The sequence below is a fragment of the Shewanella sp. T24-MNA-CIBAN-0130 genome (assembly GCF_040310185.1).
Classification (GTDB): domain Bacteria; phylum Pseudomonadota; class Gammaproteobacteria; order Enterobacterales; family Shewanellaceae; genus Shewanella; species Shewanella psychromarinicola.
Genome location: NZ_JBEOPP010000013.1, coordinates 1 through 57,671 on the forward strand (window position 1 = coordinate 1; position 57,671 = coordinate 57,671).

General features: G+C 41.9%; 45 protein-coding genes and 4 tRNA genes (1 of these 49 running past the window's edge). 12 read left to right on the top strand and 37 right to left on the bottom strand.

Features of this window, described 5'->3' with window-relative positions:
* Positions 1-6: 6 nt before the first annotated feature.
* The 10 genes from AAEZ02_RS07500 to AAEZ02_RS07545 all read right to left on the bottom strand — a co-directional run bounded on the left by AAEZ02_RS07500 (position 7) and on the right by AAEZ02_RS07545 (position 7,926).
* Positions 7-82 (bottom strand) — tRNA-Lys (locus AAEZ02_RS07500).
* A gap of 44 nt (positions 83-126) precedes the next feature.
* Positions 127-202: transfer RNA gene (locus AAEZ02_RS07505), tRNA-Lys, on the bottom strand.
* A gap of 276 nt (positions 203-478) precedes the next feature.
* Positions 479-1,216 (bottom strand): tol-pal system protein YbgF, encoded by a 738-nt coding sequence (ybgF, locus tag AAEZ02_RS07510; protein WP_101030576.1) that lies wholly within the window; start codon positions 1,214-1,216, stop codon positions 479-481.
* A 54-nt stretch (positions 1,217-1,270) separates the two neighbouring features.
* Positions 1,271-1,807, bottom strand: a complete 537-nt coding sequence (gene pal, locus AAEZ02_RS07515; protein ID WP_101030573.1) for a peptidoglycan-associated lipoprotein Pal — start codon at positions 1,805-1,807, stop codon at positions 1,271-1,273.
* A gap of 23 nt (positions 1,808-1,830) precedes the next feature.
* The gene (tolB, locus tag AAEZ02_RS07520) at positions 1,831-3,159 is read right to left on the bottom strand and encodes a Tol-Pal system beta propeller repeat protein TolB (RefSeq protein ID WP_335686289.1); all 1,329 of its coding nucleotides are present in this window, start codon (positions 3,157-3,159) and stop codon (positions 1,831-1,833) included.
* 42 nt (positions 3,160-3,201) lie between these two features.
* Positions 3,202-4,164, bottom strand: a complete 963-nt coding sequence (gene tolA / locus AAEZ02_RS07525; protein ID WP_101030567.1) for a cell envelope integrity protein TolA — start codon at positions 4,162-4,164, stop codon at positions 3,202-3,204.
* Positions 4,165-4,593 (bottom strand): protein TolR, encoded by a 429-nt coding sequence (gene tolR, locus AAEZ02_RS07530; protein WP_101030564.1) that lies wholly within the window; start codon positions 4,591-4,593, stop codon positions 4,165-4,167. It abuts the gene before it with no gap.
* Positions 4,593-5,282 carry a protein TolQ gene (gene tolQ / locus AAEZ02_RS07535; RefSeq protein ID WP_101030561.1) on the bottom strand — a complete coding sequence of 230 codons (690 nt, stop codon included), beginning with the start codon at positions 5,280-5,282 and terminating at the stop codon, positions 4,593-4,595. Before tolQ ends, tolR begins: the two co-directional genes overlap by 1 nt.
* Entirely contained in the window at positions 5,272-5,673 is a 402-nt protein-coding gene (gene ybgC / locus AAEZ02_RS07540) for a tol-pal system-associated acyl-CoA thioesterase (RefSeq protein ID WP_101030557.1), read from the bottom strand. Before ybgC ends, tolQ begins: the two co-directional genes overlap by 11 nt.
* A gap of 1,383 nt (positions 5,674-7,056) precedes the next feature.
* Positions 7,057-7,926 carry a flagellar protein MotY gene (locus tag AAEZ02_RS07545; protein WP_335686290.1) on the bottom strand — a complete coding sequence of 290 codons (870 nt, stop codon included), beginning with the start codon at positions 7,924-7,926 and terminating at the stop codon, positions 7,057-7,059.
* Positions 7,927-8,113: 187 nt separating this feature from the next.
* Here AAEZ02_RS07545 and rnt point away from each other — a divergent pair, with 187 nt between their 5' ends.
* Positions 8,114-8,779 carry a ribonuclease T gene (rnt, locus tag AAEZ02_RS07550; RefSeq protein WP_101030551.1) on the top strand — a complete coding sequence of 222 codons (666 nt, stop codon included), beginning with the start codon at positions 8,114-8,116 and terminating at the stop codon, positions 8,777-8,779.
* A 141-nt stretch (positions 8,780-8,920) separates the two neighbouring features.
* Here rnt and AAEZ02_RS07555 read toward each other — a convergent pair whose 3' ends face one another.
* Entirely contained in the window at positions 8,921-9,526 is a 606-nt protein-coding gene (locus tag AAEZ02_RS07555; protein WP_101030547.1) for a peroxiredoxin, read from the bottom strand.
* Between the two features lie 377 nt (positions 9,527-9,903).
* Here AAEZ02_RS07555 and AAEZ02_RS07560 point away from each other — a divergent pair, with 377 nt between their 5' ends.
* A complete protein-coding gene (locus tag AAEZ02_RS07560) occupies positions 9,904-11,226 on the top strand; it encodes a Na+/H+ antiporter family protein (RefSeq protein ID WP_101030544.1) in 1,323 nt (440 codons plus the stop codon).
* 131 nt (positions 11,227-11,357) lie between these two features.
* Here the strand turns inward: AAEZ02_RS07560 and upp are convergent, their stop codons facing one another.
* Positions 11,358-11,984 (bottom strand): uracil phosphoribosyltransferase, encoded by a 627-nt coding sequence (gene upp, locus AAEZ02_RS07565; protein WP_101030541.1) that lies wholly within the window; start codon positions 11,982-11,984, stop codon positions 11,358-11,360.
* Between the two features lie 240 nt (positions 11,985-12,224).
* Here upp and purM point away from each other — a divergent pair, with 240 nt between their 5' ends.
* Together purM and purN are read left to right on the top strand one after the other, a co-directional pair.
* Positions 12,225-13,262 carry a phosphoribosylformylglycinamidine cyclo-ligase gene (gene purM, locus AAEZ02_RS07570; protein WP_101030538.1) on the top strand — a complete coding sequence of 346 codons (1,038 nt, stop codon included), beginning with the start codon at positions 12,225-12,227 and terminating at the stop codon, positions 13,260-13,262.
* On the top strand, positions 13,262-13,906 hold the full coding sequence (gene purN, locus AAEZ02_RS07575) for a phosphoribosylglycinamide formyltransferase (protein WP_101030534.1): 645 nt from the start codon (positions 13,262-13,264) through the stop codon (positions 13,904-13,906). Before purM ends, purN begins: the two co-directional genes overlap by 1 nt.
* Positions 13,907-14,003: 97 nt before the next feature.
* Here purN and cysB read toward each other — a convergent pair whose 3' ends face one another.
* Positions 14,004-14,981, bottom strand: coding sequence for an HTH-type transcriptional regulator CysB (gene cysB / locus AAEZ02_RS07580; protein ID WP_351122509.1), 978 nt, complete (start codon positions 14,979-14,981; stop codon positions 14,004-14,006).
* 388 nt (positions 14,982-15,369) lie between these two features.
* On the opposite strand from cysB, the gene AAEZ02_RS07585 reads away from it, so the two are divergent.
* Complete coding sequence (locus tag AAEZ02_RS07585; protein ID WP_101030528.1) at positions 15,370-16,149, top strand: hypothetical protein; 780 nt, start codon at positions 15,370-15,372, stop codon at positions 16,147-16,149.
* Between the two features lie 923 nt (positions 16,150-17,072).
* Positions 17,073-17,528 (top strand): hypothetical protein, encoded by a 456-nt coding sequence (locus AAEZ02_RS07590; protein WP_351122513.1) that lies wholly within the window; start codon positions 17,073-17,075, stop codon positions 17,526-17,528.
* Positions 17,529-18,787: 1,259 nt separating this feature from the next.
* On the opposite strand, the gene hrpA is transcribed toward AAEZ02_RS07590, so the two are convergent.
* From hrpA to AAEZ02_RS07605, 3 genes are all read right to left on the bottom strand, one after another.
* The gene (gene hrpA, locus AAEZ02_RS07595) at positions 18,788-22,663 is read right to left on the bottom strand and encodes an ATP-dependent RNA helicase HrpA (protein ID WP_101030522.1); all 3,876 of its coding nucleotides are present in this window, start codon (positions 22,661-22,663) and stop codon (positions 18,788-18,790) included.
* 77 nt (positions 22,664-22,740) lie between these two features.
* Positions 22,741-23,157 carry a CBS domain-containing protein gene (locus tag AAEZ02_RS07600; RefSeq protein WP_124014104.1) on the bottom strand — a complete coding sequence of 139 codons (417 nt, stop codon included), beginning with the start codon at positions 23,155-23,157 and terminating at the stop codon, positions 22,741-22,743.
* Between the two features lie 170 nt (positions 23,158-23,327).
* On the bottom strand, positions 23,328-24,362 hold the full coding sequence (locus AAEZ02_RS07605) for an isoaspartyl peptidase/L-asparaginase family protein (RefSeq protein ID WP_351088583.1): 1,035 nt from the start codon (positions 24,360-24,362) through the stop codon (positions 23,328-23,330).
* Positions 24,363-24,550: 188 nt separating this feature from the next.
* Here AAEZ02_RS07605 and AAEZ02_RS07610 point away from each other — a divergent pair, with 188 nt between their 5' ends.
* Both AAEZ02_RS07610 and tamB read left to right on the top strand, forming a co-directional pair.
* The gene (locus tag AAEZ02_RS07610; protein ID WP_351088585.1) at positions 24,551-26,341 is read left to right on the top strand and encodes an autotransporter assembly complex protein TamA; all 1,791 of its coding nucleotides are present in this window, start codon (positions 24,551-24,553) and stop codon (positions 26,339-26,341) included.
* Positions 26,338-30,264 carry an autotransporter assembly complex protein TamB gene (tamB, locus tag AAEZ02_RS07615; RefSeq protein WP_351088582.1) on the top strand — a complete coding sequence of 1,309 codons (3,927 nt, stop codon included), beginning with the start codon at positions 26,338-26,340 and terminating at the stop codon, positions 30,262-30,264. The genes AAEZ02_RS07610 and tamB overlap by 4 nt, the downstream gene beginning before the upstream one ends.
* Positions 30,265-30,345: 81 nt before the next feature.
* Here tamB and rplY read toward each other — a convergent pair whose 3' ends face one another.
* The 3 genes from rplY to AAEZ02_RS07630 form a co-directional block, all read right to left on the bottom strand.
* Positions 30,346-30,633: a 50S ribosomal protein L25 gene (gene rplY, locus AAEZ02_RS07620; protein WP_101030500.1), complete on the bottom strand. Its 288-nt coding sequence runs from the start codon at positions 30,631-30,633 to the stop codon at positions 30,346-30,348.
* A 116-nt stretch (positions 30,634-30,749) separates the two neighbouring features.
* Complete coding sequence (gene mepK, locus AAEZ02_RS07625; RefSeq protein WP_101030497.1) at positions 30,750-31,301, bottom strand: peptidoglycan L,D-endopeptidase MepK; 552 nt, start codon at positions 31,299-31,301, stop codon at positions 30,750-30,752.
* Positions 31,302-31,562: 261 nt separating this feature from the next.
* Positions 31,563-32,990 (bottom strand): L,D-transpeptidase family protein, encoded by a 1,428-nt coding sequence (locus AAEZ02_RS07630; protein WP_351088581.1) that lies wholly within the window; start codon positions 32,988-32,990, stop codon positions 31,563-31,565.
* Between the two features lie 486 nt (positions 32,991-33,476).
* Between AAEZ02_RS07630 and AAEZ02_RS07635 the strand changes: the two genes are divergently transcribed.
* Positions 33,477-33,752 carry an HU family DNA-binding protein gene (locus AAEZ02_RS07635; RefSeq protein ID WP_101030490.1) on the top strand — a complete coding sequence of 92 codons (276 nt, stop codon included), beginning with the start codon at positions 33,477-33,479 and terminating at the stop codon, positions 33,750-33,752.
* A 334-nt stretch (positions 33,753-34,086) separates the two neighbouring features.
* Here the strand turns inward: AAEZ02_RS07635 and AAEZ02_RS07640 are convergent.
* From AAEZ02_RS07640 to rluB, 3 genes are all read right to left on the bottom strand, one after another.
* Positions 34,087-34,172, bottom strand: a tRNA-Leu gene (locus AAEZ02_RS07640).
* Positions 34,173-34,389: 217 nt separating this feature from the next.
* Positions 34,390-34,719 (bottom strand): hypothetical protein, encoded by a 330-nt coding sequence (locus tag AAEZ02_RS07645; RefSeq protein ID WP_101030488.1) that lies wholly within the window; start codon positions 34,717-34,719, stop codon positions 34,390-34,392.
* Positions 34,720-34,912: 193 nt separating this feature from the next.
* The gene (gene rluB / locus AAEZ02_RS07650; RefSeq protein WP_101030484.1) at positions 34,913-35,785 is read right to left on the bottom strand and encodes a 23S rRNA pseudouridine(2605) synthase RluB; all 873 of its coding nucleotides are present in this window, start codon (positions 35,783-35,785) and stop codon (positions 34,913-34,915) included.
* A 474-nt stretch (positions 35,786-36,259) separates the two neighbouring features.
* On the opposite strand from rluB, the gene AAEZ02_RS07655 reads away from it, so the two are divergent.
* The 3 genes from AAEZ02_RS07655 to AAEZ02_RS07665 all read left to right on the top strand — a co-directional run bounded on the left by AAEZ02_RS07655 (position 36,260) and on the right by AAEZ02_RS07665 (position 37,313).
* Positions 36,260-36,332: transfer RNA gene (locus AAEZ02_RS07655), tRNA-OTHER, on the top strand.
* Between the two features lie 42 nt (positions 36,333-36,374).
* Positions 36,375-36,683 carry a hypothetical protein gene (locus tag AAEZ02_RS07660; protein ID WP_351122518.1) on the top strand — a complete coding sequence of 103 codons (309 nt, stop codon included), beginning with the start codon at positions 36,375-36,377 and terminating at the stop codon, positions 36,681-36,683.
* Positions 36,684-37,091: 408 nt separating this feature from the next.
* The gene (locus AAEZ02_RS07665) at positions 37,092-37,313 is read left to right on the top strand and encodes a hypothetical protein (protein ID WP_351122521.1); all 222 of its coding nucleotides are present in this window, start codon (positions 37,092-37,094) and stop codon (positions 37,311-37,313) included.
* Positions 37,314-37,356: 43 nt separating this feature from the next.
* On the opposite strand, the gene AAEZ02_RS07670 is transcribed toward AAEZ02_RS07665, so the two are convergent.
* The 15 genes from AAEZ02_RS07670 to AAEZ02_RS07740 form a co-directional block, all read right to left on the bottom strand.
* On the bottom strand, positions 37,357-38,250 hold the full coding sequence (locus AAEZ02_RS07670) for a hypothetical protein (protein WP_351122524.1): 894 nt from the start codon (positions 38,248-38,250) through the stop codon (positions 37,357-37,359).
* A gap of 38 nt (positions 38,251-38,288) precedes the next feature.
* Positions 38,289-46,595 carry an LPD38 domain-containing protein gene (locus AAEZ02_RS07675; RefSeq protein ID WP_351122527.1) on the bottom strand — a complete coding sequence of 2,769 codons (8,307 nt, stop codon included), beginning with the start codon at positions 46,593-46,595 and terminating at the stop codon, positions 38,289-38,291.
* Between the two features lie 61 nt (positions 46,596-46,656).
* Complete coding sequence (locus AAEZ02_RS07680) at positions 46,657-47,532, bottom strand: hypothetical protein (protein WP_351122530.1); 876 nt, start codon at positions 47,530-47,532, stop codon at positions 46,657-46,659.
* Positions 47,532-48,128 (bottom strand): hypothetical protein, encoded by a 597-nt coding sequence (locus AAEZ02_RS07685; protein WP_351122533.1) that lies wholly within the window; start codon positions 48,126-48,128, stop codon positions 47,532-47,534. Before AAEZ02_RS07685 ends, AAEZ02_RS07680 begins: the two co-directional genes overlap by 1 nt.
* Before the next feature lie 3 nt (positions 48,129-48,131).
* Positions 48,132-48,962: a hypothetical protein gene (locus tag AAEZ02_RS07690; RefSeq protein WP_351122536.1), complete on the bottom strand. Its 831-nt coding sequence runs from the start codon at positions 48,960-48,962 to the stop codon at positions 48,132-48,134.
* Positions 48,959-49,420: a GNAT family N-acetyltransferase gene (locus tag AAEZ02_RS07695; RefSeq protein ID WP_351122539.1), complete on the bottom strand. Its 462-nt coding sequence runs from the start codon at positions 49,418-49,420 to the stop codon at positions 48,959-48,961. The genes AAEZ02_RS07690 and AAEZ02_RS07695 overlap by 4 nt, the downstream gene beginning before the upstream one ends.
* An 8-nt stretch (positions 49,421-49,428) precedes the next feature.
* Positions 49,429-51,036, bottom strand: coding sequence for a hypothetical protein (locus AAEZ02_RS07700; RefSeq protein WP_351122542.1), 1,608 nt, complete (start codon positions 51,034-51,036; stop codon positions 49,429-49,431).
* A 128-nt stretch (positions 51,037-51,164) separates the two neighbouring features.
* The gene (locus tag AAEZ02_RS07705; protein WP_351122545.1) at positions 51,165-52,571 is read right to left on the bottom strand and encodes a hypothetical protein; all 1,407 of its coding nucleotides are present in this window, start codon (positions 52,569-52,571) and stop codon (positions 51,165-51,167) included.
* Positions 52,568-53,512 (bottom strand): hypothetical protein, encoded by a 945-nt coding sequence (locus tag AAEZ02_RS07710; protein ID WP_351122548.1) that lies wholly within the window; start codon positions 53,510-53,512, stop codon positions 52,568-52,570. Before AAEZ02_RS07710 ends, AAEZ02_RS07705 begins: the two co-directional genes overlap by 4 nt.
* Positions 53,502-53,981 carry a hypothetical protein gene (locus AAEZ02_RS07715; protein ID WP_351122551.1) on the bottom strand — a complete coding sequence of 160 codons (480 nt, stop codon included), beginning with the start codon at positions 53,979-53,981 and terminating at the stop codon, positions 53,502-53,504. Before AAEZ02_RS07715 ends, AAEZ02_RS07710 begins: the two co-directional genes overlap by 11 nt.
* A gap of 2 nt (positions 53,982-53,983) precedes the next feature.
* Positions 53,984-54,628 carry a hypothetical protein gene (locus tag AAEZ02_RS07720; protein WP_351122554.1) on the bottom strand — a complete coding sequence of 215 codons (645 nt, stop codon included), beginning with the start codon at positions 54,626-54,628 and terminating at the stop codon, positions 53,984-53,986.
* A gap of 9 nt (positions 54,629-54,637) precedes the next feature.
* The gene (locus AAEZ02_RS07725) at positions 54,638-56,230 is read right to left on the bottom strand and encodes a hypothetical protein (protein WP_351122557.1); all 1,593 of its coding nucleotides are present in this window, start codon (positions 56,228-56,230) and stop codon (positions 54,638-54,640) included.
* A complete protein-coding gene (locus tag AAEZ02_RS07730; protein ID WP_351122560.1) occupies positions 56,230-56,877 on the bottom strand; it encodes a phage adaptor protein in 648 nt (215 codons plus the stop codon). The genes AAEZ02_RS07725 and AAEZ02_RS07730 overlap by 1 nt, the downstream gene beginning before the upstream one ends.
* Before the next feature lie 11 nt (positions 56,878-56,888).
* Positions 56,889-57,407 (bottom strand): hypothetical protein, encoded by a 519-nt coding sequence (locus tag AAEZ02_RS07735; protein ID WP_351122563.1) that lies wholly within the window; start codon positions 57,405-57,407, stop codon positions 56,889-56,891.
* A gap of 66 nt (positions 57,408-57,473) precedes the next feature.
* Positions 57,474-57,671, bottom strand: partial view of a N4-gp56 family major capsid protein gene (locus AAEZ02_RS07740; protein WP_351122566.1) — the 3' end only. It continues 813 nt past the right edge of the window; only the last 198 of its 1,011 coding nucleotides appear in the window; its start codon lies beyond the right edge, outside the window; the stop codon is at positions 57,474-57,476.

Genomic DNA, 57,671 nt, shown 5'->3' on the forward strand with positions numbered 1-57,671 from the left:
AAAAAGTGGTGGGTCGTGAAGGATTCGAACCTTCGACCAATTGGTTAAAAGCCAACTGCTCTACCAACTGAGCTAACGACCCATCTTGATATAGCCTTTAAATTATTTAACCACTATTTAAAAAAGTGGTGGGTCGTGAAGGATTCGAACCTTCGACCAATTGGTTAAAAGCCAACTGCTCTACCAACTGAGCTAACGACCCATCTTGGTTTTGCAAGAACTTATATTCTTACGGGAACAAAAGCCAACTGTCTCTATTTCAAGACCCACTGAGCTAACGACCCATCTTGGTAACTAAAAGACCATAACTTAAAACACAGAGACTGTAGACTAAGTAATTAACCTTCTAACACCCCCAAAAGGCTATGCCGTTCTGAGGGCGCCTATAATACCTTTTTCAATTTCTCATGCAAGCGCAAATGTATAATTTCTTGTTGTTTGCATGAAAAACAGACTAAGAGGCGGTTTTTTGGCTTAACTAGCCTTTTAATGCTAATAATTGCTGTTGAGCTAGTCGTGCAGAGGCACTGTCGGCATACTCTTTGATAACTTTGTTATAAAGCGCTTTAGCACCTGCAAGATCATTTTCTTCTTCTGCAATCATGCCAAGTTTGACCAAACTGTCGCCACGCTTATTTGAATCTGCAAATTGACTAACCACTGTGCTAAATGCTTGTTTAGCATCACTGAATTCATTTTTGTTGTACAACAATTGGCCTAACCAATAGTTTGCATTAGCTGCATAATTTGATTCTGGGTATTTGGCTATGAAATTACGAAAAGCAGGGATTGCTTCATCATATTTGCGTTCTTTAAGGACCAAATTCACTGCGGCCTCATAGCTTCCTGTTTCACCCAAAGTTGAACTAGCTGCTGCGACCGAAGTGGCATCCGCTTGAACTGGCGCAGCGGGTGTTGATGACTGAGCAGTAAGATTTGCAATATCTTCATACAGCTGTCGTTGACGCTGTAACATTTGATTCATTTGATAATTTTGTTGCTCAGTAATGCCTCTTAAATCCAACACTTCATTTTGCAATACATCCATACGACGTTGCATCTCAAAATCGCCTTGTTGCTTTGCTTTCATGATGCGCTCTAACCTTGAGACTCTGTCATCATTCGAACCTCCTGCAACATCTTCAACAGGCGCTGGAGCGGCTAAAACAGTTGCCGTTGTGAAGAACATTGCCGCAACTAATATGGCTTGTTTCATTTTTATCTCCTAAAAAAGGCCAACCGATAACGGTTGGCCTTGTTCTTCATACCTTTAGTAAACTAACACACCACGACGGTTTTTACCAAAACCAGTATCGCTACGAGAATAATCTAATGGCTTTTCTTCGCCATAACTGACTACGCTCATTTGGCTAGGCTGTACGCCCATACTCTGCAAATACTTTGCAATCGCTTTGCCACGTCGTTCACCTAGTGCAATGTTGTATTCAGGAGTACCACGTTCATCGGCATGACCTTCGATCAAAACACGAACATTTGGGTTTCCAACTAAATAATTACCGTGTGCTTGAAGAATTTCAGCATTTTCGCTTTGAACTTCACTGCGGTCAAAATCAAAGTAAATGATATTTTGACGACGTAATTCCTGTTCTTTTAAACGCTGCTGTTCTGCAGAACTTAGCACAGGTGCTACACCACCAGTTTCAACACCACCAGCACCATATTCACTACCAGTACCACTCATAGAACCGCTAGCATCAGTTTCCGAGTCTGAAGTTGAACTACAGGCACCCAGTGCCATAAGCGGAACTGCAACCAACATAGCTTTAAACAACTTATTCAGATCCATTTTAAATCCTTATCAATATCTATTTAGAGAAACGGAGACCATGCTGGTGACTTCACCTCGCCCTGGCCGACAGGCAATCTTGCTTTAAATCTGCCATCCATAGAAACAGCAGCTAACACTTGTTTACCTTGATGGGTTGTACCGTAGATAACCATAGTGCCATTAGGGGCAACACTTGGCGATTCATCAAGTTGAGTTGATGAAAGCACCTGCATAAAGCGTGTTGCAAGATCCATTCGAGCAATATGGAACTTACCGTTAGTACGGTTTACAAAAATCATACTACGACCGTCTGGGGTAATTGAACCACCTAGGTTCCATTCTCCTTCAAAAGTCATACGCGAGACTTTATTTGTATCTAAACTTACGCGATATAACTGCGGCTTACCACCACGTTCAGAAGTAAATAAAATTGATTTGCCGTCTGGGAACCAAGAAGGTTCAGTATCAATTGCGTAATGTTCTGTAATGCGTCGAGTTGTCTTGGTAGCAATATCGACGACATAAACTTCTGGCTGACCATCCTTTGACAATGTAACCGCTAACTTTTTCCCATCGGGAGAAAATGTTGGCGCGCCATTAATGCCATCAAAACTACTCACCAGAGTACGAGTTTGGCTATAGATGTCTTGAACAAAAATTTCGGCTTTTCTATTTTCAAAACTCACATAGGCTAAACGACGTCCATCTGGAGACCAAGCCGGTGACATCAATGGCTCTGGTGAACGTAATAACATTTGTTCATTATAACCATCATAATCAGCAATCATAAGATGGTAAGGTGCTTTTTGACCTTGTTTAACCACAACATACGCAATACGAGTTAAAAACGCACCACGGATCCCCGTGAGTTTTTCATAAACAATATCACTTATACGGTGACCATATTGTCTAAATTGGTTTGCACTGATAACGGTTTCACGACTTTCAAGCAATAACTCACTGTTATTCTGAGGCCCTTTTCCCGCTTGAAGCTGTGCTTTGACTAAATCAATCAACTCAAAACTCACTAAGTATTTATCAGCGCCATAGGGTTTAACCGTGCCAACAACAACTGCTTCAGCTTCTACATTAGCCCAGCTCTGAGCCGTAAAACCGTTTACTGAAGAAATAGTTGACTGTGGCAATGCACGCACATCAAGCGTTTTAAATGTACCACTGCGAGCCAAATCAGATGCGACCACATCAGAAATAGATTCTGGAGCAGGCCCTTGTCCTTGCCAAACAAAAGGAACTACGGCAATGGGTCTCGCGGCATCAACCCCTTCAGTAATCACAATCTCTAACGCTGCGCGCGCGGGAGTAGTTAACACTATCAATACCAGTGTTAGCCATTTAGCCAAATTTTTCATGGGACTCCTTTTACTCAATTCCATCATTAAATACCATTGATCTTAATTAAATTCCGGTGAAACAGTTAAATTAATTTCTTTTAATTGCTGATAAACAGCCGGTTCAGGCGATACGGGTAACCGTCCAGCTTTATTTATAGACGCTTTGGCCGCTCGACAAACTACCTGATCACCGTCCAACGTTTGGCTTGTAGTAACAAAGCCATCAGACGCTAAACGAATAAATACCCGGCAGCTTTTACCACGCATTGATTCATCAACTACTAAGTTACGTTGAATAGTGGCAATAATCATGGCTTTATACTTATCGACTTCTGACAACACTTGCCTATTACGCGTTTTAGAAAGCGAGTCTTGTTCTGCAGACATTGCCTCTGCCATTTCACGCTCTTGACGCGCTTTAGTGTCGGCTTCGGCTTTGCGTTTACGCTCAGCTTCTTCTTTGCGTTTACGTTCATCATCAGCTCGTTGACGTTCTTGTTGAGCTTTTTTCGCAGCAGCCTCTTCTTGCTTACGTTTTTCAGACGCTAGCTTGGCGGCATCTTCTGCAACTTTTTGTTCCTGCTCTTTCTGCTTACGCACAACTTCAGCTTTGTCTGCCCGATCTTTTTCAAGCCGTTGTTTTGCCTGAGCCGCTTTCGCCGCATCATTGGCCTTTTGAGTTTCCTGCTCTTTTTGTTTACGCTGGATCTCTAATGTCTTAATTTTGTCTTGCTCGCGTTCACGCTCGCGACGCGCTTCCAATGCTTTACGTTCTAACTCAGCTTGACGTACCTTTTCTTGATTAGCCACATCTTGTTTTTGCTTCTTTAATTGCTCAACTCTATCATTTACTTTCTGTTGATCAATCACAATAGCTTGCATGGCCGGCGCACTTGCCGCTGCAGTTTGCATTTGCTTGGGCTTATCATCAAAACTAATGCCTAGAGCAAGGATGACAATAAACCCAATATGAATACCGGCAGAAATAGAAACGGGTACGGTTAAATCTGATTTTCCAGCCACCTATTTCTCCTTCGGTGAATCAGTCATTAACCCAACGGCTGGCACACCAGCACCTTGCAAACTAATCATTAATTGAATAACGCTTTCATAAGGTATGGTGCGGTCAGCTTTGACTACCACGGGTCTTAATGGTTCAAGCTGAATTAATGCTCCGACTTCCGTAGATACTTGCTCTATGTCCATCGCTTGAGAGTTAGAGCTACTACCAGTATTCAAAAAGTATTGCCCAGCAGCGTCAATTGATGCCACGATTGGAGGCTTACTGTCAGGTGGTAACGATTCCGCATTACCCTGAGGTAATTCTACTTTAACCCCTTGCGAAACAATTGGCGCTGTCACCATAAAAATAATCAACAACACCAACATGACATCGATATAAGGTACAACGTTGATTTCTGCAATTGGACGATGACGTTTACGCTGATACATTAAACGGCTTCCTTCTCGCTATATGCTTGACGTTGCAATATGTTGGAGAATTCTTCCATAAAGTTAGCATAAGTCATTTCAATTTTATCAACTTGCGTTGTAAAACGGTTATAACCAATAACGGCTGGAATAGCAGCAAATAAACCCATTGCCGTTGCAATGAGTGCTTCAGCAATACCCGGTGCAACCATAGCTAACGTGGCATTTTCTACCGAACCCAGTGCGATAAAGGAATTCATAATTCCCCAAACGGTACCAAATAAACCAATGTATGGGCTAGTTGAACCAATTGTTGCCAATAGAGGCAAATTGTTTTCAAGTTTCTCCATTTCTCGCGACAAACTCACTCGCATTGCTCGAGATGTTCCATCCATAACGGCTTGTGGAGCTTTACTGTTTACTTTACTCAAACGAGTATATTCTTTGAAACCAGCCACAAACATGGCTTCTAAACCAGAGATAGCACTACCACGTGCAATCAATTCTTTATAAAGACGATTTAAATCAACACCAGACCAGAAAGTGTCTTCAAAACGTAATGATTTAACTCTTGCTGAAGTTAATAATTTGTTGCGTTGAAGGATCACGGCCCATGAGGCAATCGATAATGCCAACAAGGTCAGCATAACTAACTTTACCAACACACTGGCTTCTAAAAACAAACCAATAAATGAAATTTCAGCGTGCACTGTCAAACTCCTGAACAATATTTAGGGGAATAGCGCGGGGACGCATACGTGATAAAGATATACACGCAACAACCACTGTCGCTTCACAATAGCAATCACCTTGATGATCAACTAGGCGCTGGTGAAATACCAACGACACTTTTTTTAATTCTATAACCTTGGATTCAACAACTAAATCCTGTTCAAACTTTGCCGCTTTACGAAAATCTATTTCTACATGTTTAACGACAAAAGCAATATCTTCTGCCAACAGTTCTGCTTGGCGAACACCCAGTGCTTTTAACCATTGAGTACGAGCTCGTTCAAAAAATTTTAAGTAATTCGAATGATACACAACACCACCCGCATCGGTATCTTCGTAATAGACTGAAATAGGCCAAACAAACATAATTTGAACATCAATTTTAGGTTGTAAAAGTTGGCTTACTATACCGAGTACCAACACGCTTGTGAATAATGTACTAAGTGAAAAGCAGACTTTATTTTGCTCAAAATGCGCTTAAACACACGAAAAACCTCAGAAACTGTAAGAGATGAAGCTTTATTAATGTATTTTCCAAAAAAATTAACGACCTATTAAACAAAACATGGCATACAAATAAAACATTTATTGGTGACAACGGCCTAGTTCTAGCCACTTAAAAACCTAAAAAAGCCTTAAAAGCAACGCGGCCAAGGTGAACGTAAACCGCGCACTGCAACTTATCATCCCACGCCCTGTAAAATGTAAACATGAATAAAATATCATCTAATAATATTGGATGCTTACGTTGTCAGTAATCAAGTCTTCAGTGATTCAAGAAGGGAGATTATTCAGCGCGTTTATCACTGGATATGAACTTAGCCTCACAAAGACATTTTCGGAGTTTATTCTGTTTCAGATATAAGTAGCTTGATGATGTTTACCTTGGTTAAGAGCCATATTTATCAACATCAAGAAGATAAACATGCTTTATGTCACAGCAAGATATATTCTATTTGTTAAATAATATTGTTTTAAAATTAACTAATCCGAATAATTATGCATTAAATGTATATAACAAACTAAAAAACCACTATATAAGCCGTTCAGCGTATAAAAACCATATTAAGATCACTAAAAAGCATTAGTTTTACTAATCATAATGCGTATTTTTTCTAGTTTGCCAGATGAGTGTATTCATTCTACTATGACCTTGTTTTCAGGACACATCTGATTTAGATGTTGAAAACCAAGAACGCCAAACTGATGTAACCCAATACTTCAGTTATCCTTAGTTCTTATGTTTGACTTCCTTCCTTAAATTTGTTGATTGCAAATTATTTAGCCCACTTGGATTAAGTGGGTCTTTTTTTGCCTTTTTTTCAGTATCTTCATAAACAAACTTATAAGCGAACAAATTAGAGCATTTCAATTCAAGCCATTTAATGGAGAAAAAATTGAGTCTTTCTAATCAATATGGAGGAAAACGAGACACGCTTGCATCGCTTTACTCGTTAGGCTCTAAAAGAGCAACAATCGTTTGCAAATGACTCTTTTATATTAGTATTAGCTTGGTCTAACGAATGTTGAATGACCGCCGAGTGAGGCCTTATTGATGAGCGTTGATATAATGCCTTAGCGTGGAAAACCCGTTTATTGATTATTATTTATATCTCAATGGTATCGAGAAAAAGAGGCTACTGTGGCGGAATATACATACAACAACTGAATAAATAGATAGCTAATCTTGTTACGGGCTAAATAGGGTCAATACTGCGCTTAATAGTGCAGCTAATAATACATTAGGTGGGTTTATATCGGCTTGGTTATTTTAATCACAACTCTGCGGTTCATCTTACGTTCTTCAGCAAGGTCATTGCCAGTAACATGACGTTTTTCGCCATGCCCCTCGGTATGAATACGATCTTTAGTAATACCGCTAGCAATTAAAATATTTTTCACTGAGTCAGCCCGTTTATCTGACACCTTTTGGTTAACCAAGCGCCCACCGTAGCTGTCAGTGTAAGCATCAATAAGAACGAGTTCCACTTCAGAGTCATAAGACAAATAGCGCTGTATTTTTTGTAATTGGTGGGTAGAGAAACGCGTCAGATCGACCCCGCCTTCTTGGTAATGTAATACCGTAAAAGCAATATCATCAAAACTGTAAGGCAGCAAATTAGCTAAACAAGCGCGAAACTCACGATATTTACCGCCAAAATTAGCCGACGACAATCCCACTGCAACCTTAGCGTTGTGATTATACCAATCAGCATAGTAAAAAGTGGGTTCCATTCCTTGACTCAATTCATTCAACATCGACCAAGCGGCTTTTTTGGGTACTTCACCATTAAATTGCTTGTTATAAGTCAGTTGGGTGATTTCTTTGGAATTATGCCCAGGACGCCAACTCGGAGCTCGGCTAATTAATGTTGCCTTGGTCACCGCATCAGGCTTAAGCCACATATCTAAGGTGAAGTTTAAATTCAAATCTTTACCTGCCCTACTGGTAAACACCGCGCGACCATAGTCAGGAATATCATGTTCAAGACGACACTCTATCGGATTACTCTCACCAATGCGCCATGCTGAGTTTTCGAGCGACGCCACGTAGTGCCTCAAATCAGCATTAGCCGTTGAGCAAAGACACAAACTTGCGAGAATTATCAGTTTTCGCCACATAAAAACACCCTATATACCTGATTACATACCTTCTATCGGCCACAAAGTCAGTTCCTTTAGTCAACAATCATGTTTAATCGATGATAAAAACCACAATCAAACATGACACTGAGCTTGAGTTTGCGCATAATACTCGGCCTACATCATTTGCACCGATGAATGATAGCTATTGAGGATAAAGACTGTAATGACTGATATTTGCGACGCTAACAAGTTTAAACACCGCTTTCGTGGTTATTTCCCTGTTGTTATCGATGTCGAAACTGCGGGTTTTAATGCCAATACCGATGCGTTGCTTGAAATTGCCGTCAGCTTATTAAAAATGAATAGTGATGGGGTCATTGAACTTGATAAAACCCTTCATTTTCATATTGAGCCTTTTGAGGGCGCGAACCTAGAGCCTGAATCTTTAGCTTTTAATGGTATCGATCCCACCAACCCACTTCGTGGTGCGGTAGACGAAAAAGTCGCTTTGTTAGAGATTTTTAAAGAAGTCAAAAAAGCCCAAAAGGCAGTAGATTGTCATCGCAGTATTATTGTCGCTCACAATGCCGCTTTTGACTTAGGGTTTGTGAACAAGGCCATAGAACGAAACGGTTTAAAGCGCTCTCCTTTTCATCCTTTTGCGAGCTTTGATACCGCAACACTTGCTGGCCTTGCTATTGGGCACACGGTATTGGCTAAAGCGTGTAAAATGGCTGGCATCGATTTCGACAACAAAGAAGCGCATTCAGCATTATATGATACCGAACGCACCGCCGAATTATTTTGCCTTATCGTCAATCGTTGGAAAGCATTAGGTGGTTGGCCATTAGCCGCAGTGGAAGAGAAGAGCGATCCAGCCAGCGAATAATGGATACTAGGTAACCTCCGCTCGAGATAACAATTGCATCTCAAGCAGGCTATATCGCCTTAGAACGGTCGATAAAAATAGTAATATTACTCAATAAAAAAGCTGCCGAAGCAGCTTTTTTATTGTCTCTAATCCGCTAGATTATAGCTTGTCAGAGTTATCTCTTAAGTATGCTGCGACACCTTCTGTGCTAGCAGTCATGCCTTTTTCGCCTTTTGACCAGCCAGCAGGACAAACTTCACCGTGCTCTTCATGGAACTGAAGAGCGTCGATCATACGGATCATTTCGTCAACGTTACGGCCTAATGGTAAATCGTTAACCACTTGGTGACGAACTTGGCCTTCTTTGTCTACTAAGAAAGAACCACGGAAAGCGACGCCAGCTTCTGGATGCTCAACGTCGTATGCTTTACAAATTTCATGTTTAACGTCAGCAACTAGTGTGTATTTAACTTGGCCAATGCCCCCCTTGTCTACTGGAGTGTTACGCCATGCGTTATGAGTGAACTGTGAGTCAATTGAAACACCAATCACTTCAACACCACGCTTGGTGAACTCTTCCATGCGGTGATCAAAAGCAATTAGCTCTGATGGGCATACAAAAGTAAAATCGAGTGGGTAGAAGAAAATAACCGCAGGCTTACCTTTAATTGCGGTAGCGAGGTTAAATGTGTCAACAATCTCACCAGAACCAAGAACGGCTGCTGCGGTAAAATCTGGGGCTGGACGGCCTACTAATACGCTCATTATCTATCTCCATTTAATGGCTTAAACATTCAACAACGGTAAAGCGGTCTTGCTAATTGTGATCTACTTAACAATTGACTATGCCGTTGGGACTTATATCAGAGGTATACCATACATCTAATTTAGCGGACTTATAAGTTATTTCAAATGAAAATGGGTTTACCTGCTGAAAAATAAAACATGCTGACCCACTAAATAATAACTGTCGAATATTACAAAAATGATTTGCTGACATGACCTAGGCAAACATTATCCACAACGGAAGGTAATATTGATTGAAAAATCGGCATAAATAAGTAAAAAGTCGATATACGCTGGACAAATATGCTGTAGACGGTCAAGAATAGCCGCCTCACTTACTTTTATGAAATATAATTATGAATGCGGTTGTTATCGCGGTTTGCTTAATGCTTTTTTTAAGCTTTATTCGAATTAACGTTGTGGTCTCGTTGACCATTAGTGCTGTTGTGGCGGGTTTAGTCGGTGGATTAGATATTCATCAAACAATAGCAGCCTTTAATGACGGACTCGGCGGCGGAGCTCAAATTGCATTAAGTTATGCATTGCTTGGCGCGTTTGCGGCAGCATTGTCACATTCGGGCTTAACAACGTTAATTTCCCATTCAATTATTAAAAAGCTCGGCAAAGAACCCAATAGTGGTAATACTCAAGTGGTACGTTGGTTGTTATTGGTCACAATACTGTTAATGGCAATTTCATCGCAAAATATTTTGCCTATTCACATCGCCTTTATTCCGATCCTTATTCCACCATTATTACATGTCATTTCGAAGCTACATATCGACCGCCGTCTTATAGCCTGTATTCTAACGTTCGGCTTGGTCACCACTTATATGATATTACCTATCGGTTTTGGCGGAATTTTCCTCAATGACATCCTTTTAGCAAATTTGAACATTAATGGTTTAAATGCAGTCGGTGAACAAATTCCTAAGGCAATGTTATTACCTGCTATGGGCATGGTTGTTGGTCTACTCACGGCGATATTTATCAGTTACCGCAAACCTAGACAATATATTATTGAACAACCTGTGATAAATGACAGCATTTCAACCACGATTAGCCGAAAAAGTCTGTTGATATCATTATCAGCAATAGTGGTGACTTTAGTGGTTCAATTACAAACTGATTCAATGATATTTGGTGCATTAAGCGGATTTATTATTTTCCGTTTTTCAGGGATTATTAAACATGAAGTGAGTAAAGACCTGTTCGACCAAGGTGTGCATATGATGGCCAACATTGGCTTTATTATGATTGCAGCAGCAGGTTTTGCCGCCGTGCTTAAGTCGACCGGGGAAGTCGGCACACTGGTGACGTCTCTAGGCGACATGATAGGTGACAACAAAGCAATAGCCGCATTATTGATGCTTATTGTTGGCTTATTGATTACCATGGGCATTGGCTCTTCGTTTTCAACCATTCCGATTATCGCCACCATTTATGTACCGTTAGCACTCAGTTTTGGTTTTTCTGTCGCGGCAACCATTGCCCTTGTCGGTACCGCAGCCGCGCTTGGTGACGCAGGTTCGCCAGCATCGGATTCAACGCTAGGTCCCACAGCAGGTCTTAATGCCGATGGGCAACATGATCATATTCGCGACAGCGTGATCCCAACGTTCATTCACTATAATATTCCACTGCTCGTTTTTGGTTGGATTGCTGCGATGGTGCTTTAACATTCAAGAGCCGCCTACGGCTTATCAAGATAGAAATAAAAACGGGAGCCTCAATAAAGGCTCCCGTTTTTATGGTCTCGCACATGATGTTAATCATACCGAACCTGGGTATCTACAATCCGTATAACGAATTATTTGGTACCAAATATCTTATCGCCCGCATCACCTAAACCTGGCAAGATATAACCTTTCTCGTTTAAGCAATCATCAATCGCTGCAGTGTAAAGTTCAATATCAGGGTGAGCTAGTTCAAGGGCTTTAATGCCTTCAGGCGCAGCAACCAAAACTAAAGCTCTAATTGAAGTACAACCACGTTTTTTCAGCAGGTCGATTGTCGCAATCATTGAACCGCCAGTGGCTAACATTGGGTCAACCACTAAAGCGATACGCTCGTCTACATTACTGACTATTTTTTCAAAATAAGGCACAGGCTGAAGTGTTTCTTCATCACGATAGATACCGACAACAGAAATACGTGCACTGGGAAGATGCTCAAGTACGCCATCCATCATGCCTAAACCCGCACGTAAAATAGGCACTACAGTCACTTTTTTACCTTTAAGTTGCTCAATATTGACCGGACCATTCCAACCATCAATTGTCACCGTTTCCGTTTCAAAATCAGCGGTGGCTTCATAGGTTAATAAACTGCCAACTTCTGTAGCAAGTTCACGAAATCGTTTGGTGCTGATATCCGCTTCACGCATCAAACCGACTTTATGACGAACCAGAGGATGCTTTACTTCAACGACTTTCATTTATTTCTCCTAGATTTCTGACTATTTCAGGCAAATTTGATAAATGTTAGACGATTTATCCTATCTATAAAACATAAAGTTTCAAAATTGCAGTAAATCGTGACCTAAACCAATAAAAATAGGTAATTCATCGTTTTATTTATAGGATAAAGTAAAAACATGACTTTCGACTCGGGACACAAACTGGTAGAATATCGGCGCATAAAATTCCATAAAACGATGTACCCTAGAGGATCCTCCGTGACCACTCCTACCCCCCTAAGTTACAAAGATGCCGGCGTTGATATCGATGCAGGTAATGCGTTAGTAAACAACATTAAATCAGCGGTAAAACGCACTCGTCGTCCAGAAGTTATGGGCAATTTAGGTGGTTTTGGCGCATTGTGCGAATTACCGACTAAATACAAACACCCAGTACTTGTTTCTGGCACTGATGGTGTTGGCACCAAATTAAGATTAGCCATTGATTATAAAAAGCATGACACCGTAGGCGTTGATTTAGTTGCTATGTGTGTCAACGACCTGATTGTTTCAGGTGCTGAACCGCTTTTCTTCCTAGATTACTATGCGACAGGTAAACTTGACGTTGCAACGGCGACCTCGGTTGTCAGTGGAATCGCAGAAGGTTGTTTCCAATCAGGTTGTGCATTAATCGGTGGCGAAACAGCTGAAATGCCCGGTATGTATGAAGGCGAAGATTACGATCTTGCCGGATTTTGTGTTGGTGTTGTTGAAAAAGCAGATATCATTGATGGTACAAAAGTAAAAGCGGGTGACTCACTCATCGCGCTTGGTTCAAGTGGTCCTCACTCAAACGGTTACTCGTTAATCCGTAAGGTATTAGAAGTCAGCAAAGCGGACCCGCAACAAGATCTTGCTGGTAAGCCGTTAATTGACCATTTACTTGAGCCGACAAAAATTTATGTTAAACCATTATTGAAACTGATTGAACAATCAGATATTCACGCAATGGCGCACATTACTGGTGGTGGATTCTGGGAAAATATCCCACGAGTACTTCCTGATGATTGTAAAGCTGTGGTAAAGGGTGACTCTTGGCAATGGCCAGTGGTGTTCGATTGGTTAATGACAAACGGCAATATTGCACAACATGAAATGTTCCTAACATTTAACTGTGGTGTAGGTATGGTTATTGCGCTGCCAACAGACAAAGTGGATGCCGCATTAGCATTATTAACCGCAGAAGGCGAAAATGCATGGTTGATAGGTGAAATTGCAACGCGTCAAGGCGACGAAGAGCAAGTGGAGATCATCTAATGACCCAAAGCTGTCGTGTTGTGGTATTGATTTCCGGTAAGGGCAGTAATCTTCAAGCTATCATTGATGGTTGTGACGATAACCTAAAGGCTGACGTTGTTGGTGTGATCAGTAACAAGCCGGATGCTTATGGATTAATTCGCGCTCATCAAAGCGAAATTGATACCAGTTGCGTTATTCCTTATATCAATGAAGTACGCAGCGATTACGATGCCCGTTTATTAAAAACAATAGAGAAATACCAACCAGATCTGATTATTCTTGCGGGTTTTATGCGTATTTTGACCGATGAGTTTGTTCGCCATTTCCTTGGGAAAATGATTAATGTTCATCCATCATTATTGCCTAAGTATACAGGATTACATACACATCAACGTGCTATCGATGCAGGCGACACTGAACATGGCGCTAGTGTGCATTTTGTTATCCCTGAACTCGATGCTGGACCGGTGATATTGCAAGCTAAAGTCCCTATTTACCCTGAAGATGATGCTGAAATATTAGCCAGGCGTGTTCATGAACAAGAACATGCTATTTATCCTCTGGTGGTAAAATGGTTTAGTTTAGGTCGTTTAGCGATGACTGATGGTAAAGCCTATTTGGATAACGAGTTAATTGGTGGATCGGGTTACGCGCCAGATTAATATCAATTAATCCGTGATTAAGCTTTTATATTGATTATAAAAAAACCTCGCCGATGAGCGAGGTTTTTTATACGATACACATTACCGATATTCAGTACTATCGTACCGGTAATGCCATGTCAGCAAACATTTCATCAATCAGTTGTTGATCTCGAAGCCCGACTGCTTTTTCAACCACGTCTCGGGTTAAATGCGGTGCAAAATGTCGCATAAAGTCATACATGTAGCTGCGTAAAAAACTACCACGTCTAAAGCCGATTTTAGTTGTACTATGAGCAAACAGATGACTTGCATCAATCGCCACTAAATCATTATCAACAGCAGGATCGATTGCCATAGAAGCAATCACCCCTACCCCAAGCCCTAAACGTACGTAAGTTTTAAGCACATCGGCACTGGTGGCACTAAATACCACTCGCGGATCGAGATCTGCACGTTTAAATGACTTTTCAATTTCAGACGATTTATCAAAACCAAAAACATAAGTCACCAATGGAAACTTGGCTAAATCTTCAATGCTAACTTTTGTTGATTGGGAAGCCAGCGGGTGATCACGAGTGACGACAATTGAGCGATTCCAATGATAACAAGGCAGCATAATTAAATCGGTATATAAATGCATAGCTTCTGTCGCAATTGCAAAGTCCGAATCACCTCTAGCGGCTTGCTCACTAATTTGTGAAGGTGTGCCTTGATGCATATGTAAATTCACTTTAGGATAGCGTTTGATGAATTCACCAATAATTTGCGGCAGAGCATATCGAGCCTGAGTGTCCGTAGTAGCAATATTCAATTCGCCCTGATTCGGTTTAGTATATTCTTCAGACACCTTTTTAATACTATCGACCTTGCCTAGTATATCATTAGCTATATCAATAACTTGCTGACCGGCTGGGGTTACATGAGTAAGGTGTTTACCACTACGACCAAATATTTGAATGCCCAATTCATCTTCTAACATTCTGACTTGCTTACTAATCCCAGGTTGTGAAGTATAGAGATTCTCAGCTGTTGATGACACATTTAGGTTGTGTTTCACAACCTCTGCAATATATCTAAGTTGCTGCAGTTTCATGGTTTTATCCTTGATTTAACCGTCACTCATCTGCAAAATATGCAAATAAGAACAAATCGATCGTTGTTTTACATAACAAGAACAATCGTTCAACTATAATAAAACGTTATATGATAAATGAAATGTAATACAAATAGGAATAACGAGCAAGTAAAATCACCTCTTAAATAATTCACTGAGCTTTTGATAAACATTGTGATTCATCTGTTTAATGATTTATCAACAAAACGACTTATTATTCAACGACAGCCGCGATAACATACGCTAAGATATAGAATCATTTTGATGATATTTTGTCAGGACTATTTATTCCAACATCAAAATAACTTTTAGTCATAGCTACTTGGCTATATTTACCATGTAATATGAAAGATAAAATGGAACGTTTATGTCCTTAATTTTGATATTAATTCTTATTGGAGCACTATTATTGCTGATTATCGGCTTTAGTATTGTCCAACAGCAAAAAGAGCGGGCAGAAGCCGAGCGTCGAATAGAAGTTTCTCGTCAGCGCGCCATCATAGATGAAACCGATACCGTCTTATCTAACACTGGCATGACACCATCTTCTAGCCATATCATGTTAGTGCTTTATCGCCGCATTCAAGATGCTTTAGAACAATCTATAGTCCATGCATCAGGCCAATTAAAATCTGATTATGAACGTCGTCTAGCCGACATCAAAATGCAAATAGCCTCAGTGTCTAATTCACCTAGCCAAGTCCCTGCGATTGAGAGCTTTCGTTTACCTGATAATGATAGACAAATTTTAGAATTAGTAAAAACACTAAAAAAACTTAAAGCCATTTTACGTGCGGAACATAATAAGGGAAAAGTTGATCCGTCTATTTTTGCAGAAGAAGAAATACGTATCGACAACCTTCAATTAAGAATAAATGTCGACTCTATGATTAGTAGGGCGCGTGCAGCTTGCTTTATGAAGCAATACGGTTCCAGTAAACAAATGGTCACGAAAGCCTTAAACACGCTACACATAATTAAAGCGCAAACGCCTAATGATCCTTTTATTGCTCGTAAAGTCGATGAAGCGAAACAACTACTGGATGAAATAATGGGCGCTCAAAAACGTAGTGAACCGAGTGCACCAAAACCGAAAAAAGAAGGTGATGATATTGATATGTTGTTTCAGCCGAAAAAGAAATGGTAAATATCTTTGTCGTCATCACAAAAAATAAAGCCTCGTAATGAGGCTTTATTTTTGCACGTAAATTCGATTCAAAATAAGTCTGCGCTACTTTTTAACCACACAAAAAAAACCCGCAGATACAAGGAATTAGCAAAATAATTTAGGTTCGTCAACAAGGTTGTCCACAGAATCTGTGGATAACATTAGTGGAATTAACGATTACTTATGATAACGTAATTACCATAAAACCAATAAGGCAAAGCAATTGCCAATCTGTATTTTTATTTTTATTAAGGTTAGTGTCACTCAACCTGTGTCACTCAACCTGTGTCACTCAACATGGAATGCATAATTAATATATGACATACCAGTTTGACCGCGTCAAGCCATTAGCATCAAAATCATCTCATTAAGCTGCCAATCGAACAAATATTAACTTATTAGCTCTATTTCTAAAAGACGCGACTACCCAGTAGATATTCCATTTTCGAGATCTAACGCAGCTCAGCCAGGCTACTGTATAAAATACCCTTGTCCTATGAGGGAATTCACCACAGCCCGCCAAAGCTGAAATCTGCCTGTAAAGAGTTACCCATTGCACTTCAACATGGGCTGACTGGTAAACAAATCAGTGAATGCACATCAAAGACCATTACATGGAAAAACTATCAGGCTGCTGAGTTGGGCTCTGACGGATTAAGATCAGAATAGTCGTGTCCTGATAGTGTTATTGTTATTGTTATTGTTAGTCGTGATGTGAGTGATAGCTCAATACAGCGCCATCATTTCCATAAACACGTTCTATCAGTCATAAAACAAAAAGCAAATTATGATCTGCGCTACAATTGTTCGTGGTGCCATTATTTATATGGACCTTAACCTTGTAACACTTGCCATAAACCGAGATACTGGTTAAAAATAATAATATTAGCTGTTAAAAATTTATGCTTAAAAAAATTACCTTGATAAAACTTCTCCCATTGTGCCTACTCTTCCTTCTCAGTGCATGCGGCCAATCAAATGAGCTAGGCGAACCTCAACTCACACCAGAACAGGTCTCATTAGGTTTCTTCGAAGCTATTTATGTTGATCGTGATGTTGATAAAGCTAAAAAGTTTGTCTCTGCAGATATCTGGGATGTGATTGACCATTACCATATTGCGTCGGCAGTACAACGGAATGTATTAGGTTTATCCATGAAGCAAGTCACAATGTCTATTGATGAAATTGATATCGATTTCTTCCGCAAATTTACCGACGACGTTACCGTAATAGTTAAGATGCAAGGACTAAAAGGTGGCCAAAAATGGATTGACGATCGCACCATTCGTCTCCATAAAAAAGGTAATACTTGGATTATTGTTGAAATATTACCTGAAAAGGGTCGCATTGAAGGTTAATGTTGGAGCGTACTGAGTCGCACATATTGACGACTTTGGTTGAGTGGAGCCATCATCACTCTGTACTGACAATAAAACGCTATGTATTCTTGCTAAAAATTATTGATCCACATTATTGATAGAAACAAACAATGAAAAATAACCAATAAAAAATAGCAGCCTAGGCTGCTATTTTTAGTTTCTGTGTCGAAGTATTTAATGCGAGAACTAAATAGCCTTAGCATTAAGATGCTCATTCAATGGTCTTATTCTTCGTCAGAAGGCAAAGACTCTAACACGTCATCTTTCACTTGATAGTAAGCGTTTTCGTATTCATGAACTTCCATAATCACTCCAATCTTTTAAGTCTTTTTGTAGGTGTAGGCATGTCTTTTTATATACAAAAACACGATGTTGAATCCTAAAAACTGACGACATCTTGTTAATGCTGGGCGGGGATGACATTTACCTTACAGAGAGAAGAGTAACAATCACTTTCTTCTTGGAACGAGTATATCAATAGTCAGATCACATTTAAACCGCAATTACGAAAAACTTTCAGTTCTGTTGTGCGAATAGTCTACATAACACCACGAAATGAAGGAAACACTCACTTTTATGAAAGTTTTTCAAGAAAGTGAACATTAAAAAGGGGGAGATGTCTTGAACTATTGCAGCAATTGCCGACTCTTGTTTTGATAGGATTATGATTCACATCCATTGCATTAGTTGTTTAAGTAAATAGAAATACTCAATTTTTTATGTTTCTGGCATATTTTTAAAATCATGGTTATTCCTTAAGAGATAGGTAACAAAAAAAGTGGAATGCTTGTGTTGATCCTAAAATACGAGTTTCAGGAACAACTATCTTGAAAAACACCGCTAAGTGTTCAACATTATGTTGGCCAACAACAGTATCTAGACAGGAATAGTTGTCCAGAACAATTCTTCCTACAATCATATTAGTTAAGTTCAGGATAATATACGGTTATCAAATAGCTTGTTGCCTTACTCTGTGTGTTGCATCGACTCGCTATTGACGTGGGGAAAAGCCTTGTTGTCAAAAACGGGTATGTTTGATATTGCCGACTTGAAATAATCCCGTTTTATCGATTTATCCCATCGCTTATCCAGAGCTGAGGATAGTTACCCAGAAAGCGCCCTATGCCGACTAAGTACTAAATAATTTATCAATTTAGGATAAGCAATAAAAAAAACCGACATCAGCTGAGTGATCTCGGTTGTATTTATGCCGTCATGCGGAAGATCAATTTATCAGATTACACTTGATTGATATAATTCAACACACGCTTTTCTGAAATGGGATAAGCGGTGCCTAACACTTGTGCAAAACATGATACCCGATACTCTTCTATCATCCAGCGAGCTTCAATCAAGGCTTCAGGAACGGGTTGTGAGCGTGGCACTTTGGCCGATTGGGCCGTTAATGCCTGTTGTACTTTAGCAATGCTGTGCATGTGTAAGCGATCTCGCGCGGGGTCAACTGGCAGCTTTTCTAGTCTATTTTCAATAGCTTTCAGATAACGGCCCACATCAGTTAACCGTTGCCAGCCACAGTCGTCCACAAAGCCTTTATAAACGAGGCTATCAAGTTGAGTTTGAATATCGCTCATCGCAAACGCGATATCCAAGCTAATTTTACCTTTCAAACGTTTTTTAATACGTTGATAAATCGTCAAAATTTGCTCTACATTTAGCGCAATAGACTCTGCAGTCGGGTTAAGCTCTTGGCGGACCCAATCTTTTGCTTGTTCAAACTGCTGCTCGTTGCGAATGTCGAGTTGTTTTTGATCTAACAACTGCTGTACAGCAGCATTAATAATATCTTCAATTAATATCTGCACTTGCCCAAACGGATTAAAGTACATCGCCAGCTTGGCCTTATTAGGCAATGCTTGTTGCAAGTGCTTCACTGGCGAAGGGATATTAATCAATAATAATCGGCGCAGTCCGACTCGATGATGGCGTTTAGCTTCATGTTCATCATCAAATAACTTAATCGACACATCGGTTTTATTATCCATTAATGCCGGATACGCTTTGACTTCGTAATTACCTTTTCGCTGTTGATATTGAACCGGTAAATCGCCAAATGACCATGTTGTTATCGCATGTTGCTCGATGCCTTTATCTGCCACTTTACGGATCGCTTTGGCCACAACGCCTTGTAACTGACCTTTCAACGCTTCTAAATCACGTCCTTGAGCGACTAAACGACCTTGATCGTCTTCAATTTTAAAGTTTATTTTAAGGTGTTCTGCCAATTGAGTTAACTCAAAATCATCTGCAGAAATTCTGACACCGCTCATGCGCAGTAATTGTTTACACATGGTATCAAGCATCGATAACTCAAACGGTTTCATTGCTTGATAACATGCCCGGGCATAGTCCGGAGCGGGAACAAAGTTACGCCGCAGATTTTTAGGCAGTGACTTAATCAATGCAATCAGCTTTTCTTCTCGTAATCCTGGAACGAGCCAATCAAAATCACTGTCATCAATTTGATTAATCAGTGCGACAGGAATATGCACAGATACACCATCATCAACACTCGCCGGCTCAAAATGATAACTGACAGTTAAGGCTAAATTACCTTTATGCCATATTTCTGGGAAGTCGAGTGCAGATATATGGTCGGCACTTCGCTGCATTAATAAAGATTGGCTGTAATCAAGTAAGTCAGGTGTTTGTTGACGTGCTGTTTTCCACCAAGCAAAAAATAGCGGCGCGTTATAAATGCCTGGCGGGATCAAGGGTTCATAAAAATCCACCAGCACTTGTTCGTCGACTAAAATATCTCTACGACGAGACTTGTGCTCTAACGCTTCTATGTCATTCAATAGCTTTTGATTATTAACAAAAAAGGCTTCTTTCGTTTGTAACTGCCCTTCTGCTAATGCACTGTGAATAAAGATTTCTCGGGCTTCTATCGGGTCAATAGGGCCATATTGTACTCGACGTCTGTTGACTATCATCAAGCCATACAGTATTTGATTTTCGAGTGCGATCACACTGGCCGCTTTCGCTTCAAAATGGGGCTCGAGATACTGCTTTTTCACTAAATGAGACGCGAGTGATTCTAACCATTCTGGATCAATTTTGGCGCAGCAACGGGCAAACAAACGCGAGGTTTCCGTGAGCTCGGCGGCCATAATCCACTTAGGACCTTTTTTGGCTAATGGCGAGCCGGGGAAAACGAAAAATTTACGGTTACGGGCCCCTAAATACTCATTATTTTCACCTTTAAAACCAACATGGCTTAACAATCCTGATAATAATGCTCTATGTAATTGCTCGTAACTGGGCGCGCTGGCATTAATACGCCATTTCAATTCATGTACTGCTTGTTTTACTTGGGTATACAGATCTTGCCATTCACGTACGCGTAAATACGCGAGATATTCATCACGGCATTGTTTTCTGAACTGACTGGCTGACAACTCATTTTTTTGATCTTTAACGTGATCCCATAACTTCACCCAACTTGCAAAATCAGAGTCTTTATCGGCATAACGCCGATGGCACTCGTCTGCCGCTTGTTTCTTCTCTGTGGGGCGTTCTCGCGGATCTTGGATCGACAAACCGGTAGTAATCACTAATGCTTCGTGTAAACATCCCAATTTATTGGCTTCAATGACCATTCGAGCCAAACGCGGATCGAGGGGGATTTTGGCTAAGTCTTTGCCTAATGGCGTTAAGACTAAGTCATCCCCAGATTTTTTAACCGCTTGTAACTCTTCAAGCAATAAAAAACCGTCTCGAATGTGTTTTTGATCCGGTGGCTGAATAAATGGAAATCCGCCAATATCCCCCAACCCAATCGACAACATATGTAAAATGACCGAGGCAAGATTGGTACGCAAAATTTCAGGATCGGTAAATTCGGGGCGCTGAATAAAATCCATTTCATCGTAAAGTCGAATACAAATACCAGGTCCGACACGGCCACAACGTCCTTGACGCTGATTTGCACTGGCTTGTGAAATGGGTTCTATCGGTAGACGTTGCACTTTAGTACGGTAACTATAACGGCTAATGCGAGCGGTACCGGGATCGATAACATAGCGGATCCCCGGCACGGTTAATGAGGTTTCGGCAACGTTGGTGGCTAATACGATACGGCGGCCAATATGGCTTTTAAAGACTTTAGACTGTTCACCGTAAGAAAGACGAGCGTACAAAGGTAAAACTTCAGTATCGCGATATTGTTGTTTATTGAGTAAATCAGCAGTATCACGAATTTCACGTTCACCATTCATAAATATCAAGATGTCGCCAGGTCCTGCTGCCATTAACTCATCAACGGCACTAAAAATCCCATCACTGACATCTAAATCAACATCGGTATCACGTACTAATGGACGATAACGCGTTTCAACTTCAAAGGTACGTCCAGACACTTCAATAACTGGGGCATTGTTAAAATGTTTTGAAAAACGGTCTACATCGATGGTAGCGGAAGTAATAATGACTTTTAAGTCTGGACGTTTTTTTAATACCTGCTTCAGATACCCCAAAATAAAATCAATGTTTAAGCTTCGTTCATGCGCTTCATCAATAATAATCGCATCGTACTGGTTTAGAAATCGGTCCGAGGTGAGTTCCGCAAGCAAAATACCGTCGGTCATCAGTTTGATATAACTCTTGTCACTCATGGCATCGGCAAAACGAACTTTAAAGCCAACGACATCGCCTAATGGGCTATTAAGTTCTTCAGCAATACGGTTCGCGACACTTCGTGCAGCAAGACGACGTGGTTGAGTATGGCCAATTAAGCCTCGAGTCCCTAAGCCCAGTTCAAGACAGATTTTAGGTAACTGAGTGGTTTTACCTGACCCAGTCTCCCCCGCCACAATCACCACTTGGTTATTGGCAATGGCAGAAGCAATATCATCTCGTTTTTGTGAAACCGGCAGCTCATCGGGATAATCAATAACCGGTCTAGACTGTAAGCGCTGTTGCGCTTTTGCGAAGGCTTGCTGCGCGGCTTCAGTCAACTGCACTAACGTTTGGGATTTTTTTTCAGACTCGGGTTCTTTATTGACTCGATACAAACGACGACGAATTTTAGCCGCGTCGGTTTGATAACAAAGATTGAGATACGCCTTAGATAGCGGGTGAAGGTCCGAATTCAAATCTGATTCCCTTGCTTACATCAAAAAAAGCGATCCTAGCAAGGAAAACAGCAGAATGGTATTGATTTTAACAATTGTTAGACTGGAGATAAGTAACACTGTTGCATATAAATATTCATCGCCTTAAGCACATTGGTCCGATTAATGGTACCAATGACTTTCCCCGCGCTCAATACAGGGTAAATCTTGGGTTTAGGCCCTAACATTTGTTCGGCTAATGCCAATATGCTTTCATCGGGCGTAACCGACAATACAGGGCTTTTCATGCAGTCTTGTACTGTGCTGGTCATGTCACAGTGATAGCTACTTTTTAACATCACAGATAAACAATCTTGTTGAGACAAAAAGCCCACTAATAGCCCAGTATTATCAATAACAGGCGCACCATTTTTCTTACTATCAAGTAGTTTTTCTACTGCAATAGCCAGTGACATATCCGCAGTTAATAATACTGGATGCCTGTCCATATAATCTTTAATTTTTATTGAATCCATATAACCCCCTAAATGCACGCTAATTGACTACGTGCATAATAAATCTCGTCAATCAATTCATATTGAATCAACATTCAAGTACTGACTTGATTAAGTTTAGTCAATAATGGTCCAGTGGATAGAAAATAAAACCGATTGTATTAATCGGTACTTATTATCACAGCTAGAACTTACTTGTCACGCCAGATCATAATTGTTGCAGCTTGGCCTTTGCTTCGAGTTGCACGATACATACCTTCGGTATTAAATGGCGTAGCGATATTGCCACGCTGATCAATTGCTATCACGCCTCCAGTTCCACCAGCCGATATTAAGCGTTGATTAATGACTTCATCAGCCGCTTGAATAATCGATACTTGTTGGTATTTAACTTTAGCGCATATGTCACCCGCCACCTGATAACGGATAAAATACTCACCGTGCCCTGTTGCAGATACCGCACAGACGCCATTTTCAGCATAGGTTCCGGCGCCAATGACCGGAGAATCACCAATACGGCCAAAACGTTTTGCTGTCATGCCGCCGGTTGATGTCCCAGCAGCAAGGTTACCTTGCTTATCAAGTGCTACTGCACCCACTGTGCCATATTTATAATTGGCACTTAACTGTTCTACTGACGCCTGATAATCGCCACCGTTATTTTGCTCGGCTTCAATGATACTCGCTTTAGCATCAAGCAACTGTGAATAACGATGTGGGGTATCAAAATGACTGTTAGGCACTAAACTAAATTGTTGTGTTAATGCAAATTCTTCAGCCCCTTGTCCATAAAGCATTACATGAGGTGATTTTTCCATCACCTTTCTCGCTAAATCAATCGGGTTTTTAATATGTTTAACCCCAGCAACCGCACCAGCGTTCATAGTGTTACCGTCCATGACTGAGGCATCAAGCTCATGGCCACCATCAAAGGTATAAACAGCACCAACCCCAGCATTAAACAATGAACTATTTTCTAACACATTTATCGCAGCTTGCACCGCATCGAGGCTGTCGCCGCCTTTATCTAACACTTTATATCCAGCATCAACTGCCTGCTTAAGTTTGTTGCGAATGGCTTTCTCTTGCTCAGGGCTTAGACTGGCTGCTGAAATAGTGCCGGCGCCACCATGGATTGCAATAGCAAAAGGTTTATCATCTTTCGCAAAACTGGTATTGGACGTTAAGCTTAAACATAGCGCAATCGTTAAATATAATTTATTCATGTTAGAAAAATCCTTGAAGGTGGTTTATCTTTGTAACCATTTCTGCTTGTAATTTCAATCATATCCTTGCGACTTTTATACTTTGTAGCGACAATGGTCATCATCATAAATTTTGGGGAAGTTAGCTTAACTTGTCGACAAAACGCCTTAAAATTAGCCAATTCCTATTACTTTCGTTGACCTTACTGATGTCAGGCTTTGTGCTGGCCGACGAAAATTGGTTAACAATTAACGTTACCGGCGTGCCGAAAAAAATTGAAAAGAACATTGTTGCTCATTTAGGCACCTTGCCAGATAACGATGTTCAGCGGCGTGCATTTTTATTTACCGTTGACGATAACACCCATAATGCGCTTGAATCCATGGGCTACTACCATGCAATTTTAGATATTGATGTTAAAGAGAATGATAAAGGCCCTTGGGAGTTAAGCCTCAATATAACCCCAGGAGAACCGGTCATTATTCAATGGGTGGATATTCATTTTCAAGGTGACATGCTCCAAGATAATACCTTTTCACTCTGGCTAAACAGTCTAAAAATTAAGCCTGGTGATACCTTAAACCACGGTGTCTATGATTCGATAAAATCACAGTTAATCACGTTAGCGCTGGCAAGAGGATATTTTGATGGTCAATACACCAAATCAGAAATCAACATTAATCGTGACTTAAATACCGCCCAAATTAACCTACAGTTTAATTCTGGTAAGCGCTATTTATTTGGTGATGTTCACTTTGAAGGCAGTACTCTCAATGATGACATTGTTGAATCATTAATTCCTTTTGATGCTGATGTGCCTTACGCCACACAGCTATTAACTGAGTTTAATCGCAATTTATTAAACACAGGTTACTTCAGTAACATTAAAGTATTACCACAATTAGATAAAATTGATACGGGGGTAGTGCCCATTAACGTTCAGTTAAGTCCACGCCCTAGTCATCTTATTGGAGTAGGTTTAGGTGCTGATATCGGTAACAGTACTGAAAACAGTGTCGATCCTCGCGTGCGAGTCACTTGGCGCACGCCGCAAATAAATCGCTATGGCCATAATCAAGAAACCAGTGCAGAGTGGTCTCCTGAACGACCTAAAATTTTGACGACTTATACTATTCCATTAACCCACCCTTTGGATGATCAACTAAAAATAAAACTAGGAATATTACGTGACACATATGGTGTCACCCAAGATTATGACGCTGAAAAACGTCAATTTAACAATACCGGTCAACTAGAGTCTAGAAAGTACTTAGTTGGATTAACCCGTCAACGGCGCTCTAAAAGCAATTGGTTACATGGTTATTCAGTTGAGTCTATTAGAGAATTCTATAATCAACTCGATACAGATTTCGACCCACGTTTTTATTTATTGGGTTACAACCTCACAAAAACCGTTCGTGGTGATAATAGCCTCGATCCCAAGTCAGGTTATCGTCAAACTTATAGCCTTGAGTACGCTGATCCTTCCTTAGGCTCCACCATTCGGCTTGGCCGTTTACAAGCCAGATTTAAATGGGTTGATACTCTATTTGATAAGCACAGGTTTGTCGCCAGAATGGACTTAGCGGCCAATATTGTTGATAAACATGATATTAACAATATTCCACCATCGTTACGTTATTTCGCCGGTGGAGACCAAAGTATACGGGGTTACAGTTATCAAGAATTAGGGCCTTATATTGACTATACCAACAGCGAAGGAGGCTTATCTCGACAGGTCGTCGGCGGACGCTATTTAGCCATTGGTAGCGTAGAATATCAATACTATCTTACTCCAACCTGGCGTGTCGCCACCTTTGTCGATGCTGGCAATGCTTTTGATACTCAGCAATTTGAACCCGTGGTATCTGTTGGCGGTGGGGTGCACTGGATATCACCCATTGGTCCAATTAGAATGGACTTAGGTTTTGGCTTAAAAGAAACCGAGACGGTCGCACGTTCATATCGTTTCCATTTAACCATGGGAACAGATTTATGATAGATAAACATACTGAGCAAAGTCTTTTGCAAAATAATGAGCAAAATAATGAGCAAAATACTCAATCAGAGGAATCACTCAAGCCAAGTCATAAAAAAGTAAACAGATCAACCAGCCTATCGGCAAGAATTTGGCGCAGTGTTAAGCTTTATACCCGAATACTCATCTATGTCCCTTTGGTGTTATTGATGCTGTTTGCCATCATTATCGGCACCCCATTTGGCAGTAGAATGGGAGTCATACTAGTCAATCAATTTGTCAGCGATGTTGACGTTGAGTATGCCTCTGGCACCTTAAATGGTGAACTCACTTTGCATCACGTGTCATGGTCAATGCCAGGGATCAGTGTCAATGCAGAAAATTTAACATTAGGATGGCTGCCTACCTGTTTGATTAACAGACAAATTTGTGTGACAAATCTCGTTGCATCGAGCATTGATGTAAACATTGTCAGCGATAAAATTCCAGTATCTACAAACGCTAATGAAACAGGTGATATCGAAGACCCTTTTACCGAGCTTGAATTACCCTTTGACATTAGCCTTAGCCACGCCCAATTGGCACACGTTACTGTTGATGTGAATAACATGACATTTTATGCCGATAATTTAACCACTCAAGCCATCTGGAATAGCACAGGGCTTGTGGTTGAATCACTCACAAGCCAAGGGCTAATCGTCAATATTCCTGATACAACATCAGCAAGCCAAACCAATCATCAAGCAGAGAACAAAGCGACTAATCAAACTGCTGACGCCAAAGCAGTTTCATGGCCACTGGCTAATTTGCCACAAGTATTTATGCCTTTTCCTGTCAATGTTAGGCAATTTAATGCCACTGAAAGTCAGCTCATTATCGGTAAACGTGCTGACCATTTTAGCCATATCGCGTTAGCCGCCAGTTTTCGTCAATTTCAACTTGGAATAACCCAACTGGATATTCAACACAATGATGGTGATGTGAGTGTTATGGGGGAAATAGCTTTACTCGACCATTATCCACTCACATTAAAGCTCGTTGCCAATGTGGATAATCTACCTGAATTGCCGGGGCTTAAACAACAACAACTCCAGCTGGATCTCACCCAAGACTTAAGTCGGTTAAATATCAACGCTATTGCTAAGGGCGATACTCATTTTAATCTTGCCGCTGAAATGAATCTCACCACAGCAGCGCTTGATTACCAAGTAACGCTTACCGACGCCGCATTACAGTGGCCGCTAAAAAATCCGCAGTACACCAGCAATATTAGCCGTTTTACCAGTCAAGGTAATATTAAAGACCAAGTGGCGCAGTTTGAAGGGCAACTGACCACGCCTTACCACCCTGCTTTGGCTATTATTGCAGATGTCGTTAATCGTAAGCAAAAACTGACCATTAATAAACTTAATATCCAATCCGTTGCTGGCAATATAGATCTGACAGGACAGCTGTCATATCGAGATAAAATAACATGGCAAGCCAATGTGCTTACCGACGCTATTCAATTGCAATACATTGATTATATTAATCAGCAAACCTCCATCAAAAGTAAATTCGGTGGCCGTTTTAACAGCAGTGGCACCATCGCTGATAAACAATGGAAAGTGGCAGTCCAAGATGCGAACTTAACAGGATATTTAAATGGTTATCCATTGAATTTACAAGGTGATATTTCATTAAATCAAGAGCTTGCTATTAATGCGACCAATCTTCAAGCAAATGCACTGGGGGCTCAGTTAGTCATCAATGGCCAAGCCAACAAAGCTTGGAACATCGCTGCCGAACTTAGCGTGCCCGATGTTAGCCAATGGCTAAAAGGTGGCCGCGGTAATATCTTTGCCAAAGTTGATGTAACCGGCAATAGTGCAGACCCAATAGTTGATATTAATGCAAAGATCAGCCAATTCAGTTACCAAGGCAGTAAAATAGACAGCCTTGATTTACGCGCCAATTACCACCCCTATGCACAGCACAAGTATTGGATTGAACTGCATAATACTAATCTCGTATGGGACAGCTATAAACTGACGGATATCGCATTCTTCAGTGAAGGCAATCAACATCAACAACAAAGTAAGCTCAATACTCAAGGTGATGTGGTCATCAACACTCAAATGACCAGTAGTAGCAATATCGATAAACAACAGTTCAATGCCAAATTAACAGAATTCAGGATCAGTAATGCTCTTGGACAATGGCAACAAGATAAACAAATTACTGCCAGTTGGGATCAACTTAATCATCGTGGCAGCGTGGGCCGTTTTTGCTTAGTGCATCCCCACAATAAATTATGTTTAATCAATGATGTTAATTTGGGTCACACTGGCCAAGCCAATATGACATTTACCGGTAACCCAGGTAAATCATTAGCACCGATGTTGTCTAAAAAAATTACCTGGCACGGTGAAGCGGCATTAACCACTCAAGTTAATTGGGCTAAAGGTAAAAAGCCCACTGCCAATGTTCAGTTTACGCTCTTGCCAGGTAACATTAAGCTTAGCCGTACCAAAAATAATACCATTAGCATCGACTACCAGCAGTTATTATTACAAGCCTCTCTCGATGAAAAACAAATTATTACTTCATTAAGTTTTGATTCGTCCGGCATCGCCAGTTGGCAAAGTCAATTGAGTGTCAACATCACTCCTGATCGCACCATACAAGGTACGATCAATGTTAATGAACTGAATCTGGCTCCTTTTGGAGAGTTCTTCCCTAGGATCGAAACCTTAGAAGGCATTTTATCCAGTCGATTAAGCTTATCCGGCACCCTTATGGATCCTAGTGTATCGGGTAATATTAAACTCAACGACGGTGCATTTTCCTTATCAACCAATCCAACATTGATCGATAAAATCTACTTGTCACTGGCACTAGAAGGCCAACAAGGGCAACTCAATGGCCAATGGCATATGGGTGACGGACAAGTGAGCGCTCAAGGGACCCTCGATTGGCCACAAGGAAAATTTAGTGGTGATATTGATATAAAAGGCACTAATTTAGCTGTTATTCAACCACCTATAGCAATCTTAAATGTCTCTCCAGATATTAATATCACCTTTGATGAGCAACTGTTTGCGATAAAAGGCAACGTCAACGTGCCATCAGGACAAATAAAAATCTCTCAATTAGCAGAAGGAGGCGTTGCAGTATCAAACGATGTGGTATTCAACGATTCCGTTTCTGAAAAAATGGTTAGAACCAGTCCTTACGCCGTTACGGCCGATTTAAATATCAGTGTGGGTAAAAACCTTACCATCGATGGTATGGGTCTTAAGGGGAAGCTAGGAGGTGATCTTGTACTACAGCAGCAAGCTTTTAAGCCTCCCATGCTATTTGGTGATATCAAAGTCAATAAAGGTACCTATAAGTTTATGGGACAAACCTTAAGTATTGATACCGGTGAAGTCCAATTTGTTGGTCCGACAGCATTGCCAAACCTGAATATAGAAGCAACAAGAGACATTAAAGACAGCAATATAACCGCAGGAGTTCGAGTCACTGGCACACCAATGCGTCCAGTTGTCACCTTATTCTCTAACCCCGCGAAAGAGCAAGCTGAGGTGTTATCTTATATTTTGACGGGTAAAGGCTTTACCAGTACAACCAACCAACAAAGCAACTCATTAATGATGGGTGCTGCACTCAGTTTAGGCTCTCAATTTGATGGTGGAGCAATGAATAGCATTGGCAGTACTGCTACGGGGCTGGTTGAAAAATTTGGTTTTTCCAACGTACAACTTGATACCAACGATGATGGTAAAGTGGCCGTGAGTGGTTATGTTGGCGAAGACTTAATGATTAAGTATGGTGTGGGAGTATTTAACCCCGGTTATGAAATGACCGTGCGATATTATTTATTTTCACAATTGTATTTAGAAAGTGTCTCGAGTACCTTAAGTCAATCATTGGATATCTACTATAGTTTCGAAATCGATTAGCGTTTAGCGTAATTATAGAATTTAGCGATAAAATTCAGTCACAAAAAAAGCGCCCTTAGGCGCTTTTTTTCAACTCAGCAATTAAACAAACATGAAGTCGATATGTTCAATCAATTGTTTGAATGCATGACGTTGAATAGCTTTTACACGAACGCTAACTTCTTTACCGTCTATAGAGATGGTTAAATCAGTTGTATAAAAGTCATCATTTGATTGAATATTAATGATGTCTTTGTGTGCAAACTTGATTGATATAGGCTCTTTACCTGGACCATAGATTACTGCAGGAACTTGATCTGCATGACGTAGGCGGCGGCTCGAACCTTTCCCGATTTCTGTGCGGGTTTCTGCATTGATTGTGTAAGACATTAGTCACTCACTTAATAATTAATAAAGTATGAAGGCGTCACCATTTTCGACCAACGATGACTCAAATAAAGCGCGCAGATGTTACCACAGTCACCAACAGCCCACAAGCAGATATATTAACCCCAATGCCTCACGGGGCCACAATCAACATGTACAAATCCATCGCGAGGGTAAAACCCCACCCCACCTAACTTTAGAGAAAGCGCAGCATCTCGTAAATGTTTAGTCGACACACCGGGTAAAGCAATATCCATCGCCATCCCTTTCATGTGGAAACTTTTCTTAGCAACACCGTTACTTCGCGATGCGAGCATTTGATTTGTTTTGGGTGAGCGATAAGCCGAGATAACATTAATTTCATCATGATTATCTAATGTAGTCTGTAATTTATACAAATATTCAAATAATCTTTTATCAATCGGCGCGGCGATATTTTGGCGGTGATCACGTAATACTTGATTAAATTCAATCAGTGTCTCAGATTGATATTGGCCATCAACCCAAAAACTCCCCTGACTTCTTTCACCGGTATGAAGGTTATAAAAACGTAAATCTTTAACACCATGAGTTGAACGACTTGCTTGAGCGGTATTAGGTAACAGAGTTACCACTGCGGCGCCGCTTAAGCCTAATAATAACTGCCGACGAGTTAGGCACTCTACTGTCATTTACACACCACTATAATCTACATCTTCGGGAGTTAACCATGTTATGGAACACAGTTTATGTCTAATTAATTTCTCTATAATTTAATACTGAGAATTGAACACTGAGAATTGTTGGTTTTTTGCCCAACTGATGAGTAAATTAAACATTAATGACAATAATTGCAAGTCTGGTCATTTTATCTTGCACAGTAAATGTGCAAATAAAGACTAATCTGTGAGATAGGTCAATGCCTTAGCATAGTGATTAACTTTACTTCATTATTACTGCGTGATCACTTTATCGGTAAAAATTGCATGTTGGCCAATCAAACTCACAACGTCAACGGAATCGACATCATAAATATCATCCCGATACTGAGCCACATGTTCATCATCAACCCAAGCTCGCCAGTAAACCAAATGCACAGGTAAAGTAGCAGATAGCGCAAACCACTGAGTTTTATCGTAATTTAATTGCATTCGGTTCCAAATGCGCTTATCAATGATCAAATATCGTGCAAACCAATCCGCTAACAGTTGTACTTTTTCAATCCGCACACACCCCGATGACAAAGCCCGTTGAGATTGGCGATATAATTCAGGATTAGGCGTGTCATGTAGATATACATCTAGATCGTTCTTAAAATGGAATTTATATCGCCCTAGCGAATTAAATGTCCCCGGGCGTTGAACAACCCGATAAGGAAACCGCCCTACGGCAGCCTCCTGCCATTGCTGTGCACTTTTCTCAACTAGGTGACCTTCATAATCAAACACATCAAACTTTTTTTTAGCTAAATAATGGCCGTCTTTATGAATTAGAGGCAACACATCTTTGCGTAATATCTGTCTCGGTACTGTCCAAGTGGGATTAAGTACGATATTTGAAATATTACCCTGCATGACTGGTGTTTGCCTATACGACTTACCCACAATCACTTTCGATTGCAGTACCACTTGATTATCTTCTACTAACACCATGTTGAAAGCGGGAATATTGATCAATAAATATGGTTGAGATAATCGGCTTGAATAAGCGGTTTTTTCCACAAAACTTTTTGCCAATAAGTGGCCGCGCGCTAATGGTGTTTGATTTAACCAAAATAACGTTTTTGGCCCGATAACTGAATCAGGTGTTAAGCCGTGACGGGCTTGAAATCGTTTAACGCTTTGCGCTAGGTCTTCTTTATAGACCACTTCATCCGCAGCATACTCAATAGCGTCGCCTAACAACCATAACCGTTGACGAATCAGTTTAATGCTTTGATGACCATCACCTAGGCGTAACAAACCACCAGGTTCAATAGCTGGCCATGATTGTGTTTGCGATAACCATATAAGTTTACGAAGGTAATTAACAACCCAAAGATAATCATCGACTTCAGGCTCTAAACTAATATTCTTCTCAACAATACTGGCCCCTGAGTTGAGCTTATCAAAAGATAACGGCACATTTTTTTGACGCCAAAAATCAGCGACAGATAACTGAATAATATCGACAGACTCTAGTTGCTCAGATATTGTACCCGCTTGTAGCGTTGTTAAATACTGTTCACGCTCTAATGTCGGTTCTGCAAGATACTGAAGTAAAAGGTTTTGTGTTAAGTTATCAAATTGACTTCGTGCATTCGCCGACAAAAACAGCGAAATAAATAACAGTAGCCATGCTACGCACTTATATCCCCTCACAAAGCCTAAACCACTGTTCATGTTCTTCCCCATCACACTTTTATCTCTACGCTAAGGCATACTCTTATCGCAATCAGCCTATTAATAAAGTTTAAAAATCGATATAACGGACACCGACTATTACTCAATATGGTTTCTTAATCCCATGAATAATGAAAACAACCCTTGTTAACACTCATGGGCACATTTGCAAATGACCATGAGGTGTTAGCCAAACCCGTTAACGATATTACTGCATATAAACAGCATAACGTAATGACTGAGCATACTCTTAAACCACTATTCCAGTATGGCAAATGTTGAGCAGGATTGAATAACAGATACATCTGAGCAACAAAACTTAATACCAAAGCGTTACCTTAGTGTACATATATCAAGCAACATTATAAAAAATAACCAATTAGCATGCGGTTATCATCAAGTTGCTATGAAGGTTAATCCTGAGTTGTTATAAGGGACGTTAGCGTGTACTTAAGCCAGCATTAAGATAATAACTGTGAGACTCTTATGAATAAAAAACAACTCATTCAATCAATGGCAATACAATTGGCCATCCCACAAAACCAAGTTAAGCCGCAATTAGAGCAAATTTTAGCGGTGATTCATCAAGGGCTTACTGAAGGCGAGAAGATTTACATTCCCCAATTTGGCACATTCGAACTGCGTTTTTATTTACCCAAATTAGGGCGTAATCCACAAACAGGTGAAACAATAGACATTGACGGATTTAATCAACCTAGCTTTAAAGCATCACCGGCTTTAAAAACCTTAATCAACACTTAACCGTTAAATCAAGGTGCTAGAGACTATAACTGCAGCAGTAGCGGGAAGACGGTTGAATGCTGGGCTTACTGAAGCCAACGTTAGACATTCAGAGCCTAAGTACTAGAGTACTTAGCAGCTAGAGACTATAACTGCAGCATTCAGACCTCACCCGCTCTTATAGCCGCGTAGCGAACTAGCAGGACGAAGTCCGTTCTAGTACCTAGGCTTGTTCGCTTTTATCACTCTCACCGTTTCTAACGTTTATTACCATTACAACCAAATTTCAGACATAAAAAAGCCCCAACTAATGTTGAGGCTTTTTTACACCACTCTCTATTGCTAGAGATTATAATGGTACCCGAGGCCAGACTTGAACTGGCACGCTTATTCAGCGAGGGATTTTAAATCCCTTGTGTCTACCGATTCCACCACTCGGGCAAACTTAGTGTGCTTTGATAGAAAAACATCAACTCACTTAATTTGTTTTACATAAGATAAACTGAGCGGATTTCGCCTCCCGCTTAACTTGAAGCACACTTTACTGATTTTTTTTGGCCAAGCAACTAAAACATTGATCACATCGAACTGAACGCTTCAAAAAACGCCAATCCGATGTAAAATCCAACAAAACAAAGTGTTTAGCACAGACATCTGATTAGTTGGCTCTCACTGGGGTTAAGCCCTTGCTACGATTAGTCACGGCTTCTTCAATCTCAAAGCCTGCTTCGCTCCACACTTGTGCTTCATCAACATTAAATGATTCTTTAGCCCAAATGGTTGCGGTGTCTAAATTGAAGTTAGCTTTTATCCAACCATCAGATTCAGCAGGTCCAAAGCCCCTTACACGCCAGTTTTGCGCTTGGGTCGAATCAAAGCCGATGGCTTTCCATTGACTAATCTCACGCTCAGACATGCCTTGCCAGCTAGGTACTGATGCACAAGCCACTAAACATAATACTAATAAACCTGACAATAATTTTTTCATACATTCCTGATAATCAACATAAATACCACTGCACATAAATCGTCAAATTACGCATAAGAGATCGTAAATTTTGTGGATCATATCTGAGAATTTATTTTTGACAAGTAGGATAAGAAAAAATAATTGTCCGTTAAACAAACCACAAAAAAAGGCCGCATCCGCGACCTTATTCACATTAACCTAAATCAAGACATTAGCTACGCTGACGACTTGGTTTTCCATGGTTACCGACCACTTTATGCTTACGCACTGCACGGCGGATTTTAGCGCTTTTAACTTTAGAACGCGCAACACTGTGTTTGTCGGTACCTAAAATTGAACGGGTTTCAGCTTCTAAACCGGCAAGTTTACGTAAGTAGTTTACTTGGTCAATAGTCAGCTCGATCCAGCCACCACGGGGTAAGGTCTTTGGTAATTCAACCATGCCATAGCGCACGCGGATCAAACGGCTGACTTGCACTTCTTGCGATTCCCACAAACGACGGACTTCACGATTACGCCCTTCACTCAGGGTCACATGCCACCATTGGTTGATACCTTCGCCACCAGCAGGTTTGATGCTGTCAAACTTTGCTGGACCATCTTCTAAGGGCACACCATTACGTAAACGCTGTACTGCGACATCTGACACTTCACCAAAGGTACGCACAGCGTATTCACGCTCTACTTCATTCGACGGATGCATTAAACGGTTAGCTAACTCACCATCACAGGTAAATAATAGTAACCCTGAAGTGTTAATGTCTAAACGACCTACCGCAACCCAGCGAGCATCACGCACTTTAGGTAAACGTTCAAACACGGTAGTACGGCCTTCAGGATCTTTGCGCGAACAAATCTCACCTTCAGGTTTATGGTATGCCAGTACACGACAAACAATGTCATCAGCTGATTTTAATGAAATAGCGCGGCCATCGATACGTATTTTGACATCAGCCTCAACACGATCACCTAAACCAGATATTTCACCGTCAACACTAACTCGGCCTGCAGCAATCCATGCCTCCATCTCACGACGGGAGCCATGGCCTGCACGGGCCAAGACTTTCTGCAATTTTTCACTCATTAGTTGACTCTTTTTCTATATATTTTTTATAAACAACAAGTTAAGCACTCATTGCATCTGTAAATTCAAGGCTATGTACACGCTCATGTACAAAACTATAAAAGTGGCTAAAGTATACTTGAAAGTTTCACAACTGCAAAATCCATGCTTGCGGTAACTTTTTAGTGTGGTTTAATTTGTATTGTGATTAATGGAAAGCCCAGTAAAGCCACAAATTAGTCCCAAGCTAATCACACTGATAGCACAGCTATCAATAAGACCTTTACTTTTAAGGCCAGTGGTAAGTTTCTGCAAATTACTAGGTGGACGCACCGGCACAAGTTACCGCACATGCGGTTAATTATATTTAGGTCTGCGTATGGGCAAATTGGTAAAGCCGTGCGAACCGTCGTTGTGGAATCACGTATACGCGAGTACGTCCACCCTCTAGGTTCAAGTCCTAGTGCGCAGACCTAAGTATAATTATATTGGTGAGGTGATTTTAGCTCAGTCTGGTAGAGCAGAGGGGATACCCTAAGAGCGCAGGTTCGAATCCTGCAAGTCATCTCAACCAATGTGATTAATCTACTGCAAGCGCTAAGGAAGCTTTATGGGTTACAGGCATCAAGTTATAAGCGACACGATGGTTCCAGACATAAAGAACCTACCAAAATGGTTTCTTGAAAAATATGAAGGGATTATTGATTTTAATAGGGATTATTGGGCGAGTTATTCTGAGCATAAGCGGTATGGTGTATTGAGTGCGTTAGATACTGATGTGCAAAAAGTTATTCAAGAACTAGATTGCCGCTCAATTCGCTTAGTCTATTTCGCTGATGAAAGTGGGGAAAATTTCCCAGACATTATTCATACCGCCATTAGCGCAACTGAAATTATCGAAAAAAACTGGGGAGAGTAGCTATCTCAACCAATGTGATTGTCTATCTAGTGAGGTCAATATGAGCAAAAAAATTCATTTTAAGGTTGTAGGGTTCGACCATAGGAATAATGGACAGTCAGAATATTATTTCAATAATCAGGCCGCTTGCGGATTTGCAGGAGTTACAGTAACAAAAGATAAAGCAGAGGTTGACTGTAAGCTATGTAATAGAGTTATAGATAAAAAATTGAACTCTTTATTATGAATGCTCTACGTAAGGCTACATAAAATGACTAAACACCAACCAAAGGGCGGCATGTGCGTTAACTGTATTAGCCGCAATAAGGATTGTTCACAATTGGACTTTAGCAAGATGCCAGTAATTGAAAGCTGCAAAGTTACTGGCGCTAAGATTGTGGCATGTAAGGAATACACAAAGGAACCGCAATGCACATAATAGCAATGCTAGCACTTTTAATCGCGGGATATGCGGCAGGCGAAAAGCTTAGCTGGCTTATCGGCCTGCCGATAATATGCCTCGGCTTATATATGTTTGTCGTTGGGGGTAAATCGATGGCAAGTTGGAGGCAAACACAAGAGGGCTTGTTCGCCCTGCTTGGTCTGTTTTGTATGGCGGGATTGTTTGTTAGTGCGGTTATGGGGTGGTAGTTAGTTTTTTTAATTAAAAAGGCCACTAAATATAGCCTTGATGTTAGATCGGTATGTTTGTGTAATTTATAGTGTAATCAATTTCATTCTTTTGGTATGGAGTGCTGTTACCACTAAAACGTTGACTCTTTACAATGTCAGCCTTTACAACACCAATCCGAGGGTAGTACCAGTAATAGCCCTCAGTAACATAGTAAACTCTTGATGTTGTGGTTTGAGTGCTTAATTCACGATACATTTTTAGTTTATAGGTTTCAAAACTCCCTAACTCAGTTTCAATGACCTCTTTCTTTTCAACTTCCCATTTAACAATAGAATCATACAGTCCTTTGGGATCCATAGTTATTAGCGATAAACCCCTATTACTTTTACCTGCAAACTCCCAACTATAACCGACCTTAAATTCGCTAGGTGATAAAGGTACTGGGTAACATGTATTTTCATCGATTCTATAGGCAATACAATAAATGTTGTCATCCCAAGATTTATCAACAACTAAAATGTCTTTGTCTGATATTAAATTATATCCACCAGATACTTCTGGGTAATCAACCCTGCTTGACTGAATAAAGCGTTCAGTTATTTGATTTTCAACAAAACCATCTATATCTACGGTATAAGTTGATATTAAGGTTTTACTTCCATCGGTGTCGTACCATTCATTTGAATCTGTTTCAATCTGCCATTCTAAACTGCCACCATTCCAATACTGACCCGATCCATCGCTATAAGTCTCGTCAAAATTAAACGTATAAGAAACATAGTCACCAAGTTCATACTGCCTTAACTTGTCTGAATTTAGTACATAATCAGCCAATGGTTTTGGCGTTGGTGTTGTTATTGTCTGGGTTGTACTTGATGAATTATCGTCACCTCCACCGCCACAACCTGATATGGATAATGCTGCAATCAATAACGCAAGTTTAATGTTTCTCATAAAATCCCTTTTAATCATGTAATAAGCCTTTGATGAAATTACCACTCTCTCAGCTTAAAGCCAAGATAGGCTTTTTGATAAAGCGCATTTTTCTGGCGGGTTAAGTCATCTAACTTAGTGCGTTTATCTGCACTGCTCATATCACTGTTATTAATGATTTGCTGCTGCTTGCCTAGCTTGGATACTTGACGCTGTACACGGTTAAGTGCAATACGTGCGCCCAACTTATCGCGATTATCTTCTAGCAGCTTCATCATGTATTCAGAATCGCGTTCCTCCATTGCGCGCTTATAACTGCCATATACCTGATTAGCTTCATCAAGTGAGTTATAAAACTGGTCTTGGAAGTAAGTAGAACCTGCAGGCGCATCGCCACCGTAAACCGCTTTGATCATTGGATAGCGGCTTAATGGTGTTTCAGGTGCGACCTTGCCAAGCGCTCGTCTTGCTAAAACATCAGACATTGCCAAGACATAAGCGCCCATGGTGCCGCTATAACCTTTGATTAGATGCTCAATCTTTTTAGGTGATACATTAAACGTTTTGCCAATTTCACGCGCCACATCACTGGTATACGCGCTATATCTATCGCCAGGTAATCGGCGTTCATCGCCCATACCCTCGATAGGTGTGTCTTTGAAGAATGACCGGTTAGTCATAACCTCAACCATAGGTAGTGCAACTTGTGGTATTGGGTTAAGTGATAACGTGCTAAATATTGCATGAGCAACAGAGCGACCAAGATCCCCGCTGGTTTGATTTCCTGATCCGTATCCGAATAATCTTTCGGGCATGGTACCAAACACAATACCAAGCTCGAATGGTTTAGGAATACGCAAGTGATCATCACCTAGCCAAAAATGCCAGTTCGCGTCCTTGTCCCAATCGGGTAACTCTTTATAACGGTCATCGTCATCATTCATTGCAGCAAGCGCAAGTGAGAACGCAGCAACTTTCATACCTTTCATTGCCAGGTTAGCGGATAGGTATTTAAGGACCTTATCACCATCACCTGCTTTTGATGCGCGCACTAGCTTGCTCATACCTTGAAGCCTGGCATTAAAGAACGGTAGAAAATCAATCATGGTAGAGATAAGCGCAAAGTTCCCTTTTAGGGAATAATCCATTAGGTCCTTGGCTTCATATGCTGATTGACGCTTTGATTTACCTTTGGCTAATGCGGCTTCATAAGTTGATAAGCGGTTTGAGTTTTCAATCTTGTCGCTGGCATTGCGGTAAGCCTCAAGCAATGTAGACCCCTTGCTAACAAGTGATTTTATGTAACCATCAATTGCACCGTTACCTAAACCCTTAGCGGCAAGCGCTCGGCGTATTTGCTGCGCTGCTGCTTCGGGGTCTGCTCCGTGAACGTAACCGCCCTGGAATGCTGCGCCGCTGAAAATCAAATCACGGTAAGCTTCATCCTCTTTAAAGGCTTTATTCAACCCTTTAATCGAGTCGGTACCTAACTTAAATCCATCTTTACTGATCATCCAGGACTGAGCAGCATCACGAATAAAGTTTCTAAAGATAAAGTCAGGCGACAACGTAACGCCAGTGGTTAAGAATCGCTTAGCAGATCGACCGATACGATTAAATAGCGCATTACTACCGGCATCGTTAACCGAGATTAAACCGCGCAGCAATGAGGGATCCGATACTGCATAGGTTTCGGCCATACCGTTACGCATCAGTTTTACTCGCTGGATACTGTTTAACTCTTTCTGTGTAAGCTTGCTAAATTCAGGGCTATCAACTGATTCCATGTAACCAGAATCAGCCAGGTTATCGGCAACTTCTAGCATGGCTTTGTTTTTAAGCGCTGCATCGATAAGCGTTGAATGACGGTGAATGATGTTTTCTAACAAATCCTTGGTTGATTGTTTGCCACCTTTCAACTCTTTGATTTTGGCCGACTGACCGGCTAAACCTTTTTTCGAGTAAGGCGATAGCACCATTGATGCAATATCTTGCATTTCGGGATCAACATCTTGTTCGCGGAAAAATGGCACATAGTAATCTTCATCAAAGCCGCCGCGCTGCTCGGGGCTAATCAATCCGGCTTCCTGTGCAACATCAAGGATTGATGAATTAATCTTGTTGTACTCGGTGCGTACTTCTTCAAATAGCGCCTCATTACCGTCAGCCAGTGCTAGCAGTTCGTCAATATCGGTCTGGGTTAAGTTGTTTTCACGGCCCTCGGCCATTAACTGCTTAGCACGATTGGCACCCATCCAGGCAAGCCAGTTGTTTAGCTTGTCGTCTGGCAACATACCAAACACTTCAAGCAAACCTTTTGTATCAGTCTTACGCTGGATCACGCCATCTTTCCAAACTGGCGCGCCGTAATGGAATACACCATGCAACACATCGGCAAGACCAGATGCTAAACGGGCAGATACATAACCCATTTTATTGGGGTCGGTAATACCTGCTTTTTCTTCGGCATTTTTAATTCCGCTTAATCCGTCAAAAATACCCTCGTTTAATCTACTCCAAAAGCTTGAGTCTTTGAGCGTGTTAACCGTGTTGTTGTATTTTTCTTTGACGTACTGGGTTGCGGTTTCTTCTGCCTGGTCGCCTAAGCCTAGTTTCTCTTTGGCTGTGCGGGTATCAGGTTCGGTTGTTTTGCTGAACATGAGGTTGTCATCTAACTCAACAACCTGATCTGCTTTAAACGCGACATACACATCAGACTTAATAGCACCATTGCCTTTGTCGTCAATCACTGCCGCATCATTCAAACCTTTAAAAATAACGCCATCATTGCCGTCTGCTTTCGCTTTCTTTATAGACTTTGTGATTACATCATCTTGATAATCTTCATCAAGTGTCACGGTTAGCGGGTTAGCCATCTTTAGGTTAACTGACTTAATATCGCCAACATCAAACAACTCATAACCTAAGTGCTTGCTTAATACATTAAACACTTTACCCCTGTCATCGATGTGCGCATTAGCATCTTCTTCAAGCTCTGCCATCATTACTTTTTTAGCGTCTGTAATTTCAGCTTTCAGCTCCGCGCCATCAAGGTATTTTAAGTCACCATAATAATCATCGTAACCAAGCTCGTTATAAGCTTTGATAAAATCAGCATCGTTCATGCTGGATAGTTTCTTGCTTATAGCGTCAATATCAATATTGCTTCTTTGTGATTCACTTTTGAATTGATTGGCAAGTGTTTCGTTATCAGTAAAAAAGAACCCCTCTTTTGCTGAATCAGCGCCAGTGAATGAACCTAAAAATCTTTCATCAAAGCCACTAAACTTAGCGCCTGAACCGTGATACAAGGTGATAGGCTCGCCGTTGCTATCGCTGATTAAGTCATCACTATTTTTGCTGTACATTATTTCACTCGGCGCAGTATCTCTTTTACCCAAGACTCTATCAGCTCTGCGTTGTCGTTTCTGCTTATTTTTAAAACCTTGCATAATCGAGTCAATCATATCGAGCATGTCGTTTTTGGTATCTTGCGGCTTGAGAATACCAACTTGCTCAAGTTGACGGCGTAACCAAGTGGTAAAGGCGTTCCACCAATGCTTTAAGCTGCCGCGCTCCGGTGTATCCTCGACAAACTTAGCGAATACTTCTTCTGCTTTAACGCGCTCACTGGCGCCATTGTAGTCTTTATCAATTTTGGCCCACACATCAGCAAAGTCTTTTTTCTTACGGCTGTCGATAATGCGATCAATAAATGCCTGATAACGCTGAGTGCCAATAGTCGATTGCAAGCCGCCATGCGCTAGCACTTCATGAGTTAAGGTTTTGCGCGCTTCATCTAGGCTGGTGAAGTTTTCAGAAACAAGGTAAGCCATATTGCGCTTATTGTCGTAGGCACCGAATATGGTTTGGCCAGCGTAGTAATCTTTTGGCAGATTAAAGTTAAGCTCAAACTCAGCTTGAGTATTGAAAACCTTAACGCCGATACCGCCACCATCGTTTAACTTCTTCATGGTGTTTTCGGCCACTTGCTCAACTGCGTTGCGGCTTAGAGTGCCTTTGCGCTTGGTTGTTGGCGCTTGGCGCTTATTAAAGAACTCAATACCTTTATCTGTCTTGCGGGTTTCTAACGTATCGAATAGCTGCTGATAAGCTGCATTGATTGCTGGTTGCTCATCTGCTGTTGGGTATGGGTAATCTTCAATGTCTGGATCGCTTTGCAGCCATCCATCTTCACCTTGAATGTTAGCCAAATAATCGTTAGCAAACCCTTTGCGTTCCAGCTCGCTGATCACAAAGCTTTCAAATGACCTAGCGCTTAACTCATAGCTTTGCGCCCAGTAAGCCTTTGACCTGCGGCTATCCAATGCCATTGCGCGATCAACCATACCACTGGCATTAATCGCTTCACGCACACCTTTGAAAGCATCGATAACTTCTTTGCGTATGCCTTTATTCATTAATTCATAAGTGCGTTCAGAAACGTAGCCTTTATCTCCACGCTTTTTAGACAAGTAATTGTCCATTGCGTGATACCACTCGTGCGCAAGTGATCCGGCACCATTCTTTTTGGTTAGATTAATAACTACTTTACCAGGCTCATAATGTGCTGCTGCTGGATTAGTGCCACCAGAACCCCTAGCGCCAAAGGCTAACCCTAGCTCGCCGTCCAGCGATAACGCCATAGGTTCAACGCCTAGCAAGTCAGCGAGATCCATTAGGCCATCATAAGCTTGGTTTAAATCTTTTTGACGTTTGCCTTGCTCAACCCAATTGCCAAACTCAACACCTCTAAAACCAAAGGTTTCATTAAATATTTCAGGCGTAACGTTACCGGCAAAGTGTTCAGGACCAACGCGAGCATTGTTAACCGCTCGGCGTTCGTTAGGTGTTGATTTGATTTTGGTGAGTTTATCTTCGATTTCTTGGCGGTTATCTTTTAGATAGGCCCTAGCTTCGGTTGTTGTTTCAAAGTTTTGAATACGTAGGACACCAGAAGAACCTTTCCAACCTAAGAATACTTGTTTTGATAATCGGTCAGAGTAAACGCCGATTTTACTTTGCTTGCCTGTTGAACCAGTTGATTGATCTTGTTTAACGATACGCTCTAAAGCGGCTTCAACATCAGCAAGTTTTTCGCTACCATTCTTGTAGTCAGTACGCCCATTGCGAGTAATGAAGTAAATCTTCTTGAGCGGGTTATAAGTTACCCCGTTAAATATGCCAAAGTTACCAGATTCAATTCTGTAATCAGCAACACTTTTTAAGTTTTCAATATCTGCTTTAGCTATTACTTTTGCGGCTCTAGCTACTGACTCTAACTTGCCTGAGCGAGCGCTCATGCCTTTTAGTATTTCATCTTTTGACAATGAGCCACTTAATAGTGACCGAGCGAACCCTTTAAGCATATTAACGTTATCAGCCCAACGCTTAACCTTGTGAGCCATTCTCGGTTTAGATGGTATCTCGGCGCGCATAGCGGCAATGAGGGCGAGCGTTTCTTTATCTGCACCCGCTTCACTAAGCGCTTTGTAATCTGGCTCTGGCCACGAACGGCTTAGTGGTAACTCAGTGGTATTTTGCTGATCTTTAATCGCTTCATCAAATCCACCCCACACATCTTTTTTAGCCCCGCCCAATTTTTCACCAAAGTCGCTAATGGCTTCTGCTAGTTTTTCGGTAGGTTTCTCAGTAAGATTTTTAACTGCACTTTTACTAGCATCAACCTCAGCACCTAAACCAAAATCTTTCCTTAGTTCGTCATAAGCCATTCGATTAATTCTTGCCGAAGTGTCGCTATTAAGCTTCTGATATGTTTCAAATGATGACTCAGCAAGCGCTTTATCAATAGCAGGCTCATAGGCTTCATCAATTTTAGCTAGTGCATCGTCATAACCTGGGGAACCTTTTTTAAGCCCTTGCGCTTTAGCTTCTGCTTGAAGCCATTTTGTTTTAGATACTCGCAATACACTTGGGATAGCCGTGGTTTCCACTAATGGCTTAGGCGTTGCTTGTACTTGGTCTAGGGTTTCTGTTACACCATCATTAGTATTAACCTGCTGAATGGCATCACTTTCAATTGTTTTGCTCGAGCTAGGAAACTCATTGGCCAATGTGACCAACTCTTTAATTGGTGCATTAAGACGGATAACCTTAATTGGCTGTTTGTTCTCGCGCTTGGCTAACCACTGGTGATGGCCGTCTAATACGTAGTTGTCTGACGATACTAAAATAGAGCGGTCATTATCAGTAAAGCCCATCGCCTTTTTAACTTTTTCTGGTGAGAACTCGGCTTGAGTGGGCTTAAGCGAATCGGCTTGAACTTCTTCTTTAGCATGTTCAATGCCACGCGCATTCATAAAGTTAACCATAGCGCCGCGATGTTCAGCTTTAATCTGTGGCATTTCAGCCCGAGGAATATTTAATGTTTGCGTGTCATCAGCAAAGCGAGTCCATTCGTTATCAATCTTTTCACCTGATAAGTCTTGAGCTGGCTCGGTATTTAATGGCTTGTCGCCTATTAATGCAGCTTGCTCTGCTTCAACTACAGCGCTTTCAGTATCGATATTACTTGCGCCTGTTGTGTTTGCTGGATCCACTGTCTCATTTATGCCCCCTTGATCAGTAGCCGTTGACACATTAGCCCAGCCGTAACCTTTTGGTAGCTTAACTGCTTCAATTTCAATACCATCGCGTTTAGCTTGGCGCGCTTTCTTGCTGCTTAATGCCTCTTTAGCGCTACCGAACGGCGAACCATTACCCTTAACTGTTACACCGCTTTGGTCATCAGCAAAGATAATGTTTTTATCTGTGATCTGTTTTGGCTGCTGGTTAACGTCACGCTCTACGCCTTGAGTAAACTCGGTTGCCGCCTGCATTGGTCTGCCATCGGTACCGAAAATGGTATTCGATTGGGTTAATGGTGTTGGGTCCTGTGCGGACATTGCGTTGCGAGTTTGTTCAGCGGATAGGGTTTCAGAGTCAATGCTAGGTGATGCAAGCAAACCAGTGATAGCGCTACGGCCGTTTGTTTCAGGCGGTAACCATTCACCCGCGACACGGTTATCAGATAAAGCCTGCGCATCTTGTACACCTTGAGCCACTTTTGATAACGGTTGACCTGGAACAGTGGGGAAACTGCGACCACGGCTAGCGTTATCTTGTGCAATAGCCTGATCGCCAAAGCTGCCGGCTTGCATGGTATCGCCCATATTGGCGCGCCTTGCTGCTGCGGGTTGATCTAGGTTAACGCCGTTATTATTAAAGCCATACGCTTGTGCTGCTGCGGCTTCGTCAAAAATCGGTTGTTGTGGTGCGGGTCCTGGTGCAATTGAACCTTTACGGTCAGCTTCTTGCTGTGCCATTGAATCCATCGCACCGGCTAAGCCCGGGTTAGTGTCACGAATAGCGTCAGCATTAGGATTAGTAACAGGCTCTTTTGGCACACGATTAAGTAAGCCACCTGTAAAACCAGCCGCACCACCAAAGCCACCGCCAATAATACCCTCATTGAGCGCGGCAGTTTTGACGTTAGCCATAGCATCGCGATTATCGATTTTAGAAAGCGCATCGTCTACACCATATTGACTAGTACCTGCTTGCAATGCTTCGGTTGAACCCTCAGTAATACCGCCATAAACTGCACTTCTAAACGCGCCCGACTTTGCTAAGCGCGCACCGGTTAACGCTCGGCCTATAATCGGATCACCAATTGCAGATGCACCAAAGTTAGCGAGTAGGACCTTTGGGTCTGCTCGCACTTCACTTGCTACTTGTTCGGCAAGGTCTGCCTTGGCTTTATTCCACTTGGCCATATCATCGAGCTCTGGGTTAGCAGAGTCGATTTCTAAAAACTTGTTTGCGAATACCTTTGAATCACTTAGCACTTGATCCGGCATCTTTAATATTTCTTGGCGCGCCTGGTCCATAGCTTGACCGGTTGCCGCTGCGCCACCCGTTGAACCCATACCAACGGCTTGTGCGACCTTGGCACCTTTAGTGCCCAGTGTTAACGCTTTGGTTGCTAAACCTGCTGCGCCTGCGCCTGGTATTGCAGTAGGGATAAACTGACCGGCTACGTTGGCCATTTGCAGTAACCAGGTATCAAGGTCGGTAATGCCCTCACCTAACCCAACGTCACCATCCTCGTTAGTGACAAACATTTGCTTAGCCATAGCTTCTTGGCCACGCTGCGACATTTGCGTGTTCTGTTCGTTAGCAATCCCATAGAGTGATTTAGCGATACCATCAGCACCCACAAAATCAAATATGCCGCCTAAACCACTAGACGCACCAGATTGAAAACTATCGACTACATCACCAAAGCGACCTTGCTCTTGGTTTGGCTGCGCTTGCGCTGCTGTTGTCGTGCGATATTTACTTGGGTCAAAGTTGGTTAATGACATTTAAAAACCTCAAAAAAAAGCCCGTCACAAGGACGGGCAAAGGGTTGCTGCGGGAAAAGGTTTAGTAAGTTGGTAAGGATGCTGCGCCATAAGCGGATTTGATGCTGCTTTGGTTTAATTGCTGTTGGCGCTTAATTTGTTCAGGCCTTAACATTCCCATTGGCTGGTTAATTTGACCACGGTCATTAAGCAAGTATTCTAACGCTGCATCTTTGCCGGTCATTTTACTGTAGTCATCAGACGATGCTTTAGCAGCATTAGGCTTGCTACTTCTTACCTTGCTTGCTAATGATGCAATATCAGGCATCGGCGTAGTCGGCTCAGGAGTTGGCATTGTGGGCACGGCTTCTGGCGTTTTAGCTGCTGGTTGTTCATCAGGTAAGTAAGCACTAAAGCCATATTTATTAATCTGTTGTTCGCTTAACCCTGAACGCTGCACCAGTGTTGCTGCAGTCGTTGAGTATTCATCACGTAACGCAGACATAGCGGCATTATACCCATCGGGATCCATAACGCTTTTGGTCATTGGGTCCGTGAACATTTCTTTAATTTGCTTCTCTTTATCAGTACGAATTTTATCTAAGCGCTCGATACCAGACGATAATGCATTAGCTGACTCGCGATCATCTTGACGATAGGCTCTGTCAACTGAGGCGTTGTCCATGAGTTCTTGACGGGATTTGGTTTCTTGATAGCGCGATTCGTTAAGCGCCTTAGATTCTTCATAGCGCACATCAGACTTGGCCTCACTCGCTTCGCTCTTAGCTTGCGATGCTTTGTAGCGTGATTCTTCAACCGCCCATCGCTTATCCATACTGGCTTGACGCATTTTATCGCGGTCTTGTTGGTTAAGCATTTGCGAGTAAGCGGCTAAGTTGTTACCTGCTGCGCGGCCTGCCTCTTGCAGTCCACGACCTAAACCTGCGAGTAATGACATTACATACCCCCTTGCGATACACGCGACAATAAGCCTTGAGCCTGGTTCATCGGTTTTTCTGGTTGTGGATTATCTACTTCTGGCTGCTTTGGCTTAATACCAAGCGCATCACCTTGCCGGTTAGCTTCTGCAACAGATTGCGCTAATTGATCTTTATCAAGCTCACCCATGCCCTCTTTAGCCGTTAGATAGCTGCTATAAGCCTTGCTCACAACAGTATCAATAAAATCTTTGGTTAGTTCATCCTCAGACATTGCGCCAGCATTGATCGCTAAATCTGATATTTCAACTAACAGATATGTACCTAGCGTCATAAGGAGATCGTCTGCAAGGTCCATTTGTTTGCTCACAATTAAAATAACTGTCGCAATTGCGGTGCCAATTCCTGTAGCTACATCTTGTGACTCAAGTACAAGCTTGGCAATGTCATCACCTGTTTTGCCGTCACCATGGATCACAACATCAGCAATTTGCATTGCTTCATTAACTTGCTGATCTTCTTCTGGTGTTAAATCATCGCGTTCAGCTTGCTCATTATCCTGCTGACCCATCATTTGTTCATTTTTTTCATCATCTGGCTGGTTAATGTTTTCCATTACCTACCCCACTGTTTGTGTTAGTTCGTCTAGCGTTGATGGTTGTTTAACTTGCGAACCATAAGGGGTGACGCTAGACATTGGGGCTAGTTGGATTTTACCTAGTAGTCCACCCACGTTAATATCTGATTGTTTACCCTCACCATCAACGCCCCAGTAAGTCATGCGTTTTCGAGCATCTTCTTCGGCATTTTCTGCAGCTTTACCTTGCATTGCTCCACCGACTAACGATGTACCCGCTTGAATACCTGCACTGTAGAGTAAACCCTCACCTGCTGTCATTCCTGCGGCTGCGGCTATTGGTGCGGCTCCTGTAGCGGCTACTCCTGCGGCATCGGCTAGGGCTACACCATTACCAGCGCCCCAAACACCACCGCCAATCTCTGCGGCTGTTCCGGCTGTAGTTGCTGCGGTTCCTGCTGCGGTTCCTGCTGCGGTTCCTGCTGCGGTTCCTGCTGCGGTTGTTCCTGCTGCGGTTGTTGCGGCGGTTGTTCCTGCTGCGGTTGTTGCGGCAACAGGCGCGGCTGTAGCTGCGATACCAGCTGCACCAGCCCCCGCCGCTCCTGTCCAACCACCTGCAATAGATGAACCCGCGGCAGCAAAGTTACCTCCTGCAATGGCAGATCCTGCACCAGTAACACCACCCCAAGCACTGGCAATGCCTCCGGCGGCTGTACCTCCACTTCCCAATGCAATGATGGCTGCACCACCAAAATAAATAGCTGCCGCAATAGCAACAACTTTCACGATTGGCTTAATGGCAGTCCAAACTTTTTTAGCCACCTTACCGATCGACTTAAATACTTTTTTAACGCCTTTCACTACACCACTCATAATGAACCCTTAGTAATGTTTCGATGATATAAACCACCGATATTATTTAAACCATGGCACTCATATAGCTTACCCACTCTTGCGTGACTATCAATACCTGAGCTTAACCCTAATGTAATGCTTTTTACTTTTGGATTAGCTTTACACCATCGAATAAAACGCCTTAATAACCATACGCCTTGATCTAAATACTGCTCATCAACACAAAATGTTAAGTCAGTAGCGTACCAATCTTGGCTAAAAAAATGGGCTTCTTGAATGCCTAAAATAAACCCAACTACAATTCCGTTAACTTCAGAAACAAATGCACACATGTTTTTGTCAGCAATGCATCTTCGCACCATATACGCTGCTTTTTTTTCATCAAAATCTACCGGATAAGCAGGCGCTTTTGCTAATGTTTCTTTGCCAATATCCAGCATGGTAATCAGGTCTTTATGTTCGGCATTCCTAATCATCGGTTATTCTACCTTTGCTTTTGAGCTGGCTTATATCCACCGCCACCGCCACCGCCAGCCGTACCAGTGCCATCGGTAACGCTAGGCGCTGTTGTGCCACCATTCGCCCCTACTGCTGCGCCAGGCGTTGTTGTAGGGTAAGGGATTTGTGGTTGATTAGGGTTGCTAATTCCTGTTGCTGGCCCCGTATTTGTGCCGGTACTCGTACCAGGCGCTGGCGCAGGAATAGCACCATAAAGAATGCCTAGCATATTGGTCTGCATTGACAGTGAGTTCATAATTTCCTGCACTGCTGCTGATTGCTGCTCTTTAGTCATGTTCGGGTTCGTCATAGCCATGCCAACCGCTTGCAGTGCAGCATTAGTTGCATCACCAATAGAGTTACCATACTGAACCCTCATATCATGGCTAAGTTCCATTTGACGCAGTGATACTTGAGAGTCAATTTGCGCGTTAAGTTCTTTCCATCGCTGGTCATTCTGTAATTCGTTTAATTCAACTTGGTAAGTATTGAGAATTTCATCACGCTGAGTTTGTATGCTAGCGCTCTTTTCCATTTGAACAAGTTGTAACTCTTGCTGCTTGTCCAATGTACCAAGCTGTTGGCGATACTTGAGATCTTCAAGTTGAGTTTGAAAGTTTCTATCAAGTCCCTTTTCTTGGCTTTGCCATTCCATTTGGTTATTTTGGACCTGATTGTTAATGTCGCCTTGCTTATCAGCCATACCCGCATCGTGTTCACGCTTTAGGTTTTCCTGATCATTAGTAAAGTTTTGATTCCATCCCAGTGTTTGCGCTTGATTATAGGTTTGCGCGTCCTGTTGTGCGATTGGCAGTGCTTTATCAATCATTGAGGATAATGCGACCTCATTACCAATTGAGCTCGACTGCAAGCCACGTTGAGCGCTGTAAGCCTGAGCTTGAGCTTGCGCCTTGCGCATAATATCGCTGTTAGGATCAAGCAAACCGGTGATTTGATTCTGTACTAGTGATGGGTCCTTTGGGTTGTAGGCGTATTGCTGATCACCCTGAACACCGTTATAGCCATTACTTACAAAGTCGTTGCCTTGAAAGTCGATCGATTGTGCTTGTTGCGATGGCACCATGTATTGCTGATTAGTTGGGCCTGTGCCTGGCTGTTGTGGCGGTTGCTGTGGCGGTTGATTGCTGCCATTAGGGGTTTTAGGTGGGGTTGTCGCGCTATTCTCATTCCCACCGGTATACGGCGTTCCTGGTTTAGGCGGCATCTTTGAAATAAGACCACCATCAGAGTTACCTGTTGTCTGTTGGTTAACTACCGGTGTACCAGTGTTAATCGGTTTTGTATTACCACCACCAACAGGCGTTCCAGTTGTAGGCGTTCCATTAAACCCAAAGCCTGGCTGGTCTGGATTGTCAGTATAAGTTACTGGCGTTCCGCTATAAATCGGCTGAGTACCATCCTTGTCATTGGTAACCCGACTTAATAGGCCAAGCTGCGAGTTGTCACTTGTTAAGTTGCTGGCAGTTTTGCTTTGTGTTGAAGTGACAGGGTATACCGATTTGTTCGTTGATTTCGTTGGCGCAGGCAAAACTGTGTCCAGCTTATTCTGCTGTACAGGCTTAATTTGTTGCATGAGAAATAAACCCCTATAGAGTTTTGTTATCAGTTAAGTGATTTAAGGTTTACGTATTGAGGTTTGGAACAAGAAAGGAATACTGCCACTATGGGTAAATAATAAGCTTTTTACAGAATAAATCAATCTTAGATGTTACTACGAATAGTTATCCAGTTTTCTGGACGATAGTCTTTTATTTTTGCAAGGTAAGCTTGGACTATATTATTTTCTGTATATTCAGAATACACCGGCAATAACTCACCAATAGAAACACTCTTGTCCATACCGGTACATGTAACTAGTGAACTATCATTATTATTGTCAACTTTCATGTTTATCATAATTCCACGAAAACTATTTTTAGGCGCAACACTTCCATCACACCCAAACACAAAACTGGCACTTGATTCTTGGCTTGTTCCAACATTATGAAAAAATGTTTGCATGTATGTCGCTGGATTTTTTGGAGGCGTGAACCCAACGGCCAATTGTGGTTTGTCTAATGTCTGCCTAAAAATAAAAGTCCATCCACCTTTTTGTAGTTTATGGTTTAGCTGAAATGAACTGAGGTAACCACCGACAATCACGTTTAGTATATTGTGATTATCACCCGACACAGTAACCAATAGCTGAGCGCCATACTTTCCTTGGCTTGAGCCTGGTGAGACACTATGAGTAGCGTTGCACTGGCTAAATAAGACTATTTCTTTTTGGGTTAGGTCAACTTGTTCAATATAAAAATCGACTTTAAGGTCATTCTCTTTTGGGTTGAACCAAATATTATGCCTAAAATCAATTCCACTTCCATACCCAGTTAACTTATAAGCCCAAAAGTAACCATTAGGTGCAGCATTGTAATCAGACGGATCAATTAACTCAGGTTGTTCAATAACTGGCGCATCAGGAGTTGGAGGCGTGTAATCACTTGCCATATAACGGTAAACCACTTGAAAACGATTATCGACACGCATACCACTACTGACCAGCTCAAGCCCTGTTACTGACGTTACACCATCACCAATATCAATACTTTCAGGGTGTTCAATGGCAAAGCGGTCACGCTGAATGCGCATACAAATCACATTGTCGCGAGTGTAAAACAACATGGCGTCTGAGTCTGGATCTGATGTGTTATTGATAATATCAAAGCCTGACTCAAGACTACTGCCTGTTGTGAGCGTGGCGATAGTTTGCGACCCAAGAACTGGGTCATACCAGAACAGCTTTAACGTATCAGTGCCAGTGCGATAAAACACCATAGCGCGCCCAAGTTGATCAAAGGTCAATCCAATATCTTTAATGGCCTCTGCTTCTTGAAATAGTGCGCTAGGCGTATCCCACTGACCATTGACTGAACCAGTTAACATCACATCGCCAGCCACTTGATACACTGACCAATATCGCGTATTAAGCTTGCTCTGACTGCTACTAATCAATAATGGCCCTAATGAAACATCACTGATTAGTGCAGGGGGCTGAGGCCGCTCAAGGTTATTAGCTGGGTAACTACCAATATCCGTTAATGCTGACCAAGTGGGTGAATTGGGGATCATGTTAGATCTCGCTCAAACTTTCTAACGAAGTAAAGCTCCATTATTTCAGTGATAATCTTGCTTAAGCCTGGTTCGAAGTGCCATTTAAATCCGGCCCCGTTTGTTGCGCCGGCCGGAAGGGTAATTGCTCTAATATCAGAATAGTTCCATGTTCCTATTGGAACTAAAGCTTTCATCTCAACACCACCCCAGCTAGGTAGTGTTAAATATGTAAATGTAGTGTTAACAGCGTTGGAAGTAGAAGATCCGCCACTAATATTAACCCCTGCCTCTCCAAATATAACACCCGACCCATACCGCATGCGAAACCATCCTGCCGAGGCATATGCTGCGCTGCAAAACTCGCTGAACTTGGTGTTATATCCATCCCCGAACCTACCAGTAACAACCGTATTTTGACCACTTCTAAATTCGACATTACTAACAACATCTGTGTTGAATGGCACTGTTATTTTTGTTGTATGAGTAATAACCAATAAATCGTCAGTGCCAACTGAAATGGTAGTTGGATTGCCGTTAACATCTTTTATTAATGATCTAGCTATAATCTCTTGATTTAGGTCAGATGACGACCCCATGTTGGTTAAGCCAACCTCAGATATATTGCCAACAACAGCACCTAAAGGGAACTCGAAAACATTAATTAGCTCATAAATGATATTATTACCATCAAGATATCCTGCCTTATCATTTTTCGATGACGGCTGATGCTTTATGTTGGTAGCGTTACCCATTACTGTGTCGGTTACTAAAACCACTGCTGTGCCCGTACCGACCAGGCAACCCATATTTTGATACCTAACCGTACCAGCAGTATTCATCATGGTTAGCCAGGTATCTAAAAGCATATTTCCTTGTTCGCAATGTCGCTCGTTGCCGTCACTGCCAAAGACTTGCACCTTAAAGTGACCGCTACCTTTTGCGCTTGAACTATGAAGCATAAATGCCACCTTTTGTAATCATTGGTAAATTTGATGTTGATTTGTTATCGGAAGATTGAATAGGAACAACGACCTCAGAGATAAGCCCTTTTGATATTTTTGGTGAAGATGAAGATGCTAAATCAATTATGCCAACTGGCAATACGTAGCTTCTTATCAAACCTTTACTCATAGTTGGAATTGCAGATACAGACGACTCAGTAATAGCTTGTTCGACTACGTAGCTTCTTATCAATCCTCTATTTAATGACGGAAAAAATGACGCAGACTTCTCAGTAATAACCGCATTCTTGACGATTTCTTTTATCAATCCATTTGTCATTGCTGGGAAAGACAGCGGAGAAAAGCTCGTTTCAACAACATTGTTATCATACAGCCCACTCACCAACGCTTTACTTAACCAGTAGACTGCCTCTCGCCTTGTCCCGCTGCAGATAATTCCGAGTAATATTTCTGACTGCTTGGCCATAACTAGACCACTACATCATTTAAATACATATCGCCCATTAACAACCATTTGGTTTCGCTTAGGCTTAGTAAGGCTAGACTTGAGTGCTTACCATAAGCGCGCAATGTTCCTGGGCTCTCAATGGTCACGCCTTGCACTTCATCTGGCGCTAGCCATAATTCTGCATCTGAGTTGTTGGTGAAAAATATGATGGTGCCAGGAACGCTAACTAAATCACCGTCAATGGTCCTTAATGCTTTGCCTACTGTGACAATAATTTTACTTTGCGCTGCCGTTGGACTTGCTGGCAGAACATAATCCATGCTGAAAAATTGGCTGTGATTATCGCCAGTAACAGTTAATGCATTGGTTAGCTCGTTAACCATTTCAACATCGGTGTTAGCTTCACCAATTAACTGGCCTCTGGCTATGAGGTCCATATCGCCAGCTTTGTTAATGTAAACAAGCTTGTCCGTGTAACTTTGTGCTGCAATCTGCGTATTACCGATAAAGGTTTCAGGCAGCTTGACCACAAAGCCGTTTATCTGCGCGGTGATTTGTTGTAGGTTTGCCGATAGCGCGCCAAACTTGGTATTAACCGGTGTGGCGCGAATAGTAGTGCGCATTACAAATGGCGAGGTATCACGCCAGTAAGTCAAAGCTGTCATGGTTTTACCTTATCGTCTGCGGCTAACAGGCTTAGAGTGCAAATACAGGTTAGAGATAATGTGCGGCGGCATGCGATCTGATGTGTTGCTTAGGTATAATGCGATGTTACGCGACACACCAGCGATATACATATCAGCCCAACTCATTGAGCTACCGCCCCATACCGCATCATCCCAATCGGCGAGATCCCACTTGTCACCCGAACCAATCAACAAATCATCTTCGGGAATATCGGGATCCATGTAATCTAAATAAGCAATGGCACTGAGCAAAACCTCGGTTACGCTGTCACATTCAACAACTAACTTGTGCCATTTCTTCTTAATCTCAGGACTGCCAAAGTTCATAAAGCCAGTGAGCAAATAGCTTTCATACTCTAGGCCGTCAAAACTAAATCCTTTGTCTAGTTGGTATACGAACCCATTATCTGAACCAACATATACATGCTCAACGCCGCTTGTATCTTCTGCTGAATATGCACATGAAATAGGGACGCCATAATTAATTGTAGAGAACTCAGGGATACCCTCTGCGTTAAAGGTACCGAACAATGAATACCCATCATTAAAAAATAATCGATATTGGTTTTTAGTCTTAACCGTTACGCTGCACACATCGCGGTCAAGGTACTGTTCAAGTAATGGTTGTACTTTCTGGCTTACTGTTGACTGAGCAAAGTCACCAAACTGCTGAACGCGAGTTAATGAGCTAAGGCCTCTATCATCAAGAAATATAAAATCACTTAATACTTGTCCGGTACGTTTACGCATACCCACTTTGGTACTCAAGCTTTTAAGTTGAAAATCCTCTTTCCCTGTGCCGTACAACATGTATGTGCGATTGCGACAACCAATCACGCAGGTATTATCGGCCTGCATTTGCATTTCAGTGATTTCATCAGCGACAGCAATTTCGCCTCCGCCCTCAACGGGATCAAACACAGTAGGGTCACCAATCTTACTAAACACAAACGAGCCACCACGATAAGCGATAAGCAATACCTGTGACGGTAACACTTCTAGGTTTGTCGGTGCGTCCGGTGTAATAGGTCCGGTAATTTGCGTGTATGTTGTGCCATCAAATCGAAAAGCTGGATTTTTACCATCCACACCAATAAGCTCAAGTCCCGCAGCACTACCGCTAAAGTTGGCTTGCTTGATAACTAATTGACCGCCTGGCGATAATGCCGGAGTAGTAACCTCATTCCACCCTGTAACCGTACTGCGATACAGCTTGGTAGCTGTACCATCTGCAGTATTGCGCATGGCAAACACTTGACCAGCAAATGAGAAAACACCAGTGACGGCCCCGCTTCCTGGCACTTCCAATATAGCTGTTCGTCTGGCTTCAATTTCCAAATAGAGCGCCGCCAATGCTGCATCGTCTGTCGCAAATGGATAGCCTGGTAAATCCACCACTCGCGTAGATGACGGCGATTCACGCCCATCATATCGCTCAAAGCCAGTAACGCGCTGATAACGACCCACAGTATTGATCTCATAATTAACTAGCTCCTTACATTCGCCAGGCGCGAGCTCTGAATCAGCATCAGCTAAGTTCAGGCCACCACGTAGCGATAGATTAGCGGGAGTGAAAGACATTAATATCGACCTCCACTTTTTGACATACTCGGTAGCTGGGCGTTACACAAGTCTGTTAGCTTTGACTCGTAGCGCGCATTAGCCATTTGGTACAACTGCATATCTTCTTCAAACGTGGCGTAATACATCAACGCCTTTTGCACAATGCAATCGTGAAATTTAGCAGGGATAACACTAATATCAGCATCAGCACTTAATGACACCGGTTCAGCGTAGTAGTTGGTTTTAATTGCCACATCATAGATAGGCACAGGATAAACAAACACCTTGCCATCAGGCGATACACTTAACACGGTTGGCTGACCGAGATCTGGCAAGCGTTGATCAAAGTCATCAAGCCATTCACGCCAATCAATAATCAATGCAGGTAGGTTATCAATAAAGACACTGCCTATTGCACCTTGATTAGCATCGGCAATACCGAGCTCAACAAAGGTATAAGACTGCTGGCCGGTTACTAGAGTCGCGGCATTCTGGCGCCATAAGAACTTCCAATCATCTTTAAGGCTTTGAATATCCATATCAGCATCAATCACCCACGACACTAATTTAGCCAACACACCCGTTTGACTTAGCGTAGTTGCAGGGCCATTGCCAGATACACCTGATTGCTCACGAACGCGAATGCACAACTCTAGAAACGTCATAACCAGCTACCTTATGCTTCGTCTGCGTAATGCTTTTCGATGATACTGAAAGGCCAGCGTTTGGTTTTCTTTTCTTCAAGCGTTTTAAGTTTTGTAATCGGGTCGGTTTTTGACTTGTAGTTGATCTCGATGGCGTTGTTTAACACATCGAAAATACCTTGGCTTACTTTGACTTCAACGCCCTTTCGGACTTGATTCATTACGCCGTTCAAACCAACCTGAACAAAGTTATCTTCTTCATCGCCATCTTCATCTTGCTCAGCAATTTCAATGGTGTAAGCAATCGGTTCGCGCTTGGCTTTCGGTTCGGTACCAGAACCACCACCTAGCAGGTTTACACTTGGTTCATCAGCATTGGGCTCAGTGCCAGAACCACCACCATTAATTGAGTCGTCAAATAATGTCGGGTCATAAGCAACGATTGCAGCAATCACTTCTGCACGTTCTAAGCCGCTTAAATCCACGCCCATTTCTGCTGCTGCAAAAGCTACTAATGTTTTAGTCGCGGTTTTTTTATCGTATTTAGCCATGGTTAACTCCAATTTTTAGCCAAAAAAAGGCCCCCACAATTGGGAGCCTTATTCATTTTCTACTGATTAAGTTGGGTCAACAGACGCAGCAACTTCACCGCGCACCATCCAAGCATCGTTTAAGATCTTAGCGGTGTACCATGTTTTCCATGCAACAGAGCCAGACTGACCTAACTCATCACCGAACGATGGCGAACCAGGCTGACGCACCATTGGCTTAATTGCACCGCCGGCATCTTTAGAGCCTTTAAGCGCAATAACACC

Coding starts and splice junctions, on each gene's coding strand:
- rluB (WP_101030484.1), bottom strand. CDS start 35,785: ATGAGTGAAAAATTGCAGAAAGTCTTGGCCCGTGCAGGCCATGGCTCC.
- mepK (WP_101030497.1), bottom strand. CDS start 31,301: ATGACAGTAGAGTGCCTAACTCGTCGGCAGTTATTATTAGGCTTAAGC.
- AAEZ02_RS07555 (WP_101030547.1), bottom strand. CDS start 9,526: ATGAGCGTATTAGTAGGCCGTCCAGCCCCAGATTTTACCGCAGCAGCC.
- ybgF (WP_101030576.1), bottom strand. CDS start 1,216: ATGAAACAAGCCATATTAGTTGCGGCAATGTTCTTCACAACGGCAACT.
- tamB (WP_351088582.1), top strand. CDS start 26,338: ATGATAGATAAACATACTGAGCAAAGTCTTTTGCAAAATAATGAGCAA.
- AAEZ02_RS07590 (WP_351122513.1), top strand. CDS start 17,073: ATGCTTAAAAAAATTACCTTGATAAAACTTCTCCCATTGTGCCTACTC.
- AAEZ02_RS07585 (WP_101030528.1), top strand. CDS start 15,370: ATGTCCTTAATTTTGATATTAATTCTTATTGGAGCACTATTATTGCTG.
- AAEZ02_RS07705 (WP_351122545.1), bottom strand. CDS start 52,571: ATGATCCCCAATTCACCCACTTGGTCAGCATTAACGGATATTGGTAGT.
- AAEZ02_RS07665 (WP_351122521.1), top strand. CDS start 37,092: ATGCACATAATAGCAATGCTAGCACTTTTAATCGCGGGATATGCGGCA.
- AAEZ02_RS07725 (WP_351122557.1), bottom strand. CDS start 56,230: ATGTCTTTCACTCCCGCTAATCTATCGCTACGTGGTGGCCTGAACTTA.
- AAEZ02_RS07715 (WP_351122551.1), bottom strand. CDS start 53,981: ATGGCCAAGCAGTCAGAAATATTACTCGGAATTATCTGCAGCGGGACA.
- AAEZ02_RS07600 (WP_124014104.1), bottom strand. CDS start 23,157: ATGGATTCAATAAAAATTAAAGATTATATGGACAGGCATCCAGTATTA.
- AAEZ02_RS07680 (WP_351122530.1), bottom strand. CDS start 47,532: ATGTCATTACTCGCAGGTTTAGGTCGTGGACTGCAAGAGGCAGGCCGC.
- tolB (WP_335686289.1), bottom strand. CDS start 3,159: ATGAAAAATTTGGCTAAATGGCTAACACTGGTATTGATAGTGTTAACT.
- AAEZ02_RS07630 (WP_351088581.1), bottom strand. CDS start 32,990: ATGAACAGTGGTTTAGGCTTTGTGAGGGGATATAAGTGCGTAGCATGG.
- purN (WP_101030534.1), top strand. CDS start 13,262: ATGACCCAAAGCTGTCGTGTTGTGGTATTGATTTCCGGTAAGGGCAGT.
- cysB (WP_351122509.1), bottom strand. CDS start 14,981: ATGAAACTGCAGCAACTTAGATATATTGCAGAGGTTGTGAAACACAAC.
- AAEZ02_RS07690 (WP_351122536.1), bottom strand. CDS start 48,962: ATGAGTGGTGTAGTGAAAGGCGTTAAAAAAGTATTTAAGTCGATCGGT.
- AAEZ02_RS07635 (WP_101030490.1), top strand. CDS start 33,477: ATGAATAAAAAACAACTCATTCAATCAATGGCAATACAATTGGCCATC.
- AAEZ02_RS07720 (WP_351122554.1), bottom strand. CDS start 54,628: ATGACAGCTTTGACTTACTGGCGTGATACCTCGCCATTTGTAATGCGC.
- AAEZ02_RS07670 (WP_351122524.1), bottom strand. CDS start 38,250: ATGAGAAACATTAAACTTGCGTTATTGATTGCAGCATTATCCATATCA.
- upp (WP_101030541.1), bottom strand. CDS start 11,984: ATGAAAGTCGTTGAAGTAAAGCATCCTCTGGTTCGTCATAAAGTCGGT.
- rnt (WP_101030551.1), top strand. CDS start 8,114: ATGACTGATATTTGCGACGCTAACAAGTTTAAACACCGCTTTCGTGGT.
- AAEZ02_RS07645 (WP_101030488.1), bottom strand. CDS start 34,719: ATGAAAAAATTATTGTCAGGTTTATTAGTATTATGTTTAGTGGCTTGT.
- AAEZ02_RS07610 (WP_351088585.1), top strand. CDS start 24,551: ATGTCAGGCTTTGTGCTGGCCGACGAAAATTGGTTAACAATTAACGTT.
- AAEZ02_RS07700 (WP_351122542.1), bottom strand. CDS start 51,036: ATGCAACAAATTAAGCCTGTACAGCAGAATAAGCTGGACACAGTTTTG.
- AAEZ02_RS07545 (WP_335686290.1), bottom strand. CDS start 7,926: ATGTGGCGAAAACTGATAATTCTCGCAAGTTTGTGTCTTTGCTCAACG.
- AAEZ02_RS07730 (WP_351122560.1), bottom strand. CDS start 56,877: ATGACGTTTCTAGAGTTGTGCATTCGCGTTCGTGAGCAATCAGGTGTA.
- AAEZ02_RS07695 (WP_351122539.1), bottom strand. CDS start 49,420: ATGATTAGGAATGCCGAACATAAAGACCTGATTACCATGCTGGATATT.
- pal (WP_101030573.1), bottom strand. CDS start 1,807: ATGGATCTGAATAAGTTGTTTAAAGCTATGTTGGTTGCAGTTCCGCTT.
- AAEZ02_RS07605 (WP_351088583.1), bottom strand. CDS start 24,362: ATGAATAAATTATATTTAACGATTGCGCTATGTTTAAGCTTAACGTCC.
- tolR (WP_101030564.1), bottom strand. CDS start 4,593: ATGTATCAGCGTAAACGTCATCGTCCAATTGCAGAAATCAACGTTGTA.
- AAEZ02_RS07710 (WP_351122548.1), bottom strand. CDS start 53,512: ATGCTTCATAGTTCAAGCGCAAAAGGTAGCGGTCACTTTAAGGTGCAA.
- AAEZ02_RS07685 (WP_351122533.1), bottom strand. CDS start 48,128: ATGGAAAACATTAACCAGCCAGATGATGAAAAAAATGAACAAATGATG.
- AAEZ02_RS07735 (WP_351122563.1), bottom strand. CDS start 57,407: ATGGCTAAATACGATAAAAAAACCGCGACTAAAACATTAGTAGCTTTT.
- AAEZ02_RS07675 (WP_351122527.1), bottom strand. CDS start 46,595: ATGTCATTAACCAACTTTGACCCAAGTAAATATCGCACGACAACAGCA.
- AAEZ02_RS07560 (WP_101030544.1), top strand. CDS start 9,904: ATGAATGCGGTTGTTATCGCGGTTTGCTTAATGCTTTTTTTAAGCTTT.
- rplY (WP_101030500.1), bottom strand. CDS start 30,633: ATGTCTTACACAATCAATGCAGAAACCCGCACAGAAATCGGGAAAGGT.
- AAEZ02_RS07660 (WP_351122518.1), top strand. CDS start 36,375: ATGGGTTACAGGCATCAAGTTATAAGCGACACGATGGTTCCAGACATA.